The organism is Rhizobium sp. CC-YZS058 (genome assembly GCF_034720595.1).
Classification (GTDB): domain Bacteria; phylum Pseudomonadota; class Alphaproteobacteria; order Rhizobiales; family Rhizobiaceae; genus Ferranicluibacter.
This window is the reverse complement of sequence record NZ_JAYESJ010000001.1, coordinates 2009445-2066597: the sequence shown is the minus strand read 5'-3', so window position 1 is coordinate 2066597 and position 57153 is coordinate 2009445. Positions and strand designations below refer to the sequence as shown.

Here is a 57153-nt window from a genome sequence, read left to right as displayed (position 1 = left end):
CGTGAAGAAGAAGAACGGCTGATCCAGTTCCTCGGCCTGGCGCATGATTTCCTTGGTCAGCGACTCGTCGGAGGCGAAGATGCCGCGCTTTTCCATCGGCGGCAGGTTTTCCTCCGAGCGGAACTGCTCAAAGCCGAAGGATTTGTAGACGGCGCTGCGGTTCCAGAACCACTTCTGGAAGGGGTGGACCGCCCGCGAGGTGTAGCCCTCGCCCCGGAAGAAGGTGGCAAGCGAGGGGATCGGGTTGCGGATATATTGCTGATAGGGGATCGAGCCATAGGGCAGGAAGGCGTTGGAAAAGCCGGTCAGTGCCTCGAACTCGACATTGGCGGTCATGCCGCCGAATTCCGGCGAGAAGACATGGCCCGATTGCATGGCCCGGATCGTCGGCATCGGATCGGGCGACAGGGTGACGTTCGGCAGACGCGTCGGATCGAACAGCGACTCGCTCATCAGCACGATCACATCGGGCTTGTCATGCCAAGCGGTGGCGGCTGCACCCGGCTTGACCGGAATGGCGTCGATGGCGTTCTGCATATAGCCGGCCGGCGCTGCGACATTGGCCATCGGCAGATTGAGCGCAAAGGCCATGGCGAAGCCGTTGTGCCGGTAATTCTCCGTCTGATCCCACATGATCGGAATGACCTGCAGCCGGTCACGAATCCAGGAGAAATGGTTGTAATCCATGATGTGGTAGAAGCTGCCGAGCAGGGGCAGGGCGACGGCAAGGCGCGCCAGACGCTGGCGGCGGCCGAGAAGCGGAAACCGGCGCCAGGCATGGCGGATCAGCCAGGCGAGACCCAGAATCGACAGCACAAGGCCAACGGCAATGCCGGCCGCCGTCATCGGCCGGTCGCGCACCAGCACCGGCATCAGCTCCATCACCTGACGGCCGAACAGGAAATCGGTCGGGTAAAGCGGATCGGAGAGAAAGATCTGCTTCTGCCGGCTGATGAAGGCCGGAACGAGCGCCAGCGGCGTCAAAAGCACGAAGCCATATTCCTCGCGGCCAAGCAGCGCATCGATGGCGAGGAAGAGGAGCAGAAAGACCGAGACCGTCGTCCAGGCAGGACGCGCGGGATCGAGAAAGAAGGCGACGGCTTCCGACAACGAATTGCGGGTGATCCATTCGACGACGAAGATCAGCGCGAGGGAAAGCAGCGCGGAGAAGCCGATGCTTTTGAGCTCCGACGAGAGCCCCGAGCGGCCGCCATCCAGCGCAAGCGCTGGTGATGCAGACGGCACGGTGACGGCGGTCTCGAAACTGGCCACAGCCGTCTCCTTTTACAAAACAATCGCAGAACTGTCATAGTGCTGTCATGTTGAACAGGGGATGAATGGCTCGGTTCCCGTATTTCCCCCATTCTTCCAACCTATTAGCAGCCCGTTTGCAAGGAGGCCGCCATGCGCAGCGCCGTCGAGATCTTCACCCTTTCCACCGGCCGGTCGCACATTGTGCATGAGACCGACCGGCTGATCGAGGCACCGAATTTCACGCGGGATGGACAAGCGCTGCTGTTGAACGGCGAGGGGCTGCTGTTTTCCCTGCCGGTTGAAGGCGGTGCGCTGACGCAGATCGACACGGGCTTTGCCCGCGCGCTCAACAACGACCACGGGCTCTCGCCGGATGGCACCCTGCTGGCGATCAGCGACAAGACCGAGTTCGGCAAGTCGGCCATCTACACGCTTCCGGTCACCGGCGGGACGCCGACGCTCGTGACCGAAACCCTGCCGTCCTACTGGCACGGCTGGTCGCCGGACGGCGCCCGGCTCGCCTATTGCGGCATTCGCGACGATGTCTTCGATATCTATACGATCGATGTCTCGGGCGGCGCGGAGACGCGATTGACCTTTGGGGAAGGGCGCAATGACGGACCGGATTATTCGCCGGACGGCCGCTGGATCTACTTCAACTCCAGCCGCAGCGGCCGCATGCAGATCTGGCGGGTTCCGGCGCAGGGTGGCGCGGCGGAGCGGATTACCGACAGTCCCTATGGCGACTGGTTTCCTCATCCCTCTCCGGATGGGCGGCATCTGCTCGTGCTGTCCTATGATGGCGATGTTTTCGACCATCCGCGCGACCACACCGTGCGGCTGCGTCTCATGGATCCGGACGGCGGGCAGGCGCGCGAACTCTTCACGCTTTTTGGCGGGCAGGGCACGATGAACGTGCCCAACTGGTCGCCCGATGGCAGCGCCTTCGCCTATGTGCGCTATGAACCGGCGTGACGGCCGATCGAGGTTGTTGCCCTGGCAGGCGGCCCGTCTCTGCCTCAGTTCGCCTGCTGCGGCTGGAAGGCTGGGCCCTTAGGGTGCCTGAGGTCGATGGCGGTTTCCTCCGCCGGCAGGAACGTCGGACCGACCTGACGCACACGGTTCGCCTTCGGATCATAGGGCCGCTCGATGGGCGGCGCGACGGCGGGTGCTGCAGCTGCGGAGGGAGAGGCGGGCGACGAGGGCGCGGCGCTCGCGGCCGGGTCCGCGGCCGCACTCTGAGTCGAGGCCGCCCGACCGGGGTCTGAGGTCACGGTGCTGATGCTGCCGCCGGGGGTGATCGGCGTGCTGAGCGGCGCCGCTGCGCGCGGCGTGAGAGCGCATCCGCACTGCTTGCGGTCGGCAGGATCGCCGGTCTTGTAGGCGAAGGCGGTCGGCAGGTCGGAATAGAGCTTGCCCGTTTCGGCCGAAACCATGCTCTCGGTGTCGCCGCTTGTCAGAGGATGATAATAGAGTTCCGTTTCGGCGCCCGGGCAGCGGCGGCTGCAGGCTTCGGCGTCGCGCGGAAAATCTGCCGGGCTCGCATGGGCCGAGATCGGAAAGAAGGCGCCATCGCAGGTGCGCACGCACATGGTGCGCAGATCGCCGGCCTGATCGCCGAATTCGAGCTCCGGGAACTCCGTCCGCCCGCGCAGAACCGGCGACTGCTCGCTGCCGATCGGCGGCAGATCGGCGATGATGTTGCGCGGCTGTTCGTCGCCGCCGACGGAAGCGCTGACGATCGCATCCTGCGTCTCGTCGCAGCGGTTGGCCGAGAGCGCGACCATGACGCGCCGGCGCGCCGCATCATGCTCCGTGCCGTTCAGGTCCGCCAGGCGCTGCGCCTTGAGTGCGTCGATCTCATCCCGCAGCGCGGCGATCCGCTCGTCGATCTGGCGGCACAGCGCGTCGTTTTCGCCATTGATGATGGTGATGCTGCCGCCGCTGCAGCCCATGCGACGGGCTTGCCCGCGGGCAGCGCGCAGATCGAGATTGTGGCGCGAGAGCGCGCCGATGAGGTCGCGCGACGTGCCTGTCGGGCGATTGCTGGTGACGCTCGGCAGTTCGGCGAGGCGCTCGTAGAGACGCTCGCAGAGCGGCGAGGCCTGCGCGACCGATGCTCCGATCAGGGGCAGGAAAAGGGCGACGACGAAGAGCTTGCGACTGCGCACGGTCCAGACTCGCTTTCGCGTTGGAGGCGTCGATGAACGATGGGCCGGCCAGCCCCGCGGGCATGGCCTTCAGCCTTATCTTAGCGCGCGACCCCGCCGGCGCAACGTGTCCAACCGATCAAGTGTCGCTTACCATCCGCTTTTCCCGAGCGATGGTTACCGTGACGCCTCACACCGGATGCGAGGCTTCGACGACGGCAAGCGCCGCCATGTTGACCACGCCGCGCGAGGTGACGGACGGCGACAGGATGTGGGCGGCCTCCGCACAGCCGAGCAGGATCGGCCCGACATGCAGCCCGTCGGTCATGCCCTTGACAAGTCCCATCGAGATATTGGCCGCGTCGAGATTGGGGAACACTAGGAGATTGGCTTCGCCCGACAGGGTGGAGGCGGGCAGGACGCGCTTGCGCAACACCTCTGAGATCGCCGATTCGCCATGCATCTCGCCATCGGCTTCAAGGTCCGGCGCCAGTTCGCGGACGAACTCCATGGCCCGGCGCATCTTGGTGGCGCTTTCCGATTCGCGGGAGCCGAAATTGGAATGCGAGACGAGGGCGGCGCGCGGCGTGATGCCGAAGCGGCGGATAGTCTCGGCGGCCAGCACCGTCTTCTGCGCCACTTCCTCGGCAGTTGGATTGAAGGTCACGAAAGTGTCGGTGAAGAAGGTTGCGCCGCGCGAGGAGATCAACAGGCTCATGGCCGAGAAATCCAGCGCGCCCTTGCGCTTGCCGATGATCTGCGAAATGTCGCGCAGATGCCGGCTGTATCGGCCTTCCAGACCGCAGATCAGGGCATCCGCCTCGCCGCGCTTCAGCGCCAGCGCGCCGATCACGGTGGTGTTGGTGCGCACGATGGTGCGGGCCGCTTCCGGAATGATGCCGAGCCGGCCCGTAATGGACAGATATTGGTCGACATAGTCCTTGAAGCGGCGGTCGCTTTCCGGGTTGATCACCTCGAAGTCCGTGTCTGGGCGGATGCGCAGGCCATAGCGCTTCAACCGGCTTTCGATGATCTGCGGTCGGCCGATGAGGATCGGCCGGGCGGTGCCTTCCTCAAGCAGGACCTGGGCGGCGCGCAGCACGCGCTCGTCCTCGCCTTCGGAAAAGATCACGCGGTTCTTCGGCGCCGATTTCGCGAGCGTGAAGATCGGCTTCATGATGAAGCCCGAGCGGAAGACGAAGCGGTTCAGCTGGTCGAGATAGGCATCGAAATCGGTGATCGGGCGGGTCGCGACCCCTGTTTCTGCTGCTGCCTTGGCGACGGCGGGCGCGATGCGCAGGATCAGGCGCTGGTCGAAGGGCGAGGGGATGAGATAGTCCGGCCCGAAGACCGGGGTCTCCTCGCTATAGGCGCGGGCGGCGACATCGGAGGGCTCTTCGCGGGCAAGCCCGGCGATCGACCGCACCGCCGCCATCTTCATCTCTTCATTGATCGTGCGCGCGCCGCAATCGAGCGCGCCGCGGAAGATATAGGGGAAGCAGAGGACGTTGTTCACCTGGTTCGGGAAGTCCGAACGGCCGGTGCAGATCATCGCGTCCGGGCGGGCGGCGCGGGCGAGCGACGGCATGATCTCCGGCGTCGGATTGGCAAGCGCCATGATCAGCGGCTTCTCCGCCATCTGCGCCAGCAGGTCCGGCTTCAACACGCCGGCTGCCGACAGGCCGAGGAAGACATCGGCGCCACCGATGGATTCGGACAGCACGCGCTTGTTGCTCGGCTGCGCATAGACGGATTTCCACTCATCCATCAGCACCTCGCGACCTTCGTAGACCAGGCCTTCGAGATCGTGCACCCAGATGTTTTCGCGCTTTGCGCCAAGCTCGACCAGGAGATTGAGGCAGGCGAGCGCTGCAGCACCGGCGCCGGAGGTGACGATCTTGGCCGTGGCGATGTCCTTGCCTGCCAGCTCGAGCCCGTTGAGAACGGCGGCGGCGACGATGATCGCCGTACCATGCTGGTCGTCATGGAAGACCGGGATGTTCATCATGCTGCGCAGGCGACGCTCGACCTCGAAACATTCGGGCGCCTTGATGTCTTCGAGATTGATGCCGCCGAAGGTCGGCTCGAGCGCCGAGACGACATCGACCATGCGCTCGATGCCCGGCGCGTCGATCTCGATATCGAAGACGTCGATGCCGGCGAACTTCTTGAAGAGCACCGCCTTGCCTTCCATGACCGGCTTGGAGGCGAGCGGCCCGATATTGCCGAGACCAAGCACGGCCGAACCGTTGGAGACCACGGCGACGAGATTGGCGCGCGCCGTGTAATCGGCCGCGAGTTCGGCATTGTCGCGGATCGCAAGGCACGGCGCCGCGACGCCGGGCGAATAGGCGAGCGCCAGATCGCGCTGGTTGCCGAGCGGCTTGGTCGCCTGGATCTCGAGCTTGCCGGGGCGGGGATAGCGGTGGAAGAACAAGGCCTGGCTGTCGATATCGCCGGTGGCCGGGCCCTGGCGTTCGGTCTCGACCCGCGTTTCCGAGTTCGCGTTCGGTGTGCCGCTGTTCTGGTCGCCGCTGGTCATCGCTTTCCTCATTCGCCGTCTTCGGGGTGGGCCCTTCTGGCATGATTTAGCCGTGACGTACAGTTGGCGAGCCCTGCAAGCTCCGCATGGCTCGCCGCTGTCATGCTCTTGAAACAAGAGTCTGTTTTAGCCTTGAAGAACCGCACGAGTTCCTGCGAGGCCCCATGACAGAGACCAAGCCCGACCCGGCGCCGCGCCGCTATCGCACGCTGTTCATTTCCGATGTCCATCTTGGCTCCAAGGCGGCCAAGACCGACTATCTGCTCGATTTTCTGCGCCACCACGATGCCGAAACGATCATCCTCGTCGGCGATATCGTCGATGGCTGGCGGCTCAAGCGCTCCTGGTACTGGCCGCAGGCCTGCAACGACGTGGTGCAGAAGCTCCTGCGCAAGGCGCGCAAGGGCACGCGCATCATCTATATTCCGGGCAATCACGACGAGTTCCTGCGCGACTTCCCCGGCGTCCATTTCGGCGGCATCGAGGTGGCCCCGCGCCATATGCACGAGGCGGCGGACGGACGGCGCTACCTCGTTCTGCATGGCGATGAATTCGACGTCGTCGTCCGCAACGCCAGGCTGATCGCCCATCTGGGCGACTGGGCCTATGACATGGCGATCGCGATCAACATCGTCCTGTCCGCCGTTCGCCGGCGACTCGGCATGCCCTACTGGTCTTTCTCCGCCTGGGCGAAGCTGCAGGTGAAACACGCCGTCAATTTCATCGGCGCCTTTCAGAGCGTCGTCGCCGAGGAGGCCCGGCGGGCCGATGCCGATGGCGTCGTCTGCGGCCATATCCACCATGCGGTGATGACGGAGATCGACGGCATCCGTTATCTCAACACCGGCGACTGGGTGGAGAGCTGCACCGCCATTCTCGAGCATCAGGACGGGCGGATGGAGCTCGTTCACTGGCGCGAGATCCTGGGCAATGTCGTCGAGAACGAACCTTCGCACGAAGCGGAGGCGCTCCTCGCCGGCATGATCGGTCGCCACGCGGCCTGACGCGTGCGTGCGGCCGGTGCGGGCTTCGATCTGCCGGCCAACGGTTCCTCTAACGGCATTGAGGTCGAGCGTTGCGGATTTGCCGCGCCTCGGCGGGAAAGCGGTGTGGCCGCCATTGGGCGTGATCAGCGGGGCGGTCGAGCATGCTAACAGGCTGCGGTCTCCCGCAGGTTTCTACCCATGATTCTCTCCGATTCCGCCCCGCCCGTCCTGCATCTGGCGCCGCGGCATTTCACGACGCGTCTGGCGCTCCTCTTCTCCGGTCCGCTGCTCGTCAACGGCTTTGCCATGCCCTTCTTCCCGATCTGGCTGGCAACGCTGCATATGAGCGATCCCGAGATCGCGCTCATCCTCGCCGTGCCGATGTTCCTGCGGGTGTTCACAGCGCCGCTCGCCGGGGTGCTTGCCGACAGAATGGGCGAGCGGACGCGGCTTCTGCATGTCTCGGCCGTTCTTTCGCTGCTGACCGCGCTGGCGCTGTTCGTGTCCGACAGCTTCTGGTTCATCCTCGTCGTCTACACCCTGCAGGGCGGCGTCTATTCCCCCTATGTGCCGATCGTCGAGGCGATCGCGCTGTCCGGCGTGCGGCGCTGGGGCTTCGACTATGCGCGGATGCGGCTCTGGGGCTCGATCGTCTTCATCGTCGCCACCATGATCGGCGGCGAGCTGATCAGCCTGGTCGGCGGCAGCATGGTTCTGCCGGCCATGGCGCTGAGCTTCGCCGTCATGATCGGCATCACCTTTTTGGCGCCCAAGGTCGGCCCGCCGCGCCGGCCCTCGACGTTGACCTCCCTGGCAGCCCCGCAGCCGAAGGCACTGCGCCGCCGCGATGTCCAGACGCTCATCCTCGGCGTGGGCCTCGTCAATGGCAGCCATGGCATGCTCTTCGCGTTTTCGGCACTCTACTGGAGCAAGATCGGCTTTACGGGCACGGAGATCGGCCTGCTCTGGAGCGCCGGGGTGCTGGCGGAAATCGCCATGTTCGTGGTTGCCAAGCCGTTGCTGCTGCGCATGAGCCTCTGGGTCATGATCCTGTCGGGCGCGGCGTTGGCCGTCGGGCGCTGGCTTCTCTTTCCGCTCGACCTCGGCTTCGGCGGCTATCTGGCGCTGCAGACCATGCACGCCTTCACCTATGCGCTGATGCATACCGGCCTGCAGAACCAGCTGGTGCGCCAGGTGCCGGAGGAGCAGGAGGCCGGGGCGCAAGGGCTCTATTTCTTCTACACCGGCCTTTCCACCGCCGTCTGCACCTTCATCTCCGGCTATGCCTATGCCTGGTACGGGGCGAGCGGCTTCTATGCCATGTCCGCAGTGGCCGCGCTCGGCGTCAGCCTGATCGTCGCGGCCTGGACGATGCAGCGCGGCCCGGCGATGACGCGCCGTGCCGCGTAAGGAGGCACTGCCTGTCTAGCCCCAGAGTGCGGGGACGGGCGGCAGCAGGGTCGAGCCCTCATAGGTCAGGCCCGGCTCACGGTCGCGGGCCAGCAGCAGCGGCCCGTCGAGATCGGTGAAGGCGGCGCCCTGGGCCACGAGGGCGGCCGGCGCCATGCCGAGCGAGGTTCCGACCATGCAGCCCACCATGACCTTCAGGCCCAGCGCATCGGCCCGCTTCCGCATGGCAAGCGCCCCCGTCAGCCCTCCTGTCTTGTCGAGCTTGATGTTGACCGCATCATAGCGGCCGAGCAGGCTTTCCAGCCCCTCGGCGGTCTTGCTGCTCTCGTCCGCGCAGATCGGCACCGGATGGGCGATCTCGGCCAAGGCCTGGTCCTCACCCTCCGGCAGCGGCTGCTCCACCAGCGCCACGCCCTCGCCGGCGGCAACGGCCAGATGCTCGGCGAGCGTGTTCGGTCGCCAGCCTTCGTTCGCATCGACCACCAGAACGCAATCGGGCGCAGCCGCACGAACCGCCCTGAGGCGGGCCGAATCACTACCCGTGCCGAGCTTGATCTTGAGCAGCGGACGATGCGCCTGAGCGGCTGCCGCTGCAGCCATCTCGCCCGGTTCGCCGAGCGAAAGCGTGTAAGCGGTCACCAGCGGACCGGGCAAAGCGAGACCTGCAGCCTGCCAGGCTGCGACGCCGCTGACCTTCGCCTCCAGGTCCCAGAGCGCGCAATCGACCGCGTTGCGCGCAGCGCCCGGCGGCAGTAGCGTCTGCAGAAGCTCGCGCGACACACCCCCTTCCAGCGCCGCCCGCACGCTCTCGATCGCCGCAAGCACGCTCTCGATCGTTTCGCCATAGCGGGCATAGGGCACGCATTCGCCGAGGCCGACTGCGGTGCCGCACTGTAAGCGGCAAACGACAACACTTGCCGCCGTTTTCGATCCGCGCGAGATGGTGAAGGCCTCCTTCAGCGGAAAATGTTCCACGGCGAGCTGCATCGCCCGTCTCGGTTCGTCCCTTGCCATCGTCCGTTTCCTTCCCATTTCCTGCGGTGACAGATGCTCTGCGACTCGCTAAGAGAGGTTAACGCCTTTTAGCATTTGCGAACCCTCCCGAAAGAACTTTGAGCCGCGTGACCACAGCCTCCCAAACCACCGATGCGACAGTGGAGCGCGACGAAGCCGAAGGACAGGACCGGGTTTTCCGTTTTGCCGGAACCTGGCGCAGCACTCAGCTTCCGACCGCCGTTTCGAAGCTCGACCAGCTTGCCAAGGATGGCGGGCAGGGCCAGGCGCGCCTCGACCTTTCGGGCGTCGACGGCATGGATACGGCCGGCGCCTGGGCGATTCGCCGCTTCATGACCAAGCTCGGCGGCGGCGAGGCCGTTACGCTTGATGGCGGCAAGCCGGGCTATCTCGAGCTCATCAGGGCGCTGCCGGCCGAACTCAAGCAGCCGGCCAAGGAGAAGGCGGAACGCAAGCCGCTCTTCTCCCGCATCTTCTCGCCCATCGGCCGCGTGACCATGGCCGCCTGGGAGGATCTGGTCGCCGCGCTCTACATCGTCGGCTCGGCGGTGCGCGGTGCGCAGCTCAAAGTGGGGCGCCATAGTGGTCTTTCCCCTGCAGCGATCGTCAACCAGATCGATCGCATGGGCGTCCAGGCCGTGCCGATCATCACGCTCATGTCGTTCCTGATCGGCGCGATCATCGCGCAGCAGGGCGCCTTCCAGCTTCGCTATTTCGGGGCCGAGCTCTTCGTCGTCGATCTCGTCGGCATCCTGCAGCTGCGCGAAATCGGCGTGCTGCTGACCGCCATCATGATCGCCGGCCGTTCCGGCAGCGCGATCACGGCCGAAATCGGCTCGATGAAGATGCGCGAGGAAATCGACGCGCTGAAGGTAATGGGCCTGAGCCCGATCGGCATCCTCGTCTTCCCCCGCCTGGTGGCGCTGACGATCGCCCTGCCGCTCCTGACCATCATCGCCAATTTTGCGGCACTGGCCGGCGCCGCCGTCGTTACCAATGCCTATTCGGGCATCACCTACCAGACCTTCCTCTCGCGCCTGCAGGAAGCGGTCGATTTTTCTTCCGTGCTCGCCGGCATGATCAAGGCGCCGTTCATGGCGCTGATCATCGGCATCGTTGCGGCCGTGGAAGGCTTGAAGGTTGGCGGCAGCGCCGAATCGCTCGGCCGGCAGGTCACCCAGTCCGTGGTCAAGGCGATCTTCGTCGTCATCCTCGTCGATGGCCTGTTCGCCATCTTCTACGCGGCGATCGATTTCTGATGGGAGCGGACGCGGTGGACCAGCATCTGGACGACAATGATCGCCTTGCCGAGGAGGATGCAACCCCGACCGGCGTTCAGCCGCAGGCCAGCGAAGGCAAGGACGAGCGCGAGATCGTGCTGTCGGTCAAGGACCTGACGGTCGGCTTCGGCTCGAATGTCGTGCTCGACAAGTTGAACCTCGACATCCGTCGCGGCGAGATCCTCGGCTTCGTCGGCGCCTCGGGCACCGGCAAGTCGGTGCTGATGCGCACGGTTCTGCGGCTGCTCCCGCGCCGGTCCGGCACGATCGAGATCCTGGGTGCCGACTACGACGCGGCCACGCCGGACGAGCGCATCGCGCTCGATACGCGGCTCGGCGTGCTGTTCCAGCACGGCGCACTCTTCTCCTCGCTGACGGTGCTGGAAAACATCCAGGTGCCGATGCGCGAATATATGGACCTGCCGCAGGAGATGATGGACGATCTCGCGCGGCTGAAGATCGAGCTCGTCGGCCTTGCGCCGGAAGCGGCGGACCGTTTTCCCTCCGAGCTTTCGGGCGGCATGATCAAGCGCGCAGCGCTGGCCCGTGCGCTGGCGCTCGATCCGGATCTTGTCTTTCTCGACGAGCCGACCTCCGGCCTCGACCCAATCGGCGCCGCCGAGTTCGATGAGTTGATCGCCAAACTGCGGGACACGCTGGGGCTCACCGTGTATATGGTGACTCACGACCTGGACAGCCTGTTTTCCGTTTGCGACCGGATCGCCGTTCTGGGCAAGAAGCGTGTTCTGGTCGAGGGGACCATCGAGGACATGCTCGCCTTCGACGATCCCTGGGTCCAGTCCTATTTCAAGGGCAAGCGAGCCCGCTCGATCGTCCGCGACGAGGAGCCGCGCGGCGATGAGCCGGGCGAAGTCGAAACACCAAGCGCGCAGAGCCGCCTGCAGGGATAACCGCACACGATGGAAACCAAAGCCAATTACGCCATTGTCGGCTTCTTCACCGTCGCTGTCATCTTCGCCGCCTTCGGCTTCGTCTACTGGATGTCGCAATATGGCCGCAGCGGCGAGATGGTCGAGCTGGTTGTCTCGATTCCAGGCTCGGCCAACGGCCTGTCGGTCGGCTCCGCCGTTCGCTTCAACGGCATCCCGGTCGGCTCGGTGCGCAGTCTGGCCATCAATGCCAACGATCCGAACTTCTCCGTCGCCGTGACCGAGGTCGCCCTCGACACGCCGGTTCTCGAATCGACCAAGGCCATGCTCGAGGTCCAGGGCCTGACGGGCGCGGCCTATATCGAGCTCAGCGGCGGCAACAAGGGCGAGCAGAACATCCTGCAGAAGGCGCAGGAAGAGGGCCGCTCGGCGCAGATCCAGGCGGATCAGTCGAGCGTGACGAGCCTGCTCGCCACCGCCGACAAGATTCTCGACCGGGCCGACAATGCGATCGGCAATATCGAAGGCTTCGTGTCCGACGTGCGCGGCCCGTTGACCGAGACGATCAACAATGCCGACCGCTTTTCCCGCTCGCTCGCCGACAATGCCGAAGGCATCGACAAGTTCCTGGAAAGCGTCAGCGCGCTCTCGACCTCCATCAACGGCGCGGCGGAGAAGCTCGATTCGACGCTCACCTCTGCCGATGCGCTCGTAAAGGCCGTCGATCCCCGCAAGGTCAGCACCATTGTCGGCAATGTCGAACAGATCAGCGGCAATCTGAAGTCGGCTTCCGACAGCGTCACCGATACGCTGGAGAGTGTCCGCCGTACGGCTGATACCTATGAGCGCTTCGGTGTCCGCGCGACCCAGACGCTGACGCAGGTCACGACGCTGGTCGCGGCAATCAGCCCGGACAAGATCAGCGCCTTCGTTGACGATGCATCGACGGCCGGGGCGGAGGCGCGTCGCGCCGTGGCGTCCTTCGCCGATCTCGCCGCCAACATCAACCAGCGCCGGCCCGACATCGACAAGACCATCTCCAACGTGACCGAAATGGCCAACAAGCTGAACGCCGCATCTAGCCGCGTCGATGGCATCCTCGTCAAGCTCGACGGCTTCCTCGGCGATGCCGACGCGCCGGGCATCTCCCAGGATGTGAAGTCGACGCTCGCCTCCTTCCGCAATGTCGCCGACAACATCAACGCTCAGGTCGGCCCGATCGCGGCCAATTTCCGCCGGTTCTCCGCCACGGGCCTGCGCGATATCGAGGCCTTGGTCGACGACACCCGCCGTGCCGTTCAGACGCTTGATTCGACGGTCGACAATTTCGACAAGAACCCGCAGCGCCTGCTGTTCGGGGGCGAGACCGTCAAGCAATATGACGGGCGCACGCGCCGCTGAGGCGCGCCACCGCCTCGTTTGCCTGGCTTTCCCGCGTCCTCCGCCGCTTGCGCGGCGGGGATCGCGGAGCAGGCGTGGCAAGTCTGCACTGCCTCACGGATTTCTTCGACAGAGCTTACATTCGGGAGCGCTTAGGCCTTGCCAGCGGCGTCCGCCTCTTTAAGTTGCTGCGGAACGATAAGGGTTTTGAAACGCATGGTTTTCCCGGACATCAGTATCAAGCGGCAGGCAGGGTTTTTCCGGGCGTCGTCCGTTGTTCTTCTCCTCGCCGCCCTCTCCGCCTGTGCCGGCAAGGCCAACAACGACACCTACAGCCTGTCCTCGGTCCCGACCGTGGCCGGACCGGCGTCCACCGGGCGTCAGATCCTCGTGCCCGAGCCGACGGCCCTGAAGGCGCTGAACAGCGAGCAGATCGTCGTGCGGCTGAAGGGCGCCGAGCTGCAATATCTCGCCGATTCGCAGTGGAGCGACCGTCTGCCGCGCATGGTGCAGGCCAAGATCGTGCAGGCGTTCGAAAACTCTGGCAAGGTCGGCGGCGTCGGCAAGCCGGGCGAGGGCCTGGCGATCGACTATCAGGTCGTCAGCGAGATCCGCGCTTTCGAGGTGGAGACGGGCGCCAATGATGCCGTGGTCGAAATCTTCGTGAAGATTGTCAACGACCGCAACGGCACTGTTCGCGCCCAGCGCGCCTTCCGCGCCGTCGCCCCCGTCAGTGGCTCCGGCAAGCCCGCCTTCGTCAAGGGCCTCGACACCGCCGCCGCTCAGGTCGTCGCCGAGATCGTGGCCTGGACGCTGAAGCAGATCTGAGGGTAAGAGTCGTCTCTGCTGCAGGCCGACCCTGTCAGAACGACCTGTGCGCGTGACAAGTCCCCCTCTGGCCTGCCGCCCATCTCCCCTACAAGGGGGGAGAGACCCAGCCGCTTTTTGGGCGGAAGTCCTCATCCTTTTCATTCTGCAGCGCGCGCCAACGTATTCCCCTTGTTCGCCAACCCAGCTTCCAACGCTCAAAGGGGGCGAGCGACCGCCACACGGTCTCTCCCCCCTTGTGGGGGAGATGGCCGGCAGGCCAGAAGGGGTTTTCTGGCCTCGCAATCAAAAGCTGTCTCTGCGGACAATACGGCCGGGCAGACCAAATGTGCGTCACACCTTCCGGTCCCGCTCCGCCGTTGCGCTGTCGCGATCGGGCGTGGTGAGGCGGTTATCGACCGCGGTGACGCCTTCGACCGCCCTGGCGGCTTCGGCTGCCCGCTCGATTTCTTCCAACGAGGCGACGAAGCCGGACAGGGTGATCGTCGTTCCGCTGGCGACGACGTCGATCTCTGAGGCTTCCAGCCCCTGAACGCCCGCCAGCATACCGGCGACCCGGCTTTCGAGGTCGGCGCTGCCCTGCGGGTCCTCTTCCAGGGCCGGGTCGCCAAAGAAGGCGCGTTGCTTGAACACCATGATCTGTCCTCCGTGCGGATGTGGTGCCCATCCAACTTCGGCGGATGCGTTTTGTTCACCCATGCTCAGGGATAGCGCACCACAGGGGGCAGGGAGGAGAGGATCGACTCGACATTGCCTCCGGTCTTCAGGCCGAAGATCGTGCCGCGATCATAGAGGAGATTGAACTCCACATAGCGGCCACGCCGGATGAGCTGCTCATCGCGGTCCTCCTCCGTCCAGGGCGTGTTGAAGTTGCCGCGCACGATCTTCGGATAGACCATGGCAAAGGCGCGGCCCACATCCTGGGTAAAGGCGAAGTCCGCCTCCCAGCCGCCCTTCTCCGCGCCGGAATGCAGCCAGTCATAGAAGATGCCGCCCGTTCCGCGCGGCTCGTTGCGATGCTTGAGGAAGAAATACTCGTCGCACCAGGCCTTGAACCGGGGATGGTCGGCGACCGCATGGCGCTGGCAGGCGATTTCGAGGCCGCGGTGGAAAAGCACCGTGTCGGGATCGGTCATCGCCCGGCGACGGTTGAGCACCGGCGTCAGATCGGCACCGCCGCCAAACCAGTGGCTGGTGGTGACGACCATCCGCGTGTTCATGTGCACCGTGGGCACATGCGGATTGACCGGGTGGGCGATGAGCGAAATGCCCGAGGCCCAAAAGCGCGGATCTTCCGCCGCACCCGGGATCTGGGCCCGGAATTCCGGCGAGAACTCGCCATGGACGGTCGAGGTGTGAACGCCGACCTTTTCGAAGACGCGGCCGCTCATCATCGACATCACGCCGCCGCCGCCCTCTCCGCCGTCGCGGCTCCAAGGCTTGCGCTCGAACCGACCGGGCGGCGTCTCGGACAGCGGGCCGGTCAGCTCGTCTTCCAGTCCCTCGAAGGCACTGCAGATCGTGTCGCGCAGCGTTTCGAACCAGGCGCGCGCCTTGGCCTTCTTCTCCTCGATATCGTCGGGCAGGCCGATCGGCAGGCTGGGTCGTTCCATGGCGGGTCCTCGGGCAATACATGCGTGATCGTGGGTGCGGAGGGTGTCCGCGGGCGACGAATCACGGCGTCCAGCCGCATTAACGCAATTTGCCTTAGGCCGCGAATCGACTCGCAAAATGCGTGCCTTGACCCTATCTTTTCCCTGTTGGTTCACGGCGAGGGAGCGGCATGGCAAGACTTCCGAAGCGGCCGCCCCTGGACGGCCTCAAGCGACAGATCCACCGCCACCGGCAGAGCCGGCCGCAGGCGCGCGACAGCCTCTTCGTGCGCGAAACCTTCCGCCTCGACCGGCCCGCCGCGCGTGAAAAGGCGCAGGAATGGTTCGAAACCTGGCCCAAGGCCGCTTACTGGACGGAGGTGGAGAGCTGGCGGCAGCTGGAGGACGGGGCAATCGAATTCACCATGCGCCGGCTGCCGACCGCAGACTGAGCGCCTTATCCTCCAGCGTGTCCAACCCACTGCGTCTGGCGAAGCGCCTCGCCGGCGATCATCGCGACCGACATGGCAAGGTTCAGCGACCTCTGGCCTTCGACCATGGGTATGAGAATTCGCGCGTCCGCCACCGCGTGCACCGAATCCGGAACGCCGGCGCTCTCGCGCCCGAAGATCAGGATGTCGCTGTCCGCAAACGCATGTTGCGTATAGGGCAGGGCGGCCTTGGTCGAGGCAAGGATCAGGCGCCGGCCCGTTTCGGCCCGCCAGGCCTCGAAGGCCTGCCAGCTGGCGTGGCGGGTCAGCACGACGCTCGCCAGATAGTCGAGCCCCGCGCGCTTCAGGTTCCGGTCGGACAGCGCAAAGCCGGCCGGTTCGATGAGATCGACGCTGAGCCCAAGGCAGGCCGCCAGGCGCAGGATCGTGCCGGTGTTCCCGGCAATATCAGGCTGGTAAAGGGCAATGCGGAGGGAGGAAGACGGCATGGGTGCTGACCGGCGGAGGGCGGGCCTGCTGCCTAGCAAAGCCGAAGGGGGCTGTCGATGCCGCCGCCGCTTGGTTCCGCGCAAGACGGCGCGTGATCGAATGGCAACAGGAAGTTCCGATCCGGCGCTCGCACGTCGAAGCGTGCAGCCGGGGGTGGCACGGCGCGGAAAAAGCGGCTATGACACCCGCCTGCGCCAACACGAACCTTTGGAGGAGGCATTCCATGGATCACCCGCTCAGCGCTGGCCTGCGCCTTCTCTCTCCAGCCTGGCTCGGCTGACGGTTCGCGCCGCTTCTTCTCGGAAACCTTCTTGCGCCGTCGCGCGCCCGGCACGTCCTTCGTGCCGCCCCGGTTTTTGAGGCCCGATCCCCCACGATGAACCGGATGCGGCTGGCCGCCTCCTTTTTCCATCCGATGCGCGGACTGCCACCGACTTCAGGCCCGTCCCTCCCATCGGCCATTCCCTCAAGGGAGCTTGACAATGTTCGGCTGGTTTGAATCCCGCCTCGACCCCTATCCGTCGGAAGAGCCGACGCATCCTCCGGAAGGATTGCTTGCCTTCTGCTGGCACTATTCCAAGCCTGCGGCCGGCTTCCTGGCGCTGATGGCCTTCTGCGCCATGGTCATTGCCGTCGGAGAGGTCGCGCTGTTCCAGTTCATGGGCAGTCTCGTCGACTGGCTCGCCAATGCCGACCGCGCGACCTTCCTGGAGCGCGAGGGCTGGCGGCTGGCCTTCATGGGCGCGATCATCCTCGTTCTGCTGCCAGGTTTCGTGGCGCTGAATTCGATGATCATGCACCAGGTGCTGCTCGGCAATTACCCGATGATCGCCCGCTGGCAGATGCACCGCTTCCTGCTGCGCCAGAGCATGACCTTCTTCGCCAACGAATTTGCGGGCCGCGTGGCGACCAAGGTCATGCAGACCTCTCTGGCCGTGCGCGAATCGGTCATGAAGGTGCTCGACGTTCTCGTCTATGTGGTGAGCTACTTCGTCTCGATGCTGGTCGTGGTCGGGGCGGCGGACTGGCGGCTTCTCGCGCCGCTGATCGTCTGGCTGGCGCTCTACATCGCCATCGTCGCCTATTACGTGCCGCGCCTGCGCAAGATCTCCAAGGATCAGGCGGATGCGCGATCGATGATGACGGGGCGGATCGTCGACAGCTACACCAATATCGGCACCGTCAAGCTCTTCTCCCATGCCGGCCGCGAGGAAGCCTATGCCAGGGAGGGCATGGATACGTTTCTTGCGACCGTGCATCGGCAGATGCGCAAGGTCACGATGTTCCACGTGCTCGTCTACACGAACAACTGCGTCGCGCTGTTCTCGATCGCTGCGCTCGGCATCCATCTCTGGCTGACGAGCGCCATCTCGGTCGGTTCGATCGCGATTGCCGTGGCGCTCGCCATGCGCATCAACGGCATGTCGCAATGGGTGATGTGGGAGGTCTCGGCGCTCTTTGAGAATATCGGCACCGTCTATGACGGCATGCAGATGATGAGCAAGCCGCACGACATCGTCGATCGTCCGGCCGCCAAGCCGCTCGTGGCGTCGAAGGGCGAAATTCGTTTCGAGGCAATCGGCTTCCATTACGGCAAGACCCGCAGCGTCATCGAGGAGCTTTCGCTCACCATTGCGCCTGGCGAGAAGGTCGGCCTGGTCGGGCGCTCGGGCGCCGGCAAGACGACGCTGATGAACCTCATGCTGCGCTTCTACGAGCTGGAGCGGGGCCGGATCCTTATCGACGGGCAGGACATCAGCGCGGTGACGCAGGACAGCCTGCGCGCGGCGATCGGCGTGGTCACGCAGGACACATCCCTCCTGCACCGCTCGATCCGCGACAACATCGCCTATGGCAAGCCGGAGGCGCGCGATCAAGACATCATCGCCGCCGCGAAGAAGGCGAATGCCTGGGACTTCATCGAGCAACTGGAAGACAACCAGGGCCGCAAGGGCCTCGATGCACAGGTCGGCGAGCGGGGGGTCAAGCTGTCCGGCGGCCAGCGCCAGCGCATCGCCATCGCCCGCGTCTTCCTCAAGGACGCACCGATCCTGATCCTCGACGAAGCAACCTCGGCGCTCGATTCGGAGGTGGAGCAGGCGATCCAGGAAAACCTCTTCGCGCTGATGTCGGGCAAGACGGTGATCGCCATCGCCCACCGGCTCTCGACGCTCACCGAGATGGATCGTCTGATCATTCTCGAGAAGGGACGGATCGTCGAGGCCGGCACCCATCCGGAACTGGTCGCTCAGGGCGGGCTCTATGCCGACCTCTGGTCCCGCCAGTCCGGCGGCTTCCTGACCGACGAGTCGGAGGAGAAGGCCGAGGAGTCCCGCGAGGCTGCCGCGGAATGACGACATCCGCCGGAGGGCGCGATTTCTTGCCCCCTCCGGCGTCCACATGAGCTGCCCCGTCAGACGCCAGCCGCGAGCCCCTTGCGGACCAGACGTGCGTCCAGCGACAGGCGGCCCGGGCCGGAGCGGATGATGAGCAAAAGGGCCGCTGCCCAGAGCCCGTGCGTCGGCCAGGCATCCGGATAGACGAAGACCTCGATCACCAGCGTCATGCCGAGCAAGGCCATTGCCGAGAGCCGGCTGGCGAGCCCGATGACGAGGAGGGCCGGGAAGAGATGCTCGGCCAGGGCGGCGAGATGGGCCGCCAGCCACGGATCGATCAGCGGCAGCCGGTACTCGTTCTCGAACAGATAGAGTGCCGAATCGCTGACCGCGAAACCGTCGAGCTTCGTCTGGCCCGAGCGCCAGAAGGTGGCAGCGATCGACAAGCGGGACAGAACGAGCAGGAGATCGAGCGGGATACGGCCGGGCAGGGCGCGCAGCCTCTGCAGCCGTTGGCCATAGGCGCTGTCCTGTCCCGAGTGAGGCACATCGACGGTCATGGGAGCGAGCTTTCTTCGAGATCGGCCAGGACGCCGCAGCTGAGGACGAAGGCCAGGGTTTCGTGGAGGTCGAAGCCATCGGCTTCGGCGGCGGTTCGGCTGGCGGCCGGGCCGAGTGGCAGGCCGTCGGCGAGAGCGGTGAGAAAGGCGCCCGTGCCCTGTGGCAGGGCGTGGACATGAAGGGTGAGATGCGGACGCACGACCAGCACGTCTTCTCCGCCCCAGTCGGCGATCGGCGCCAGCGGCTGCAACCCGCTGTTCATCCGCCAGACCGTCAGCACGGGATAGGGGGACGAGAGCCATCCGGCCGAGGGGTGAAGGCGAAGCCTCAGGCTCTCGATCGCCTCGGCGGGACATGAGGCCAGCCGGGCAGGGTCGAGCACACCGCAATCGGCCGCGTGATAGGCGCGGCCGCGCAGCACTTCGAGCCGCATGAGATCGGCGAGATAAGGCAGAGCCTGCGCCGGCGGAAATGCGCTCACGAACGCCGGCATTCCGTCTCCATAGCCGAGAAGGAGAGGCGAGCGGGGCGGATGAGCGCGCGCATAGGCAAGCGCCATCGCCCGAAAGAAGGGCGCGCCCACCACCTGCTCCGTTGCCGGAAACCGGGCAGAAAGCGCTGAAGCAAGGGCGGACTGGACATTGTTGCGATAGACCTCGAACCGGCTCCTTGGATCGGCGCCGTCGGTCCGCGCGATTTCGGCCGGCACCGTTGGCGGGACGTCGAGCAGCGCCGAGGCGAAGGATGTTTGCAAGCGCCGGTCCATGTCCGTCACTCCGCCGCGATCTGCATGCAGCCGGTCAGGATCGCCCGCGCCTGCGCGGCCTCGCCCATGAGCACGCTCCAGTCGGGAACGTCGTTGTCCCATTCGATCAGTGTCGCGCGCGGTCCCATGCGGGAAAGGGTCGAGGCATAGAGCGCCCAGACAGGATCGATGACCGGCCTGTCATGGCTGTCGATCAGGATGGTTCCACCCGCTCCGTCCGACCGTTCGGCGTGGCCGGCCAGATGAATTTCGCCGACGGCGCCGAGCGGAAAGCGAGACAGATAGGCTTCCGGCTCCACGCCATGATTGCCGCACGCCACGAAGACGTTGTTGATGTCGAGCAGCAGCCCGCAGCCGGTGCGGCGTACGATTTCGGCGAGAAACGCCGTTTCCTCCCAGGTGCTGTCGCTGAAGACCAGATAGGTGGCGGGGTTCTCCAGCAGCATCTGCCGCTTGAGCCGCGCCTGCACCGCGTCGATATGGTCGCAGACGATCTGCAGCGTCCGGTCGGTATAGGGCAGGGCCAGGAGATCGTTCAGGAACTGCTGGTCGTGGGACGACCAGGCCAGATGCTCGGAGAAGCTCTCCGGCTCGTAGCGGTCGCAGAGAACCCGCAACCGGTCGAGATGGTTTTGGTCGAGCGGCTGCTCTCCGCCGATCGAAAGGCCGACACCGTGGATGGAGAGCGCATGATCCCGGCGCAGCGCCGCGAGCATGGCATGCGGCATGCCGCCGGCGCCCATATAGTTTTCCGCGTGGATCTCGAAGAAAGCCGGGCGGTCGTCTGCGGTGAGAATGGCAGGGAAATGCTCGGGCTTGAAGCCGAGGCCAACTCCGGTCGGAAGGTTGCTCCTGAACATGATCGTGGCTCCTGGCTGAACGGGAGGGACGGCCTCAAGGCCGTCCCTGTTGCGGGAAACGGTGTTCAGGCCGGAGCGGGACCCTGGGTCAGCATGCCGTGGCCGCTCGGGGTCTTCATGGCTTCGCAGGTGCCGGCGGGCACGAGCTTGAAGGCATTGGCCTGATAATCGACCTTGGATGTTCCGGCGCAGGTCGTGCCGGGGCCGGCCGCGCAGTCGTTCTGGCCCTTCATGGCAACCCCGTAGCACTTCTCCTTGGCATCCGCGGCGGCGGCGGTAGTGGCGGAGGCGGCGGCAATGGCGGATGCGAGCGTGCTGGCGAGCGCCAGCGTGGCAAAGGCGGATTTCATCTTTCGATCTCCTGGTTCGAACGGCTTCCTTGGCCGTCGGAAAGGAGTACGAAGACGCAAAACCCTCTGTTACAGTCCTCACTGAGAATACTTCCACGATGGATGGGCAGCATGCGAGAGCAACTGCTGCCCTGCCTTTGGGTCGGCGTGAAGAAAGTCGGGAGGCGTCTGTAACAATGGCAACCGCCGACGCGTAAGAGCAGCCATGACGGTCGATCATGCGGAGCGCGATGCCCAATGGGCAGGCTGGATGCGTCTTGCCCTTGAGGGCGATGCGCGGGCCTATCATGCGTTCCTGCAAGCGGTAACGCCGCATGTGCGGCGCCTGGCGCACCGCTGTTCCAGCCGCTATGGCGGGTCCACCGGCGATCTGGAGGACGTCGTGCAGGAGATCCTGCTGACGCTTCATCTCAAGCGCGGCACCTGGGACCCAAACCGGCCGATCGGCCCTTGGCTGGCGGCGATTGCGCGCAACAAGATGATCGACAGCCTGCGGCGTCGAGGCCGGCGGATCGACATTCCGATCGAGGATGTGATGGACGGGCTGGCCGCCCCGATGGAAGACGATCCATTGGACTGGAAAGAGGCGATCGACCTTGTGGCGCGCCTGAAGGACCCGCAGCGCGACATCGTCCATTCCATCTCGATCGAGGGACAATCGATCCGCGAGACGGCGTCCCGGTTGATGATGAGCGAAGGTGCCGTCCGCGTGGCACTTCACAGGGCGTTGAAGACGCTTGCAGCACTCTATAAGGGCCGCGTGCTATGAAGACCGACGACCTCATCCGCCTCCTTTCCGAGGACCGGCGTCCGCCCGTCATCATCAGCCGGCGGCTGCCGCTTGCGCTGGCAGCGGGCGGGGCAGTCTCCTTTGGCCTGCTTCTCCTCACGGTCGGCCTGCGGCCCGATCTCGGAACGGCGATCAGCGGCTGGCGCGTGCTGCTGAAGCTCGGGGCCACCGTGCTGCTCGCGCTCCTTGGCGCCTTAGCCGCCCTCGATGCAGCCCGTCCCGGGCGGGGCGTTCGATCGCAGCTTCTCTTTCTGCTCGCGCCGCTGTGCCTGGTCGCGGCGGGTGGTCTTTATGAGCTTGCCTCCGCGCCCTCCGGCAGCCTGCCGGCCCGCTGGCTCGGACAGAACGCCGCCTTCTGCCTGTTCTTCATCCCGGTTCTTTCGCTGGCGCCGCTCTCTGCGCTCCTCGCCACGCTCCGGCACGGCGCGCCGGACAGTCCACACGTCGCCGGCGCCGTGGCGGGGCTTGCGGCCGGCTGCCTTGCCGCCGCGCTCTATGCGCTGCACTGCCCGGATGACAGCCCGCTCTTCGTGCTCACCTGGTACAGCCTCGCCATCGCCGTGCCGACGCTGGTCGGATCGCTCGCCGGGCGCCGCGTTCTCGCCTGGTAGGTGCGAGGGCTGCTTGTGCGCCTCCCAGGTGAGGCTCTCGTTCCAACCGCGGGCGCACATGTCCAAAGCTTCATTTGCCAGCGGCCGTTGGCCATCTATATGCAGGATCCATGTTCCTGCGCCCGCTCTTTTCCTTCTTCGAAACCTGGATCGAACCCTTCGCGCCGCGCGCCGCCATCGAGCCGCCTGGCGGGCTGGTCGGTTTCGTCTGGTTCTATGTGCGCCAGGCCAAGGCACCGTTCATCGCCATGCTGCTTCTGGGCGGCGCGAGTGCGGCGATCGAGGCGGCGCTCTTCTGGTTCGTCGGCCGGCTGGTGGATATTCTGGCGACGGTGAAGGCGTCGGAGGGGTGGTCGGGCCTGCTCGCCAGCCATGGCGGCGAGCTCCTGGGCATGCTGGTGCTGATCGGCGTCGTGCGCTTCGTCGTGGTGCTGTTGATGGCGCTGGTCGATCAGCAGATCATCACGCCCGGCTTCTACAATCTGGTGCGATGGCAGTCCTATCTGCATGTGGCCCGCCAGTCGGTGTCCTTCTTCCAGAACGATTTTTCCGGCCGGATCGTCACCAAGGTCTGGTCGGGCGGCCAGGCGGCTGGCGATGTCGTCACCTCCTTCATGGACAGCATCTGGTTCGTCGGCATCTATGCCGTCTCGACGCTGGTCCTCGTCGGACAGCTCGACGGGGTTCTGGCGGTCGTCGTCTTCGTCTGGCTGGTCATCTTCGGCGTGCTCGCGCGCTACTTCGTTCCGCGAATCCGCGCCCATTCCAAGGAGACGGCCGAGGCATCCTCCATGCTCTCGGGCCGCATGGTCGATGCCTACAGCAACATCCAGACGCTGAAGCTCTTCGGGCGCGACGAGGAAAACGACCGCTACATGCGCCAGGGCTTCGAGATCTTCCAGGCGACCACGCTGAACTTTACCCGCTTCATCACTGGTGTGCGCGCTTCCATGGCGCTGCTCTCCGGCATCATGATCGTTACCATGGCGGGTCTCTGCGTCGATCTCTGGCTGCGAGGCCTGATCAGTTCGGGCGCCGTCGCCTTCACCCTGGCGCTGGTGCTGCGGCTCAATTTCCTCTTGGGTCGCATGATGGTGCAGTTCAACGGCATCATGCGCAACATCGGCACGATCCAGAATGCGGCGGAGACGATCTCGCGCCCCATTGGCCTCGTCGACCAGCGGGACGCCCAGCCGCTGACGATCGCGTCGCCCTCGATCCGGTTCGAGAACGTCCGTTTCCATTATGGTCGTGAGAAAGGGGTTATCGAGAACCTGTCGCTCTCGATCCGCGCCGGAGAGCGCGTCGGAATCGTCGGGCGTTCGGGCGCCGGCAAATCGACGCTCGTCAACCTGCTGCTGCGCTTCTACGACCTCGAAGGCGGCTGCATCCTGATCGACGGGCAAGACATCGCTGCGGTGACGCAGGAATCGTTGCGCGCGCAGATCGGCATGGTCAGCCAGGATACGGCGCTGCTGCATCGCTCGATCCGCGACAACATCCTCTTCGGCCGGCCGGATGCCGACGATGCGGCACTGCGCCGCGCAGCGGCGCAAGCCGAGGCGCTCGGCTTCATCGACCGGCTCGAGGACCAGCGCGGGCGGACCGGCTTCGACGCCCATGTCGGCGAGCGCGGCATCAAGCTCTCGGGCGGCCAGCGCCAACGTATCGCCATCGCCCGCGTCATGCTGAAGGACGCCCCCATCCTCATATTGGATGAGGCGACCTCGGCGCTCGATTCGGAAGTGGAAGCGGCCATCCAGGACAATCTCGACCGGCTGATGCAGGGCAAGACCGTGCTTGCCATCGCCCACCGCCTGTCCACCATCGCCGCGCTCGATCGCCTGATCGTCATGGAAGAGGGCCGCATCGTGCAGGACGGAACCCATGCGGAGCTGATTGCCCATAAGGGCCTCTATGCCGACCTCTGGTCGCGGCAATCCGGCGGGTTTCTGGCGCGCGAGGAGGTGGCGCAGACTGGAGGCTAGAGAACGGCTGTTACCCCCTGCGAATGATGTAGGTGCCGAACAGCCCGTAGTGATTCGACCCGAACGGGTCTTCCAGCCGTTCGACCGACAGGGGAACGAGCGGAAGCCGGCTGTAGATGTGGTCGATCGCAATGCCCAGCCCATGCTTGGCCAGCGCGACCGGCCATGTTGGCGGTTCCGGTGAAGCGGTGTTGAGATCAAGGCCGCGCAGCATGTCCAGCATGTCCGGGGCGATAGTTGCCGAATTGAAATCCCCGGCGAGAATCATCGGGCCACGATCATTGCCGATGACGGAGCGAAGCGTCGTCAATTCCGCAGTGTGATAAGTGTCGAAATAAGGTTTCGACAGATGAGCGGCCACCACACGGATCGGCATGCCGGCGCGGGTGATCGTCGCACTCATGAAGCGATCCAGCCTGATGTCGCTGAGATTGCTCACCTGCGGGTCTCGGAGGGGCGTGCGTGAGAAGACGATGAGATCGCAGGTGGGCGTCATTGCGCCGCAGCCGATCCGGTAGGGATAGAGCGACGACAGCCGGGTCAGTTGCATGAACATCGGCCCGCCTTCGAGCACGACGGCGATGTCGGCCTTGGAGGAGAGGATCCGATCGGCAATGCGGGTGGCATTTTCCACATTTGTATAGAGCATGTTGAAGGAGAGGATGCGCAAGTCCGGTTCAATCGCATGTTCGATCGGCATGGGAACGGTCGCATGCGCCTCAAGCAGAACGACGGAGTGCACGGCAAGCCCGATGCCGGCTGCGGCGATCCCCAGAAAGACCGGGCGGCGGGCTAGGGCATAGGCCAGAAGAGCCACTACCGCTGCAGTGGCGGTCGCATAGGTCATGAGGCTGTCGATGATCGCAGTCGCCCAGTGTGGGTGAATGTAACGAACCGATGCAGCGAGGAGCACTAGGCATGCGAAAGTGGCGAGGATGGTCGCGAGCGTGGCGCGCAAGGCAGGCCTCCGTCTAGAAGAGAAAGGTCCTCCCAGAACCGAAGCTTGGCTAGCACAGGACTGAACATGCTGCAATGCAGCATTGGTAGGCAGCCGGATGGTCCGGCGAGAATCACCGGCGGCCGGTTCGCCGCCGACCAGGGCGAGTTCGGGGAAAAAAGAGCTTCGTAAGACACGTCCGAGGGCGCCCCACATCAGGCTCGCAATCCCCCGCGACAAGGTGTCACGCTTTCCCCCGGAACTGAGGGCAAGACGGCCTTGCCAAAGCTGGACATAATCTGCGATCAAGCATAGAGAGCGCGTGAGCGGGGGGAGCTGCGGCCGTGCACGGCCGCCTTGGGCGCATGGGTGGAGCCATGGCAAAAGTTTCGGGCAATCGGTTTCAGCTTATTGCTTTGGAAGCCTTCTTTCGTTCAATTGCGCAAGATGGATGGAGCGGCGCCAGGGGCGGGTGCGGCGCGTTGCCGACCGGGCGGCTGCTGTGGTGAGAGGACTTTACACCGTGAGCGAACACCAGATTTCCAAAGAGCCTGCCGGCGAGCCGACACGGCGCGATTTTCTTTATCTCGCGACAGGCATGGCCGGCGCGGTGGGTGCCGTGGCGGTGGCCTGGCCCTTCATCGACCAGATGCGGCCGGATGCCTCCACGCTGGCGCTCGCCTCGATCGAGGTCGACGTATCGAGCCTGCAGCCGGGCATGTCTCTGACGGCCAAGTGGCGCGGCAAGCCGGTCTTCATCCGCAACCGGACGGAGAAGGAAGTGGAGGAGGCCAAGGCCGTCCAGCTCGGCGACCTGAAGGACCCGGTGGCGCGCAACGCCAACCTGGCTGCCGATGCCCAGGCGACCGATCTCGACCGCTCCGCCGGCGAGGGCAAGGAAAACTGGATCGTGATGATCGGCTCCTGCACCCATCTCGGCTGCGTGCCGCTTGGCCAGGCCGGCGATTTCGGCGGCTGGTTCTGTCCCTGCCACGGCTCGCACTATGATACCGCCGGTCGTATCCGCAAGGGTCCGGCACCGCAGAATCTGGCCGTGCCGACCTTCGCGTTCACGTCCGACACAGTCATCAAGATCGGTTGAGGGGGATTGCCGACATGAGTGGGGAACATTCAACCTACAGGCCGACCACAGGCATCGAGAAATGGGTAGACCAGCGCCTGCCGCTGCCGCGGATGGTGCATGACAGCTTCGTCTCCTATCCCGTCCCGCGCAACCTGAACTATGCCTATACGTTCGGCGCCATGCTGTCCGTCATGCTGCTCGTGCAGATCGTGACCGGCATCGTGCTTGCCATGCACTATTCGACAACGACGGCCGATGCCTTCAACTCGGTCGAGAAGATCATGCGCGACGTCAATCACGGCTGGCTGCTGCGCTACATGCATGCCAACGGGGCGTCCTTCTTCTTCATCGCCGTCTATCTCCATATCGGCCGTGGCCTTTACTACGGCTCCTACAAGGCGCCGCGCGAAATCCTCTGGATCCTCGGCGTGGTGATCTACCTTCTGATGATGGCGGCCGGCTTCATGGGCTATGTGCTGCCCTGGGGCCAGATGTCCTTCTGGGGCGCGACCGTCATCACCGGCTTCTTCTCGGCTTTCCCCGGCATCGGCGAGTGGCTGCAGCAGTTCCTGCTCGGCGGCTTCGCGGTCGACCAGCCGACGCTCAACCGCTTCTTCGCGCTGCATTATCTGCTGCCGTTCATGATCGCCGGCGTCGTCGTGCTGCATATCTGGGCGCTGCATGTGACCGGCCAGACCAACCCGACCGGCATCGAGATCAAGACCAAGACCGACACCGTTGCCTTCACGCCCTATGCGACTCTCAAGGATGCGCTCGGCGTTTCGGTCTTCCTGCTCGTCTTCGCCTGGTTCGTCTTCTACATGCCGAACTATCTCGGCCATCCCGACAACTACATCCAGGCCAACGCGCTGAAGACGCCGGCGCATATCGTGCCCGAATGGTACTACCTGCCGTTCTACGCCATGCTGCGCGCCATAACCTTCAATGTCGGCCCGATCGATTCCAAGCTCGGCGGCGTGCTCGTCATGTTCGGCGCGATCATCGTCCTGTTCTTCGTGCCGTGGCTCGACACGTCGAAGGTGCGCTCGGCCGTCTATCGTCCCTGGTACAAGATGTTCTTCTGGCTGTTCGTGGTGAATGCCATCGTTCTCGGCTGGCTGGGCTCGCGGCCGGCGGAAGGCGCCTATGTGGTGATGTCGCAGCTCGGCACGCTCTATTACTTCGGCTTCTTCCTCGTCATCATGCCGATCCTCGGCCTCGTCGAAACGCCCAAGCGCATTCCCAACTCCATCACCGAGGCGGTTCTCGCCAAGAAGGCCGCCAAGGCCCCGGTGGCGGCGTAACGGCGACAGCGAAGATCAAGGAACCCAGGACGATGAACAAACTGATCACAGGCATGGTCTCGCTGGCCGCACTCGCCGCCATCGGCACCAGCGGGGCGCTGGCGCAGGAGAACGCGCCGCATGAGGGACAGACCGCCACCGAGGAGCATGGCGGGGGCACGCCGCACTTCCCGATCAAGAAGCCGCCGGCGGAGGAATGGAGCTTCGCCGGCCCCTTCGGCCACTACGACAAGGCGCAGCTCCAGCGCGGGCTCAAGGTCTATACCGAAGTCTGTTCGGCCTGCCATTCGATGAACCTCGTCTCCTTCCGCACGCTGGAAGGGCTTGGCTACAACGAGGCGCAGATCAAGACCTTCGCGGCCAATTACGAGGTCCAGGACGGGCCGAATGCGGATGGCGAGATGTTCACCCGCAAGGCGGTCGCCTCCGACCACTTCCCGTCGCCCTATCCGAATGCCGAGGCCGCGGCTGCGGCCAACAACGGCGCGGCCCCGCCGGACATGTCGCTGCTCGCCAAGGCACGCGGCATCGAGCGTGGCTTCCCGACCTTCATCTTCGACATCTTCACGCAATATCAGGAAGGCGGGCCGGACTATATCCACGCACTCCTGAACGGCTATGAAGAGCCGCCGAAGGGCGTCGAGATCGCCGAGGGCACGCATTACAACCCCTATTTCGCCAATGCCGCAGCGCTCGCCATGGCCAAGCCGCTCAACGACGGCCAGGTGACCTACGATGACGGCTCGCCGCAGACAGTGGAGCAATATTCCCGCGACGTCGCCTCCTTCCTGATGTGGGCGGCCGAGCCGCACCTGGAAGAGCGCAAGCGCACCGGCTTCATGGTGATGATCTTCCTCCTGATCTTCACCGGCCTGATCTTCCTGACCAAGCGCTCGATCTACGCGGCGAAGGATCATTGAGCGGGTAGGATTGCTCGAGGGTTCCAACACAAGAACATCCCGCCGGAAACGGCGGGATTTTTTTATGGGCGTCATCTAAGCAGGAGGCTTCAGCCTGTAGGCCGATCAGGCGAACATCCGCGCAAGCTCCCGCTCGCAGGCCAGGCTGTCCTCGACGCCGAGAACACCGATCCGGTTCAAAATGAGGTCGTTGGGAATCGTGGCGAGGCGCCATCGGACCACGCAGTTCTTCGGAAGTCCCGCCGCAGTCAGGTCGATGATCGGGATGTCGCTCGGCCAAGCGCTGTCCTTTGCTGTTGTAAGCATGGCGACGGCGCTTGCCTTGTTGCGGGCGTTGAAGCCGGGCCCCGACAAGACAACGACAGGTCTCCTTTTGACTGCCGGGATTTCGGCGAAGGGAAAGGGTACGATGATTGTCTCGTAACGATCACAGATCACGGAAAGCCGCCTCGTCCTCCGCACTTGCCCACTCCGGAAACAGCAAGGCGATCGCCGGCAGATAATCATCCGCCAGTCTTACCGCCTTGATCTCGACTCGCGCGCCGCGCCTGGTCTTGAACCACTCATGCCAGATCGGCCGCATGGATCCTTCAGGCCTGAGCCCGTCCGGTTCACGACCATCGCTACCGGTCTTCATCTTGATTCATCGCCCGACGACCCCATCCGTCTCAAGATCGATCGTCTCATCTTCACGCAAGGATCTTAGCCGAATCTGGAGATCTCTTTGATCGATGTGCTTGATCCAGATGGCGACGTCGCTGATTTCTACGGATGCCATGATCGTTTCCCTTCACCGACAGCGATCAGCCAGAACAGGCTCATTGGTTTCGACACAGGACCACCAGAACGATGACGCAAGATCTGATATCCGACAAGGGGAGATCATTGGAACGCGCCTCCCGAAATCGGGTCATCAGCTCATGACTTTTTTTAACCTCCGGGGGCTCGTCTGTTGACCAACCGGATCGTCGGCGGGGTTATGGAGTCTGAACAATGCCTCGATTAGATCACCGTCGAGATCGACACTGTATGCGACCAAACAATACGATCTAGAATCGTGTCGCGGACAGGGGCGGGTACGATCGTCCCAATTTCCCGGATCGACCGATAGGCCTGCCTCTATCGTCTGGGCGCGCTCCATCGAGAATTCTTCCGACTTGTCGCTCAATATCAAGAGCCAAGCGAGAATTCATGAACGCTCACAAAAAAGCCGCCGGAGATGATCCGGCGGCCTTGAGGATGGACGACATGGGAGCGTGGGTCAGCCAAACCGCCCGGCCGCATGCGCCAGCATCGTGTAGACCTTGCCCGTGTCCGAGGTGAGGTAGGTTTGGGTCATGACGCGGTCGCGGTCGTTGCGGGCGACGTCGGCGAGCAGCTTTTCGAAGTCGCCGATATAGCGGTCCACCGCGGTGCGGAATTCCGGCTCCTGGTCGTATTTGCGCTTGATCTCGTCGAAGGTCTGCTGGCCCTTCAGCGTGTACAGGCGGCGGGTGAAGACGTCCCGCTCGCCGCGCTGGTAGCGCCGCCACAGTTCGACGGAGGCATCATGGTCGATGGCGCGGGCGATGTCGACCGAGAGCGAGTTCAGCGATTCCATGACATGGCGCGGGTTGCGGCTGTCTGTCGCGCGTGCCGGGGCCGGCTCGGTGCGCGGCCGGAGCGGCGCGGCCGAAGGCTCGTCCTCGCGCGAGGCGGCCCGCAGCAGGTCGCGCATCCAGCCGGATCCGGCTTCGCCCGAACGCTCGGTCGCCCGGTCCTCGGTCAGCCGCGGCGCGGCGGGCACGCCGGTGCGCGGATCGAGCCCGAGGCTGCCACGCAGGCCGCTCTCCTCAACCGGCGCGGCGAAGCTGGCCGGACGGGCCGGCTGCTGGGGAGCAGGCTTAGAAAGCGGCGCCAGCGGCTGGCTGGCAGCGGATGCAGGCCGAGAGGGCGTGAGCGGCAGGGCCGGCGCCGGCGGACGCGGCGCAGCGGTGGCTGCCGGCGCGGTGCGGGCGGGCGCTGCAACCGGGGCGGGCTGCGCCGGAGAGGCGGGCTCGGCAGGGCGGGCGCGGGTGGCAACGCCGGCCTGGGCGACGCGACGCGGCTCGGCGATTTCCAGATGCGTGGCCGAGCGGCCGACGATGTCCGAGAGCTCCTGCAGCGCCTTGATCTGCTCGGCGACGGCGCGGCGCATGACGGTGGCGTTCTCGCGCGCCTCCTCCGGCAGGTCGAAGGCGCTCTGCTTCAGATCGGCGCGGGTCAGTTCCAGCTCGCGGCGGATCTCGTCGGAGGAGCGACGGATCTCCTCCGTCGCGCCTGAGAACCGGGCAACGGCATCTTCGACCGAGCGGCGGATGGTCTCGCGCATATCGTCGGCGATCGCTTCCGAGCGCTTGCCGGTCTGGTCGAGCATGCCGTCGATTTCCGAGATCGAGCTGCCGACGCTGCCGCGCAGCCGCTGGGCGATCTCCCTCGAGCGGGCTTCGGCACGGGCGAAGGCGTCGTCCACCGTGGCGCTGGCGTCGTCGGCGGCGCGGGTCAGGCCTTCGCGCAGCGTGCTCGCCACTTGCTCGGTGCGGGTTTCGGCCCGGGCGAGCATGTCTTCCATCGAGCCGACCACGGCGTCGCCGGTGCGGGCAACCCGCTGCTCGAGCGTCCGCGCCGTTTCCTCCGTGCGCGCCTCGGCGTCGGAGAGGATGCGGCCCACATCGGCGAAGGAGGTCTGGATGCTGCTGCGCAGCGTGCCGGCGATCTGGGTAGAGCGCTCTTCCGCGCGGCTGAAAGCGCCGTCGACGAAGCCTTCGACTGCCCGCATCGTCTTCTCGATCTCTTCCGAGCGCGAGACGAGGCCGACGGAGAGCGTGCGCAGCGCATCCTGGCGTTCCTGCAGCGTGGCGCTGAGGTTCGACTGGGCGGCCGAGAGCAGCTCCGAAGCCTGGCTGAGAATGCGAGAGTGCTCGTCGAAGCGGCCGACGATGCCGGCCACCTGCGAAAGAGTCGTCCCCGACAGGTCGACCAGACGATCGGCCTTGCCTTCGACCAGACGGGTCGAGGCGGACATCAGCTCGGAGGCGCGCTGGGTGCTCTCGTTGAAGCGCGCTGCCGTGCTCTGCAGGCTCTCGTCCATGACGCCGAACTGGCCGGTGGCGTCGTCGATCGCCGAGACGATCGCCGCATGGCTGGAGGACAGCCGATCGATGAGGCCGCTGGCCGCAGCCTGAAGCCGCGATTCGACGCCAGCCATGCTGCGCACGGCCTCGTCGGTGCGTTCGGTGAGCGCGCCGACCCATTCGTCCGTCTCGCCGCGCAGGCGCTCGGCGGAGCGGAGGGCGGCGGCATCCACCTGTTCGGCGGAGTTAAGAGCGGCATCCGTCACCTGTTCGGCGGCCTTGCCGGCCACGGCGGCCAGCTGCTCGGCCGACCGCATGGTGACGGAGGCAAGACGCTCGGCCGACTGGCCGGCGACGGACGAGAACCGTTCCGCAGACCGGTCGACCACGGCGGTCACGCGCTGGCCGGCGGCGTCTGCGGCCTGCTCCAGCTGCGTGGCCGACTGGGCGACGGTGGATGCGAGGGCGTCGGTCGCGCTCCGCCCGGCCTCGACATAGCGGTCGAGCAGCGGGCGGGCCTCTTCGTCGAGCACGCGCTTCAGCTCGCCGGCCCGGCCGGACAGCATGGAGTTCAGCTCGCGGGTGCGCTCGTCCAGGGTGGTGCGGATCGCTTCGCCACGGGCTTCCAGCGCCTTTTCGACGTCGGAAAGGCTGCGGGCCAGGGTCTCACCCTGGGTGCCGAGCCGGATCTGGCTTTCGGCAGCGCGGGCGAGCGTCGCTTCGGCGGCCTCGTTCACCGAACGTGCCAGTTCGGCGCTGCGCATGGCGGCCGTGGCGGCCGTGCGCTCGATGGCGCTCTGGAAATCGGCCTGGCGGGCTGCCATCGCCTGGGCGAAGTCCTGCCCGGCGCGAGAGAGAAGATCGCTCGAGCGTTCGGCGTCGGCACCAAGGCTTTCCGAGGTTTCGGAGACGGCGCTGCGCAGGCTGGTCACGAAGCCGGCGGCCTTGGATTCGATCGTGCGGCTGACGGTGTCGAGACCGACGGTCAGGGCACGATCCATGGTTCCGAGGCGCTCTTCGAGGCGGCCCGTGCCACGCTCGAAGCTTTCCTCGATCCGCTCGGCAGCGGCGCCGGAAATCCGGCCGAGATCGGCGGTCCGGCTTTCGAGCGCCTCGGTGATCCGGTTGGCGGCATCGGCGCTGACACGGCCGATCTCCTCGGCGCGGCCGGCGAGACTGCCGGAAATCCGCTCGGCGGCAAGCCGCCCGGCTTCGTCCAGTTCCAGAACCCGTTCGGAAAGCGTCTGCGTCATGCGGCGGCCGGCTTCGTCCACCACGCTGTTCACACCCTCGACACTGTCGCCGAGGCGGGTTTCCAGAAGGCCGATGCTGGTGGCGATCTTCATGCTCGAGTCGTCGAGCCGCTCGTGAATGCCGCTGACGGAGCGTTCCATCCGCTCGGCGAGCGTCTCGGCCGTGCGGCCGAGTTCACTCGTTGCCTGTTCCAGATGGCCGGCAATGTCGCTGGTGCTGGAGCGCAGGCGCTCTTCCAGCGCGGCGGCCCCGCGATCGATCGTCGTGCCCAGTTCGTCCTGGCGGTCCTGCAGGCTCATCTCCAGCATACCGGCGCTGGTGGCGACCGTGGTGGCGATGGAGGCGGCATGTTCATCGATCGTCTCGGAGAGCGAGGCGGCGGCGCGGGCGGCCGCATCGTCGAGCGCGGACACACGGCTTTCGAGCGTCGAGGCCAGCTCCGCCTGACGTTCCTGCAGGGTCAGGTCGAGCATGCTGGCCGAGGTGGCGACGGTTGTGGCGATGCTCATCGCCTGGTCGTCGAGCACGGTCGAGATCGACGAGGCGCCCTGCGAGACGGTTTGGCCGATCTGGTCGATCCGGCTGTCGAGCGTCGTGCGGATACGCTCATGCGAGGCGGAAAGCGCGCTGTCGAGCGCGGCGCTGCGGGCATCCAGCGTGTCGGTCAGCTGCGCGGTCTGGCGGTCGACGAGGAACGCCAGTTCTTCGGCCTTGCCGCTCATCGCGCCCGTTGCATCCTCGACACGGCGGGTCAGATCGCCGGCAATGGTTTCGGCGCGGCCCGTCAGGCTGCGCTCGATGTCGGCCACGCGGTCAGCCATGGTTTCGGCAACGACGCTCGCACGCAGCGACAGCCCATCGGCAATCTCTTCCACGCGGTTGACAAGCGCATCGCTCATCTCGCTGGCGCGGCTGGTCATCAGCGTCGAAATCTCGCCCGAGCGATCGGCAAGAACGGCGTCGAGCGCGGCGCTGCGGCCGGCCAGTGTCTCATCGAGCTGGCGCGTCCGGCCGTCGAGCGTGTCGGCCACCGCGCCGGCATGGCGGCCGAGCGTTTCGTCGATCCGGCGCGCACCGCTGTCCAGCGTTTCGCCGATCAGGCGGCTGTTGTCGGCAATTGCAGCGCCGATGCGGCCGGCATGGCCGCCGAGCGTCTCGTCGATCCGCTGTGCGTGCCCGCCGAGCAGGCTGTCCAGTGCTTCCGTGGTGCCGCCCAGCGTCTGGTCGATCCGGCTGGCGGAATTGATCAGCGTGTCGGTCAGCGTCGCGGTGCGGGCCTCGATGAGGCGGGTGGTGTTGTTCAACCGCCCGCTCAGCGTCGATGCGCCATCGGACAGGATGCGATCAAGCCGGTTGCCGGTCTCGTCCAGCGTTCCTTCGATGGCCGCCGCGGAGGTGGCAAGCACGCCGGACAGCGTGAGGGTCTTGTCCGAGATCAGCGTGTCCAGTGTCTCGACGCTGCCCGAAAGTGCCGATTCCATGCGCTCGGACGAGCGGGACAGGGTGGCTTCCAGCGAGGCCGTCCGTTCGGCGAGCGTTGCTTCGATCCGCGCCGTCGGCGTGGCGAAGGCGGCATCGACCGAGCGGACCGTCGTATCGAGCGCCGACGTCAGCGCGCCGCCGGTGTCGCGCAGCACGCTTTCCATCCGGGCCGTGCCACCTTCCAGCGTGCCGCCGAGATCGGCGATCGAAGTCGACAGCGTGTCGGACAGGGCTGCGGTGCGGGCGGAAAGAATGCCTTCGACACGCTCGGCCGTGCCTTCGAAGGCGCTGTCGATCATTTCGGTGCTGGCCGCCAGAACGGCCGAGAGTTCGAAAGTCCGGTCGGAGAGCGCGGAGTCGAGGCTGTCCCGGCTTTCGGCGATCGCGCCGGTCAAGGCTGCGGAGCGGGCGGCCATGGTCTCGTCCAGGCGACCATGCGCGCTGTCGAGCGCCTCGCCGAGGCGCGCTGTGCGCGCGTCCAGCGTTTCGGCAATCCGGCGTTCGCTGCCTTCGAGGAGCGTGCCGAGTTCGTCGTTGCGGACCGAAAGCGTGGTCTCCAGCCGTGTCTGCGCGGCGTCGAGATGGTCGGCAAGGCCGCTGGCCCGCCGGTCGAGCGCGTCGCCCAGCCGGGCTTCGCCGCTGGCAATCACCGTCTCCAGCGCAGCGGTTCGTGCGCCGAGCGCCGAGTCGATCCGCTCCTGCGTGGCGGACAGACCCTCCACCAGGCCGGACGTGCGGCGGTCGAGAACCTCGTCGAACGCGTTCTGACGGCTGTCGAGGATATGAACGAGGCTCTGCTCACGCGCGGAGAGCCCTTCCGTCAGAGACCGGGCGCGATCGGCGAAGGCCGCATCGAGCCGCGATTCGGTGTCGCTGATCGAAGAGAGCAGGGCGCTGCTGCGCGTCTGCAGCGTGTCCGCAAGCCGCTCTTCGCTCGCTGCCAGGCCGTCGGTGATCTGGCCGGCGCCGAGCGCCAGGGTGGTGGCGAGGCTGAGTTCGCTGTTCTGCAGGCCGTCCATCAGGCTTGCTGACCCGCTCTGCAGCGCGTCGCCGATTCGGCGCTCACCCTCCTCGATCGCCTTGGTCAGGGCGTCGCTGCGGATCGCAAGCGTCTCGTCGACCCGGTCGCCGGCGGCAGTGAGACCGTCGATCAGGCGGGCGCTGCGGCTCTCGAAGGCCTCCGTCAGGCGCTGCTCGGTGGCGCTCATCGCAGAGCCCACACGCTCGGCATGGCTGCCCAGCGTTTCGCCGAGGCGGGTTTCGCTCGCATCCAGACGCTCGACCAGAGCGCTGGTCCGGGACTCGATGACATCGGTGAGGCGCTGGCTGCTGTCGGTCAGCGTCGATTCCAGCCGCTCGGCCTTGGCGCCGAAGCCGTTCTCGAAACGCTCCTGGGCGGCGCTGAGCGCGCCGAGCAGGGAGCTCGAGCGCTGCTCGAGCACACTGTCGATCCGGTGGTGGGCGTCGGAAACCGTGGCCTGCAGCTCCGCCGCGCGGCTGGCGAGTGTGTCCTCGATCGCGCCCTGTGCCGTGCCGAGCGTGGTGGCGATCGACATGGACTGATCTTCGAGCGCCGAGCGGAACCGCTCGACCCCACCCTCCAGCAGGGTGCCAAGGCGCTCCGACCCACCGTCGACCGACTGGTTGATGCGGGTCAGGGTCTCGCTCATGCGGGTATCGACCAGCGTCGCCCGCTTGTCGAAGGCGGCAGCGAAATCGTGGAACCGCGAATCGAAGCTTCCGGCGAGCTGGCTGACCGTCGTGTGCAGCTTCTCCTCGAAGAAACCGGCCCGCAGGTCGAGATCCATCACGGCGTCGTCGGCGGCCGATTTCAGCGAATGGCGGAAGCTGGCACCTTTTTCGTCGAGCGTGCCGTTCAGATTGGTGAGGATGTCGTCGAGCCCGGCGGTGATCGCCTGCTGGCCGATGTTGAGGCTCTCGTTGAGATCGCGGGTGCGGGCGATCAAGGTCTCATTCAACTGGCGGGCGCGCTCGTTCAGCGCGCCGTTCAGCTTTTCGGTATTGGCATCGATGACGGCGGCGCGGGTTTCGAACTGGCCGAGCAACTGCTGGCCGCGCTTGACGATGACCTGGTTCAGCATGTCGAGCCGCGTGTCGAACTCGCGGGTCAGAGACTGGCCGGCCGTGTTGATGCCGGCGACCAGCGATTCGGCGCGGTTGACGATCGAGGCATTGACGGCCTGCGTGGCGGCCTCCGAGCTTTCGAGCAGGGTCGCGGCGCGGGTTTCGATCAGCGTCGCGAGCGCCTCGCCCGATGTTGCGAGCCGGCGGGTCACATCCTCGCCGGCGGCCAGCAGATCGTCCTTGATCTGGCCGTGGGCGCCGGAGATGGAGGAGCGAATCCGCTCGGCATGGCCGATGATCGCCTCGCGCTCCAGGCCGAGCTCCTGCACGAGGGTGCGCACGCGCAGTTCGTTGTCGCTGTAGCTGCGCTCCAGTGCGTTGACTTCGGAATGAACGAGCGTCTCGAGCTCGGTCGCCCGGGCGATCGTTCGTTCGATCCCCTCGTTCATGGCGGAAACTTCGCGGCGCACGGCCTGGCCAACAGTCATGATCCGGTCGGTGGCGGCCGTTTCCGGCTCGGCCAGACGCATGGCGACTTCGGTCATCGAGCGCGCGGCATTGCGCATTTCCTGGGCGCGCGACAGCATCATCCCGAAGGCGATGAACAGCAGGATCGGCACGAGGATGAAGACCGCAACGCCGACGGCGCCCGGCATGGCCGACAGAGCCTCGACCGAGCGGATCTGCCAGATTTCCGGACCATAAAGCAGGTTGGCGATGCCGAGGCCGCCGATGACCCAGAGGAGAGACAGGGCAACCGAGGCACGGATCGGCGCACGCACGGAGCGGCTGTCGAGCGAGCGGATGCGGGCAAGGCCGCTGCCGCGGCCCTCATCATTGGCGGGCTTGAAGCTCGGGGCCTTGGGGGCCGGTTCCGGGGCGAGGCTGCGCGTCGGCGCGCTCTCTTCCCGGGCGGCAGGGGAGGCGGGGCGCGCGGCATTGGCGGCCCGCTTGGGTGCCGCGGCTGCGGGCTTGGCTGCCGGGCGGTCCGCCGGCTCGTCACCCAAGGCGGACTTCAGCTCGTCGAAGTCGATGCGCAGAGCATCTTCCAGCGCCTGAAAAGCCTTATCGTCGATCGATTCGTTGCTTTTGTTCGTCGCCATGCGGATACGCCTCGTTACCGAACTGACCCTTTTCGCCAGCCGGGACGGATGACGTCATCCCCGGACCGAGCAAAAAGGGTGGTGGGAGCGACCTTGCGTGCCGGATGAACGCAAAACCAGTCCGACCAATGACTCATTACGCTTCGGGAACAAGACTGCTGGCACCGCGGACAGAACTTCCTCCGCCGCCGGCATGTTCCCACGAGTTTCCCGCCAGAAGTGCCGGAATTTCCCGTTAGCGTATCGTAGTGACACATTCATGGGGCTTCGACAATTAAAGCCGCCGGGCATTCGTTAAAATCCTAAGAAAATCTTAATGGATTTTCCCCGGCTTCTCGGCCGAACCCGTTGGAATCGCGGGGCTGGCCGCCTGTTAACCATATGCCGCGAAAAGCCGGGAGAAGCGCCGGCGCATTCACGGGAAAGCCAGCGTCGAACGGGCAGGATGGCACACCAGCGCCGAGACCCGGATATGTCTGTTGCTTTGGCTTTACTTAATAAGCCCTGCAGCGTCCGGCCGGCAGAGTTAAGCGAAAGGAAATGCCATGGCCGCCACGCTTGAGACCCGCCATACGGCGCCGGAGGCTCAGCCCCCGCAGGAGGAGCGACGATCCTGCCCATCCACCCGCAGGCCGGTCGACCTCGTTCATCTCGCCCGGCAGACCATGGGCGACAAGTCGCTCGAAATCGAGGTTCTGCAGATCTTTGCCCGCCAGGCGCGCCAGTTGATCGACCAGATGGCGGCTGGCGAACCGCCGGTCCGCAAGGCGGCCGCCCACCGGCTGAAGGGCGCGGCCTTGGCGATCGGCGCCTTCGGCGTCGCCAGCCAGGCGGAAGGCGTGGAAGCGCAGCCGCAGGCACCGGGCAGTTTCGCCGCACTGTCGGCCGGCGTGCTGGAATGCGAGAGCTTCATCGCGCGGCTATGCGCCTGAGCCAAGCTCTGGCGCATCGCCGGAGACGCGGGCCTTGCTTGACGCCGGTCTTGATTCGATGAGAGAAAACCGGCACTGCCATCGCCGCGCCGCCCTTCCGGCGGCCGCGCCTCTCAAGACCCGGACCTGACATGACCAAGCTTGCCATCATTGCCTTCGACGGAACGCGCCACGATCTCGACGTCCAGCCGGGCTCGACGGTCATGGAGAATGCGGTGCGCAACGCCGTTCCCGGCATCGAGGCCGAATGCGGCGGCGCCTGCGCCTGCGCCACCTGTCATGTCTATATCGACGAGGCCTGGACCGAGCGGGTGGGTCCGCCCGAGGCGATGGAAGAAGACATGCTCGACTTCGCGCACGACGTGCGCCCCACCTCGCGCCTGTCCTGCCAGATCCGCATGAGCGAAGCGCTGGACGGGCTGACCGTTCATGTGCCGGAACGCCAGGCCTGATCTTGTGAACAAAAAAGCCCCGCTGATCCCGGGAGGGACGAGCGGGGCAGGAGGGCGCAAGGCCTGCGGACGGGGGAGGGTCCGTCGGCGGCCGGTCGTTACGCCAGGAGAACTGAAAGGGCCGACAGCGTGCGGCAGCACCGCACCGCGCGGCAGGCTCGTGTGAAGAAGGATCGACAGTCGCCTTCGCTCTCTTCCATCCGGAGAGCCGCCAGCAAAAGCACCGCCGAGATCCGCTTCGTCTGTCTGCTGTTCGATGATGAAACGATAGATCAGCCGAGGCCGTTCCGCCATCGCGAGAATTCGCCAGTCATTTCTTGGGCTTTAGTAACGGTCGCACAAGCTTCTGCGGCATCCAAAAACCTGGCAAGAACGCCGCTTCGTTACTTGGCGATTACTTGCCGGCCGTCTTCTGAAGCTGCTCCAGCCGGTATTGGAGCAGGCGGATCATGCGGCGGTCGAAGTTGACCGCTTCGCGCCTGTCAAAGGCGACCTGGTCGGCATCGTGTTTTGCGATCGCGTCTTCGCTGACCCGGGCGACCCTGGCCTGCATGCGCTCGCAATCGGCCTCCGGGCGGAGCGCGAGCAAGGTCTTCTCCATGTCGCGCGCCGCATTGCGGGCGATTTCGGCATGGCGCTCCTCGTGCCGCTTAATGTCGCTCGACAGCGTGTCCCACACCAGCGCCAGATCGCGCCCGGCACTGCGCCGGTTCGTCCAGCGCGGCAGGATCAGCTTGGTGTTGAGCGTGACCTTGGCCGCGCCGACCGCGCAGACCGCGCCGCGCTTCACATAGGTGACCGTCCCGCCGAAGCGGATGCGGGTTGCGCCCGGGTGCCGCGCCCCGGTGCTGCGCATCTGCGGGCCCTTGCTGGAGAGCGCCGCATCGAGATCGGCCGCGGTCCGCCCGCCGATCGGGAAATAGGTGATGCTCTTCGTCAGCACGGTTTCAGCACCCGCCGGTGCGGCAAGCGGAAGCGACAGGCTTGCGGCCAGACAGGCGGCGAAAAGGGAACGGGCCGTCATCATGGGGCAAGCGTCTCTTTGGTTGAAGTGCGCCCAAGCTTGGGGCATAGGCAGCCCGAGCGCAACCCACTTTGCCGGCGCGTTGCCAACAAGGTTAGCGCCGAGACCGCGCCGGTCGCCGCGCGGTGCAGGACCCGAGGACAGTGCCATGGCCAATCCGTTTTCCCCTGTCGAGTGGCTGTGCGCCGGGGACCGCCGGCTGACCCTCGGGCGCTGCGGCGTGTTGATGGCGATCATCAACGTCACGCCTGATTCCTTCTCCGACGGCGGGCTGCATGCTGGGCCGGACGCCGCCTTTCGCCACGCGCTCGCCTGCGCGCAAGAAGGCGCGCAGATCCTCGACATCGGCGGCGAATCGACCCGTCCGGGCGCAGAGCCGGTTTCGGCCGAGGAGGAGCAGGACCGCGTCCTGCCGCTGATCGAGCGCCTGGCGCGCGAGACGCCGGCGCTGCTGTCCATCGACACCTACCGGGCGGAGACGGCGCGGCTGGCGCTGGCCGCCGGCGCCCATATCGTCAACGACGTGCACGGCCTGCAGCGTGAGCCGGCCCTGGCGCGCGTGGTGGCCGACGCCGAGGCCGGGCTCTGCATCATGCATACCGGCCGCGGGAGAACGAAACGGCCCGATGTCATCGAGGACCAGAAGGTATTTCTCGACCAGTCGCTCGCAATCGCGGACGCGGCCGGCATCGATCGGCGATCGATCGTCCTCGATCCGGGATTCGGCTTTGCCAAGGACGAGGGCGAGAACCTCTCGCTGATGGCGCGGTTCGGAGAGCTGCGCGCCTTCGGCCTGCCGCTGCTCGTCGGCACCTCCCGCAAACGGTTTCTCGGTGCGGTGACGGGGCAGGAGGCGGCGCAGGCGCGCGATGTGGCGACAGCGGCGACGACAGCTCTCCTGCGCGCCGCGGGCGGGGCGGTCTTTCGCGTCCACGACGTCGCAATCAACAGGGACGCGCTCGCGGTCGCGGATGCTATGATCGCCGCGCGCAGACAGGCTTGAACGGACCGGTCTTGCGGCCCGCAGCCCGGACGGGCAGGAGGAATGAATGACGACGCCGACCTATCTCATCACCATGAAGAACTGCGCCTTCTTCGCCCGCCACGGCGTGCATGACGAGGAGGAGTTCCTCGGCCAGCGCTTCTTCGTCGACGCCGAACTCGAGGTGGAACGCGGCCGGGCGCTGGCGGAAGACCGGATCGAAGACACGGTCCACTACGGCATTGCCTTCAGCGAAATCGAGGCGATCGTCACCGGCCGCCGTCACTATCTCATCGAGGCGCTGGCGCTCGAAATTGCCGAGACCCTGTCGGCACGCTGGAGCCAGATCCGCCGCGCGAGGATTTCGATTCGCAAGCCGAACGCGCCAGTCCCGGGCGTGCTCGATTATGTGGAAGTGACGGTCGAGCATGTTGCCTGAGGACGAAAGCCGCAGCGCCACGATCGGCCTCGGCGGCAATATCGGCGATGTCCCGAAAGCGCTCGGCGAGGCCCTTGCGCGGCTTGGCGCGATCGACGGTATCCGCGTCGCCGCCGTCTCGGCCCTCTACCGCACGCCACCCTGGGGCAAGACGGACCAGGCCTTTTTCTTCAATGCCGCCGCCCGTCTCGACACGCGGCTCCCGGCAGAGGATCTTCTGGACCAGTGTCTGTCGATCGAGCGGTCCATGAAGCGCGAGCGCATCGAACGCTGGGGGCCACGCACGATCGACCTCGATCTCCTGACCTATGAGGGGGAGGAGCGGACCGGGGAGCGGCTCACGCTTCCGCATCCGCGCATGACGGAGCGAGGCTTCGTGCTTCTGCCGCTGGCCGATATCGCGCCCGGCCTGCTCGTCAGGGGGAGAACCGTCGCGGACTGGGCCGCAAACGCGGAAACGGCCGGCATCGAGCGGATCGATGCGCGGCCGGACTGGTGGAAACCAGACGACGCGTAGCAGGCCGCGGCCTGAACTGGTCGATCTTATCGGATCGAGCCGACGGCCATCGGATCGGCCTGCCTGGTCAGGGCCACGCCGATGACCGGCACCATGGTGTCCTCGACCTTGACCGAGATGGTGATGTTGAGGAGCGAGGGATCCTGCATGCGGGCGATCATCGCGCCGTTCAGCTTCTTGCGGTTGATGCCGACGACGATCTTGTCCTTCGAGACATTGCCGGAGACGATGTCGAGCCCCTTGCCATCGGCGCCGTCGAGGAACGTGCCCGTATAGCCCTTGCCCTTCTCGCTGATGGTGGCCGTCATCGGCTGCTTGAACACGCCGACGCGGCAGAAGCCGTCGAGCGTGATGCCGGCATCCTTGCCGGTCAGCGTCGCGCCTTCCAGCTCGCAGGTGAACTTGGTTCCCTTGTATTTGCCGGCAACGATTTCGCCCGGACCTTTCCACTGGCCGGCGACGGTTTCGAAGAAGGCCTTGTCGCGGCCGCTGGCGGCAGCCGGCGAGGCGGAGGCGGCAAGGGCCGCGAGCGTGAGGGCGGCGAGGCCGCGCGCGATCAGAGAAGGGCGCGTAAGCATGAACGATCCTTGAGGGTCGGTGAAGCGAAAATCCACGTGTAAAGTGGCACTTGAATGGTTAATGGACGGTTTCGAAGCCGTAGCTGTGTCCCGCGGGCGGCTCACGAAATGTTTCAGCGTCACCCTAGCAGCTGCTCACATTTTAGTGAAGCCGGATGAAATTGAAACAGTTTCCTCGTGCCCCTCGTATAGCGATAAGACCGATCAGAATGAGGTGATGGCATGGCGGTGACAAAGATCGAGGATGGACGCGACGGGGAAGGGCGGCTCGTCTACCGGCATGGCGTCATGACACGGCTCACCCACTGGCTGTGGGCGATCTCGCTCTTCTTCCTGCTCTTGAGCGGGCTGCAGATCTTCAACGCGCATCCGAAGCTCTATCTCGGCACCCAGTCGGGCTTCGAGTTCGACAATGCCGTTCTTTCCATGGATGCGCTGTACGGACCGGATGGGCAGCCGCAGGGGCGCACGACCATCCTCGGCCACAGTTTCGAGACGACCGGCCTGTTCGGCATGAGCGGCCCGGCCGAGCGGCCTGCCTATCGCGGCTTCCCCGCTTGGGCGACCCTGCCGTCCTATCAGGATCTCGCGACCGGCCGCGTGATCCATTTCTTCTTCGCCTGGGTTCTCTCGGCAACGCTCCTTCTCTGGCTCGTCTCCTCCCTTGTCTCCGGCCATCTGCGGCGCGATCTCGTGCCGAGCGGGCGTGACTGGAAGGCGCTGCCGCGCAGCGTCCTGGACCACCTGCGCCTGCGGCTCCACCATGACGGGCGCTACAACGTGCTGCAGAAGCTGAGCTATGCCGGCGTGCTGTTCGTGCTGCTGCCGCTCACTGTCCTCACCGGGCTCGCCATGTCGCCGACCATGAATGCGGCCCTGCCGGTGCTGCTCGACCTCTTCGGCGGCCGGCAGACGGCGCGCACGCTGCACTTTCTGTGCATGTCGGCGCTGGTGCTGTTTTTCGTCGTGCATATTGTGATGGTGGTGGTGGCCGGGCCGCTCAACGAGCTTCGCTCGATCGTCACCGGCTGGTACCGGACGCGGCCGTTGCCGGAGGCGGCGGCGAAAGGGGAGGACGGCCGATGAGCCCGCGCTTCGAAATCAACCGCCGCCGTTTCCTGCGTGTCGCGGGTGTCGCGGCCTCGACCCTGCCGCTCGCCGGCTGCGACATGCTGGACGGTATCCTGTCGAGCAACAGCCCGGTGCGCGATGCGCTCGCATCGGCCAATGGCCTGACCTACCGCGTCCAGCGGCTCATTGCCGGCGATGCGCTGGCGCCGGAATTTTCCGAAAGCGAGATCCGCCAGGGACAGCGACCGAACGGCTCGACCGATCCGGACGGCGCGGACTATCTGGCGATGAAGGCGCAGAGCTTCTCCACCTATCGCCTCTCGGTCGGCGGTCTGGTCACCACCCCGCTGACGCTCAGCCTGGACGAGCTGCGCGCCATGCCGGCCCGCACGCAGATCACCCGGCATGATTGCGTGGAGGGGTGGAGCTGCATTGCGAAGTGGACCGGCGTGCCGCTGGCGCGCGTGCTCGATGCTGCGGGCGTGAAGCCCGAGGCGCGCTATGTCGTCTTCCAGTGCTACGACCGGATGGATCTCGGTCTCCAGGGACCGGTTCCCTATTACGAATCGATCGACCTCCTCGATGCGCGCCATCCGCAGACCATTCTCGCCTATGGCTGCAACAATGACGCGCTGAGTGTCGCCAACGGGGCGCCGCTGCGGCTGCGGGTCGAGCGGCAGCTCGGCTACAAGATGCCGAAATATATCCGCTCCATCGAGCTCGCCTCGACGCTGGCCCCCTATGGCGGCGGCAAGGGTGGCTTCTGGGAGGATGTCGGCTATGACTGGTATGGCGGGATGTGAGTGTCCCGCCCCGGTCAGTCGCGCGGCTCGCCGTCGCGCGTGCGGGTCGGGGCCAGATCGCCGATGAAGTCGCCGATCCCCGGACGTCGGAGGGCGGCAAAGGGCATGGGACGGCAGAGATCCATGGCCGCGATGCCGATCCGCGCCGTCATCAGCCCGTTGACCACGCCTTCGCCGAGGCGGGCCGAGAGTTTCGAGGCAAGCCCGTGGCCGAGTAGCTGCTGCACGAGACTGTCCCCGACCGCGATCGAACCGGTTACCGCCAGGTGCGCCAGCACGTCGCGAAACAGCCGCAGCATGCCGAGCGTGCCCGGCCTGCCGCCGTAGAGCTCGGCCATGGCGCGGATGAGCCGCGCCGATTCGAAGATGACATAGCCGAGATCGACGAGCGCGCGCGGGCTGACGGCCGTGACGATCGACACGCGCTTGGAGGCGTTGAGAATCAGCGCGCGGGCTTCCCGGTCGAGCGGCTGCAACAGTTCGCGCTCCGCAAGCTGCAGAAGCGGGCCGGCGTCGATGATTTCGCCCTTCGTCTGCTTCAGCCTTTCGCGGCCGCGCGCCGTTTCGGCCCGCGCCGCCAGATGGTCGGTCAGTGCCAGCACGGTGGCGCGCGCCGTCTTGGTGTCCGCCGAGAGCGCGGCCTCCGCCGCCCGCTGCTTGAGCGCCTGGACGGCGTTCAACCGCATGATCCCCACCATCTCCCGCACCACAATGGCAAGGAGTGCCAGCACGACGGTTGCCGCCGCGCCGATCGCCAGCCAGCCGAGCAGGTCGTTGCGCGAGAAGAGGTCGGTGACGAGGCGATCGATCCATAGGCCGATGGCGAGCGACAGAAGCAGCCCGAGCGCGCCGATCGCCAGCTTGGCGAAGGAGAAACGTCGCCTGCGCGGTCTCGCTTCCTCGAGCGCGGTCGGCAGGGGGCCCGCGAGGGTCGTCTCGATGAAGGGGTCGTCCGCATCCGGCGTCAGCACGATCCGGTCGTCGAAGCTGGCCGGTGCGCGGGCACGCTCCGGCCTGCGCGCCGGCTCGTCCGGTTCGAGCGAGAAGGCGGTGGGACGGCGGGGTGTCTGGTCGCTCATGCGAGACGATCTCCGAACAGGAACTGCATGGCACGGTCGAGGCGGATATGCGGCACGGAGAGCTTCAGCCCGCCGCCGGTCTCCTCGATATGAGGGGGGCGGAAGCGCACGAAGCTCACCTCCGGCCGCGCGGCCTGCTCCGGCCCGTGGGGCGAGAACAGCGCATCCGGATCGGCCGGCAGGTCGCCGGGGAAGATCGCCGTCTTGCGCTGGCCGTCGAAGGTCTCGCCATTGATCCGCTCGCCCTTGATCGGCGTGCCGACGATGACGGGCAGGGGGTGTCCATCATGGGTGACGGTCGCTTCCCGCGTCGCTCGTACGGAAGCAAGCGCCATCACCTCGACCCCGGCACCCGAAGCGCCGATGCGCTCCATGGCGCGCGCCACTAGCCGGGAAGTGATCCGCTCCAGCCGGTCGTGGCTCTCATGGTGCAGATGATCGGCCTTCGTGGCGGCGATCAGCACCTTGTCGATCCGCCGCGTCAGGAAGGAGGACAGGAAGGAGTTCGTGCCCGGCTGGAAACAGGCCATGACCTCGGCCAGCGCCCCTTCGAGATCGGCGAGCGCCTCCGGGCCGCGATTGATGGCCTGGAGCGCGTCCACCAGCACGATCTGGCGGTCGATGCGGGCGAAGTGCTCGCGGAAGAAGGGCTTGACCACATGGGTCTTGTAGGCCTCGTAGCGCCGCTCCATCATGGCGGCCAGCGACCCCTGGGGCGCGCGGCCCGGCGGCAGGTCCGGCAGGGGCGCGAAGGTCAGCGCCGGCGATCCTTCGAGATCGCCCGGCATCAGGAACCGGCCGGGCGGCAGGGTGGAGAGCGAGCGCTCGTCCGAGCGGCAGGCGCGAAGATAGGCCGTGAAGGCCTCGGCGAGCCGCCGCACATGCGCCTCGTCGGCGGGGCCATGGGGGTCGCCGGCGGCGGCGAGCGCCAGCCATTCGCCGGAAAGCTCGGCCCGCAGCCCCGACCGGGCGCGCTCGACCGTTCCCGTCGAGAAGCTGCGGTAGTCCTGGCTGAGCAGCGGCAGGTCCAGCAGCCATTCGCCGGGATAGTCGACGATGTCGATCGACAGGCGACCCGGCGAGAAGAGCCTGTTCCAGCCGCTGGCGCTTTCATAATCGATGGTCAGGCGCAGCTGCGAGATGGCACGCGTCGAATCGGGCCAGATCCGGTCGCGCACCAGCGCGGCGATATGGTCCTCATACTGAAAGCGCGGCACGGCATCGTCCGGCTGGGGCTCCAGCCTGATCTTCGACACCCGGCCGGACCGCACCGGCTCGAACACCGGTAGGCGTCCGCCATTCAGCAGGTTGTGGACGAGCGAGGAGATGAACACGGTCTTGCCGGCGCGCGACAGGCCGGTGACGCCCAGGCGGACGGAGGGATTGACGAGGCCGGCGGCCCGGTCCCCCAGCGTGTCGAGGGCGATGCGGGCATCATCGGTCAGGCGGGTCAGGAAGGACGACACGGGGCCTCTGAATCTCGGTTGGTCGCGGCACGGGCGAGGAGAAGCGCCGATGGGCGCCCTGCATCCGGCGCGATATAGGAAGCGGATGCGGCAGATGAAAGCTTTCGAACGCGCGTTCGAACGAACGGCGCCTCGCGGAGCCGGAGGTCTAGGGCTGCAGGAAGGCCAGGAAGAGGACCGAACCGTCCGCCTGGCGGTCGAGGCAGAGCACGGCGCCGGGTGGGAAGCCGAAGGGGAGGTGTCGGGCAGCTTCCGCCTCACCGAGCAGCAGGCGGGCGAGCTGATCGACGCTCGGATTATGGCCGATCAGCGTCATGGAGGCATCCGGCGCCGCCGCCTCGATCACCGCCTGGTAAGCCTCCACGCCGCCACTGTAGAAACGCGGCTCTTCACGCTCGGACAGCGGCGCCTGGGGCGCAGACAAGGCGGCTGCCGTCTCCCGGCAGCGCAGCGCCGGCGAGAGCACCAGATGGCCGAGCGCCCAGCCTTCTGCCACCAGCCGCGCGCCCATCTCCGCCGCGTCGAAACGGCCGGTCGCGTCCAGGGGTCGGTCGAAGTCGCGGCCGCTCGGCGCGGAGGCAGCGGCGCGGGCATGGCGGGCGATCAGGAGCGGCGCTTTGGCGGTCGGGGTCATGGCGGAGGCTCCGTCTGCGAGAGAAGCTCTTCTTGTCGGCTGGCGAGGCAGGAAGATCAAGCAGTGCGGGATGAAGAAAACATGCGCCTGCTTTTTGAGCGCCCGGGCGGTTCTGGACAGAGCCTGTCAAGAGAAATTCTCGTCTCTTGGCGATCTCGCGCAGGCTTTGCTGCACTGCGTCCATCACAAAACTGTAATTTTGATGAAATATTAGCCTGTTAGCTTTAGAGAGAGGCAGTCGCCAAAACTCTGGCGGCGCTCGTCGGAGACTTGAAAGCCTGTCGGCAGGGGTCTATAGAGCGCCGCACATGAGATGTTCTTCAGGAGAATCGCGTTGAGTGAGAAGATCGATCTTAGTACCTTCGTTCTTTCCGAAGACGATGAATTCATGAATGCCAACCAGCGGGCCTATTTCCGCGCCAAGCTCAATGCCTGGAAAAACGACATTCTTCGCGAGGCGCGCGAAACGCTCGGCCATCTCGCCGAAGAGAGCGCCAACCATCCGGATCTCGCCGACCGGGCTTCCTCCGAAACCGACCGTGCCATCGAACTTCGCGCCCGCGACCGGCAGCGCAAGCTGATCTCCAAGATCGACGCTGCCCTGCAGCGGATCGACGAGGGCACCTATGGCTATTGCGAGGAGACCGGCGAGCCGATCGGCCTGCGCCGCCTGGACGCCCGTCCGATCGCCACGCTGTCGATCGAGGCGCAGGAGCGCCACGAACGCCGCGAGAAGGTCTATCGCGACGAGTGAGCCGGTCGCGGCCGGCGACAGGTCTGCCGGACATGGCGCGATGGGATGAGCAGGATGACAGGGCTGCGCCGGAATTCGGCGCGGCCCTTTTTCTTGTTCGCCGCCGCCATAGGGTGGGGGCGGCCAGCGCGCTGGACAGCATTCCGCCGCGAAGCCTCGCCAACGAGGCTCCGCCATTGACGCACGACCATTGCTCCTTAGAAATGCTGGTCAGCAGGCGGACGAAACTCTCCGCCCGCCGGTCAGGGCCGTCGCTGGCCCATTTCGCCCAGCATCCGGTTCATTTCCTCTTCCAGCGTCGGCTCCGCGCGGGGCGGGGCTCCTGTGGTGGGGCGCGAGGTGGGCGTCGCGGTCAGGCGGCTGAGATCGCCGGAGATTTCGGCATCGAGCAGACGTTCGAAATCGCCAGCGTCGGTCCGCCGCGCCGCCTCGGGGGGAGACGCGAGCGCCGTCGCAGGCTGGGGTGCGGATGGCGGCGTGTTGAGCACGCGGTTGCGCGCGGCGTCGAGAATATCCTCCGGCGATCGGCCAGGAGCGGCGGCCATCGGGCGTGCCGGCTCGGCTCTCGGCGCTGCCGGCCGGTCGGCCGGGCGAGCGGCCGGAGTGGGCTGCGGCCTGGCCTGCGCGCCGCGCACCGGTGCGGCCGGCTCCTGGTCGCCATAGAGCGCCTGGCCCATCGAGGAGATCGGCGGGGTAGCCGGCGTGCTCGCCACGGGAGGCTGCACGGGCGAGAGCGGGGCCGCAGCAGGGGGCGGAACCGGGCTCGGCGTCGGCCGCATCTCCGCCCGGCGCTCCACCGGTACGGCGCGCGCCACCGGCTCGGCTGCCGGTTGCGAAGCCGGAACGGCCATGGGTGCGGCCGGGCTTTCGACCGGACGGCGCCGGTCCTGGGCAGGCGATGGCATCGGTTGGGGCGCAGAAGAAGCGGACGGCGCCGCCGCTGCCATAGGCTGCGCGCCGACGATGCGGCTCTCGATGACGATATCCGTCGGGCCGCCGATCATGATGAGATGCTCGACCTCGTCGCGCCGGACGAGGACCAGACGCCGCCGCGTATCCACGGCCGCTGCATCCAAGACCGCCAGCCGCGGCTGACGGTTCTTGCCGCCGCGCACGAAGGGCGAGGACGGCCGGTTCTTCAGGAAGCGCAATACCACCGCAAGGATGACCAACCCGGCAGCCACGGCCGCGCCGGCCAGAAGAAAGCGCATGCCGCTGGTGGCGGCGAGGTCTTCGAACATCCTGAACTCCTTGATCGTCCGACGCGAGGTGCGTGCGATGCGCCACGCCCGAGGGGCGGGCCGGACTATTTGACGGCGTTTTGCGACTTGAAACAAGCCGTGTTCCGATTTGTCCCCGATGCCGCATCTGGCAAGGGCGAGGCAAGCCTCGCCGCGCATTTTTTGCAACCCGTACCGGCGATAAGTCCGGCATGCCGGGGCGGGGCGCTTGCGTGGCCGATTCCTTGTGAATTGGCCGGGGCAGGGCGCCATGGCGCTTTGTGGCCCACCACGGCGGTGCTACAGAGAATCAGGTAATGAATGCGAGAGGATGGCCGGACCGCACGCTGCGGCGAGGGTTTCGCACAGAGCCTGCTGGATGGAATGACTTCAGCCCGCTGCCGAAGCCTGGCCGGCGCCTCAAGGGCCGAGGCAGGCGGCAGGCGGGCTGGCTGAGAGGCTTGATGACCAAACTGCGACAGGCAGAGGACTACCGTGGGCCGATCGTCGATCGGGGCGCACGGCCGGCGCTTGTGATGCGCATCGTCCTCCTGGCGCTGGTGCTCACCGCCTCGGCCGGGGCCTTCATCCTGTTCAAGGACCAGCTCGGCAGCGAGATCGTGCTTGGCATGCTGGGCATCCTGGCCATGGTCGGCATCTTCTTCCTCGTTTCCGCCGTGATCGGCTTCATCGAGATCATGCCCGATGCGCGGCCGGACGAGCTCGCGCGCGCTTTCCTGGACGGGCATCCCGACGGGACGCTGATCACCGATCGCAAGGGCCGGATCGTCTATGCCAACGCCGCCTATGGCCTGCTGACCGGCGCGCGCGACGCGACGGATGTGCAGTCGCTCGAAACCATCCTGGCACGGGACCGGGATGCGACCGAGGCGGTCTACCGGCTGACCAACGGCTTGCGTGAAGGCAAGGCCGGGCACGAGGAGTTCCGGCTGATGAAGCCGCTCGCGCCGCAGGGCGGCTCGGCCGGCGCCGGTGCGCACTGGTTCCGCCTGAAGGCGCGGGCGCTGCCTCTCTCCGGCCAGGACCGCAATCCGCTGTTTCTTTGGCAGATTTCCGATATCACCGCCGACCGGGACGACCAGGAGCGCTTCTTCAAGGAGCTGCAGAACGCGATCGATTATCTCGATCACGCGCCCGTCGGCTTCTTCTCCGCCGGGCGGCGCGGCGATGTCGTCTATATCAACGCAACGCTTGCCGACTGGCTGGGGATCGATCTGGCCAAGTTCCAGCCGGGGTCGCTGACAATAGCCGATCTCGTGGCCGGCGAGGGCCTTGCGCTCGTCCAGGCCGTTCAGGCCGAGCCGGGGCTGAAGAAGACGAAGACGCTCGATCTCGACCTGCGCCGCTCCAACGGGCAGAGTTTCGGAGTGCGTCTCATCCACCGCGTGTCTTCGGCGCGGGACGGGGCCCCGGGCGAAAGCCGCACCATCGTGCTCGCCCGGTCGGGGATGGACGAGGAGACCGACGCCTCGGCCTCCGCCGCCGCCATGCGCTTCAACCGCTTCTTCAACAACACGCCGATGGCGATCGCCTCGCTGGATGGTGAAGGGCGCATCCTGCGCACCAACGCGCCCTTCCTGAAACTCTTCTCGGGCGTCGTCTCCCAAAGCGACATGGAGAGCGGGGCGAAGCTGGAAATCCTCGTGCGCGAGGCCGACTGGCCGCGGGTTGCCGAGGCGCTCTCGGCGGCCAAGGACCGGCAGAGCGACATTCCGCCGATCGACCTGCCGCACCGAACCAGCGACGAGCGCCACTTCCGCTTCTACGTCAACGCCGTCTCAGATCAGAGCGACGAGGCGCCGGAGGAATCGGCCATCCTCTATGCCGTCGAGATCACCGAGCAGAAGGCGCTCGAGACGCAGATGGCGCAGACGCAGAAGATGAATGCGGTCGGCACGCTCGCCGGCGGCATCGCGCATGATTTCAACAACGTGCTGACGGCCGTGCTGCTGTCGGCCGATCACCTTCTGCTGTCGGCGCGTCCATCCGACCCAAGTTTCGCCGATCTGATGGAGATCAAGCGCAATGCCAACCGCGCCGCGGTTCTCGTGCGCCAGTTGCTGGCCTTCTCCCGCAAGCAGACGATGCGGCCGACCGTGCTCAACATGACCGACGTGATCGGCGACCTGCGCATGCTGCTCAACCGCATGACGGGCACCAACATCAAGCTCGAGGTCAATTACGGACGCGATCTCTGGCCGGTGAAGACCGATCTTGGCCAGTTCGAGCAGGTGATGATCAACCTCGTCGTCAATGCCCGCGATGCCATGCCGCATGGCGGCACAATCACGCTCGCGACCCGCAACCTGACCGGCGCGGAAGCCGCGGCGATGAACCGGCGGGAACTGCCGGCCGAAGACTTCGTGATGGTCGAAGTGTCGGACGAGGGAACGGGCATCGCGCCGGAGATCGTCGACAAGATCTTCGAGCCCTTCTTTACCACCAAGGAAGTCGGCAAGGGCACCGGGCTCGGCCTCTCCATGGTCTATGGCATCGTCAAGCAATCCGGTGGCTATATTTATCTCGACAGCGAGCTCGGTCGCGGCACGACCTTCCAGATCCTGCTGCCGCGCCATATCGAGGAGGTCCTGCCGGCCTCCGGCGAGCCGGGGGCTATCGACGAACCCCTGAAGCTCGGCACCAGTGCCGCCGCCAAGGCGGAAGAGCCGACGGACCTGACCGGCGGATCCGCGGTCGTTCTGCTGGTGGAAGACGAAGAGGCCGTGCGCCGGGGCGGCAAGCGCATGCTGGAAACGCGCGGCTACACGGTCTACGAGGCCGGCTCCGGCGTGGAGGCGCTGGAGGTGATGGAGGAGCTGGACGGCGCGGTCGATATCGTCGTGTCCGACGTCGTCATGCCGGAAATGGATGGACCGACGCTGCTGACCGAGCTGCGCAAGTCCTATCCAGATCTGAAGTTCATCTTCGTCTCCGGCTATGCCGAAGACGCCTTTGCCCGCAACCTGCCGGCGGACGCGAAATTCGGCTTCCTGCCGAAGCCGTTCTCGCTCAAGCAGCTCGCCATCGCCGTTCGGGAGATGCTCGACGCCTGAGGCGCCGAGCCGGCGGACAAGGCAGGCGCGCCGCACCCTTGCCGGGACGCGGCGCGCACCGATCAGGCCATGGCGACGGCGATTTCCGCGGCCAGCCGCGCATTGTTTTCGACCAGCGCAATGTTCGTTTCCAGGCTGCGGCCGTCGGTGATCTCGAAAATGCTCTGCAGCAGATAGGGCGTGACCGACTTTCCGAAGATCTTGTCGCGCTCGGCATTGTCGAGCGCGCGGGCGATGTAGATCTCCATCTCCTCGCGCGGGATCTCGTTTTCTTCCGGAACGGGGTTGGCGATCAGCATGCCGCCATCGATGCCGAGGGCCTCGCGCGCGGCCTGGAACGTGGCGATGGCTGCCGGGCTGTTCAGCATAAGCGGGCTGGCAAGGCCGGAATCGCGCGACCAGAAGGCCGGGAAGGCATGGCTGTCATAGGTGACGACCGGAACGCCACGGGTTTCCAAGACTTCGAGCGTCTTCGGAATGTCGAGAATGGCCTTGGCACCGGCACAGACAACGATGACCGGGGTGCGCGCCAGTTCTTCCAGATCGGCGGAAATGTCGAAGCTTTCCTCCGCCTTGCGGTGGACGCCGCCGATGCCGCCGGTGGCGAAGACGCGGATGCCGCCAAGCGCGGCGGCGATCATGGTCGCGGCGACGGTGGTGGCGCCCGTCCTCCGCTCGGCCACGGCAAAGGCGAGATCGGCGCGCGAGACCTTCATGGCACCCTTGGTGGTCGACAGCGCCTCCAGTTCGCCGGCTTCCAGGCCGATATGCAGCGTGCCGTCGATGACGGCGATCGTGGCCGGAACGGCGCCGGCCCGCCGGATGATCTCCTCGACGCTGCGCGCCATGTTGAGATTGCCGGGATAGGGCATGCCATGGGTGATGATGGTCGATTCGAGCGCGACGATCGGCGCGCCGCGCGCGCGCGCTGCCGCGACTTCGGCGGAAAAGGCGAGGGGGGCTGTGAAGGCACGTGGCATGAGAGCGATCCTTTGGGAGGGGACGGAGCGGACGCGCCGGTCGCGCGTCGATTGCGGTCTTGAGGCAGCACCTAGCCGGAACCGGGGCTCAGGAGAAGGGCAAAAGCCAAGGTGCGACGCGCTGGCCCGCGCATCAGAGCGTCCGATCGGGCGAAATCGGCAAGAGCGGAACCGCCATCGGCACAAAGGCGAGCTGCGCGGCCAGGCGTGCCGGGCTCAACTCCGGGGCGACGGCGAAGGGTGAGCGGACGGTGATGCCCGCCGCGGCGACGCCGAGGCGCAAGGCCTCGCCCGGCTGGTGGCCGGAAAGCAGCCCGGCAAGGACCCCTGCTGCCAGCGCATCGCCTGCGCCGGTCACGTCGCTCAACTCCGGCAGGTTGGGCGGCGTGACCGCGAACCAGCCGGCGGCGGAGAGAATGACGGCTTCCCGGCTGCCGCGGGTGACCACGGCGCCGCCGAGCCCTGCGGCAGCGAGGCGGGACGCCCAGTCTGCAGCGGTATCCGCCCGGGCCCCGCAGACGGCAGCGGCCTCCGACTCGTTGAGGAACAGCCAGTCGAGATGCTGCAGATGCGGCACCAGGCGCTCGACCTTGGCCGGCGAAATGGCGATCGCGGCTGTGATGGCGCCTGCGGCTTTTGCCGCCTGCAGCGCGGCGCGAAGGGTTTCCGAAGGCAGGTTGGCATCGAGCAGGACGAGATCGGCAGCGGCGATCCGCTCCCGCAAGGCGCGCTGTTGCAGCCGGCGCGGCGAAAACAGCGTGTAGAGCGCCATATCGGCAAGTGCCACGACCAGATTGCCGTCGCGCTCCAGGATGGCAGTGTAGCTCGGTGTCCGGCGATCGAGAAAGGTGAAGGGGCAATCTTCCACGCCGGCCGCCTGCGCCGCCGCGGCGACGGCCTCCCCCTCGGCATCGCCGCCCCGCGGCGCGACCATGGCGACCTCCAGCGGCGCGAGTGTCAGACGTTCAATGGACCGATCGCTCTCCGCCGCGCCGTCGGCACTGTCCGGCTCCGGCCTGCCCAATCGTGCCAGGTTGCGGGCCGCATTGAACCCGCCGCCGCCGGCCTCCTCGAACCAGGACCCGGGATTGCTGGACCCGATCGCCGTATCACCGGATATGCGGCCGCGCCGATCGATATGTGCGCCGCCGATCACCAGAACACGGCGCGCAGCGCGCTCCGTCTTGCTGGCAGGAGCCTGCGAGTCACCCTCCCCAGTCACCCGGCAAGTCCGCCACAGTCACGGGTCGAAGCCGGTTGCGGGCGCCCGTATCCGGTCCCATGCGCATCAGTGCATGGAATAGGGAACGAGTCGAGAACGAAATCTGAATTCTGAAAGTCGGTCAAATGCTTGGGGACCCCTTGCGAAAACGGAACAAAAAGAGTACATGTTGCTTCGCGGCGGCTTCGTTGCCTCGATCGCTCCGATAACCTAAAGGTGGATGGAATGGCACAGAATTCTTTGCGGCTCGTTGAGGACAAAGCGGTGGATAAAAGCAAGGCACTCGAAGCGGCACTCTCCCAGATCGAGCGGTCGTTCGGCAAGGGCTCGATCATGAAGCTCGGTGGCAAGGACAGCGTCGTCGAGATCGAGACGGTGCCGACCGGTTCGCTCGGGCTCGACATTGCGCTCGGCGTCGGCGGCCTGCCCAAGGGGCGCATCATCGAAATTTACGGCCCGGAAAGCTCGGGCAAGACGACGCTCGCGCTGCAGACGATCGCCGAATCGCAGAAGAAGGGCGGCGTCTGCGCCTTCGTCGACGCCGAACACGCGCTCGATCCGGTCTATGCCCGCAAGCTCGGCGTTGATCTTGAAAATCTGCTCATCTCGCAGCCGGACACCGGCGAGCAGGCTTTGGAAATCACCGACACGCTGGTGCGTTCCGGCGCGATCGACGTGCTGGTCATCGATTCGGTTGCAGCGCTGACGCCGCGTGCCGAAATCGAAGGCGAGATGGGCGACAGCCTGCCGGGCCTGCAGGCCCGCCTGATGAGCCAGGCGCTGCGCAAGCTGACCGCCTCGATCTCCAAGTCGAACTGCATGGTGATCTTCATCAACCAGATTCGCATGAAGATCGGCGTCATGTTCGGCTCGCCGGAAACGACGACCGGCGGCAATGCGCTGAAGTTCTACGCCTCGGTGCGTCTCGACATCCGTCGGATCGGCTCGGTCAAGGAGCGCGACGAGGTGGTGGGCAACCAGACGCGCGTCAAGGTCGTCAAGAACAAGATGGCACCGCCCTTCAAGCAGGTCGAGTTCGACATCATGTATGGCGAAGGCGTCTCGAAGACCGGCGAGCTGATCGACCTCGGCGTCAAGGCCGGGATCGTCGAGAAGTCGGGTGCCTGGTTCTCCTACAACAGCCAGCGTCTCGGCCAGGGCCGGGAAAACTCGAAGAACTTCCTGCGCGACAATCCGGACACGGCGCGCGAGATCGAAACGGCGCTTCGCCAGAACGCCGGCCTGATCGCCGACAAGTTCCTCGAAAACGGCACGCCGGAAGCCGAGGACGACGGGGACGACGCCGCTCTGGCATAAGGGCTTTGCGTGTCGGCCGCGCCGCGTCTGGCGTCGCTGCCGCAGGTCGCCGACAGGCTTTCGACCGGCCGCCTCTTTTGGAGGCGGCCGGTTTTTGTTTGTCGGCTGGACAGGGTTCGGGACGGGCGATAAAAGCCTGCAGACATTGGGTAAGAGGCCCCTTCGAACCGGATTTCGCGCCATGCGGTCCGGCCCGGCGGCGGCGAGGAAACGGCAGCGCGGGGCGCGGGCCGAACTGAAGGGCGCAAGATGAGCGGCGTAAACGAGATCCGGTCGACTTTCCTCGACTATTTCAAGGCGAACGGCCACGAGGTCGTGCCCTCGAGCCCGCTGGTGCCGCGCAACGACCCGACGCTGATGTTCACCAATTCGGGCATGGTGCAGTTCAAGAACGTCTTCACCGGCTTCGAGCAGCGCCCCTACTCGACCGCGACCACCGCGCAGAAATGCGTGCGCGCCGGCGGCAAGCACAACGACCTGGACAATGTCGGCTATACCGCGCGCCACCACACCTTCTTCGAGATGCTCGGCAACTTCTCCTTTGGCGATTATTTCAAGGAGCGGGCAATCACGCTGGCCTGGGGCCTGATCACCAAGGAGTTCGGCATCGACCCGAACCGGCTTCTCGTCACCGTCTATCACACCGACGACGAGGCCTTCGATCTCTGGCGCAAGATCGCCGGCCTGCCGGAAAGCCGGATCATCCGCATTCCGACCAGCGACAATTTCTGGGCAATGGGCGATACCGGTCCCTGCGGTCCCTGCTCGGAAATCTTCTACGACCATGGCGACCATATCTGGGGCGGTCCGCCCGGTTCG

50 protein-coding genes (2 of these 50 running past the window's edge) are annotated in these 57153 nt (G+C 65.9%); 26 read left to right on the top strand and 24 right to left on the bottom strand.

Annotated elements, in window-relative coordinates; translation table 11 throughout:
• Positions 1-1272 carry the 5' portion of an LTA synthase family protein gene (locus tag U8330_RS09805; RefSeq protein ID WP_416236838.1) on the bottom strand. The gene continues 654 nt to the left of window position 1, outside the view, so only the first 1272 of its 1926 coding nucleotides appear in the window; it begins with the start codon at positions 1270-1272; its stop codon lies beyond the left edge, outside the window.
• A gap of 132 nt (positions 1273-1404) precedes the next feature.
• On the opposite strand from U8330_RS09805, the gene U8330_RS09800 reads away from it, so the two are divergent.
• Complete coding sequence (locus U8330_RS09800) at positions 1405-2229, top strand: hypothetical protein (RefSeq protein ID WP_323105062.1); 825 nt, start codon at positions 1405-1407, stop codon at positions 2227-2229.
• Positions 2230-2273: 44 nt separating this feature from the next.
• Here U8330_RS09800 and U8330_RS09795 read toward each other — a convergent pair whose 3' ends face one another.
• Both U8330_RS09795 and U8330_RS09790 read right to left on the bottom strand, forming a co-directional pair.
• Positions 2274-3425 (bottom strand): DUF2865 domain-containing protein, encoded by a 1152-nt coding sequence (locus U8330_RS09795; RefSeq protein WP_323105061.1) that lies wholly within the window; start codon positions 3423-3425, stop codon positions 2274-2276.
• Between the two features lie 169 nt (positions 3426-3594).
• Positions 3595-5946, bottom strand: coding sequence for an NADP-dependent malic enzyme (locus tag U8330_RS09790; protein ID WP_323105060.1), 2352 nt, complete (start codon positions 5944-5946; stop codon positions 3595-3597).
• 164 nt (positions 5947-6110) lie between these two features.
• Here U8330_RS09790 and U8330_RS09785 point away from each other — a divergent pair, with 164 nt between their 5' ends.
• Positions 6111-6950, top strand: coding sequence for a UDP-2,3-diacylglucosamine diphosphatase (locus tag U8330_RS09785; protein WP_323105058.1), 840 nt, complete (start codon positions 6111-6113; stop codon positions 6948-6950).
• A 180-nt stretch (positions 6951-7130) separates the two neighbouring features.
• Complete coding sequence (locus U8330_RS09780; RefSeq protein ID WP_323105057.1) at positions 7131-8342, top strand: MFS transporter; 1212 nt, start codon at positions 7131-7133, stop codon at positions 8340-8342.
• Between the two features lie 15 nt (positions 8343-8357).
• Here U8330_RS09780 and dgcA read toward each other — a convergent pair whose 3' ends face one another.
• Complete coding sequence (dgcA, locus tag U8330_RS09775) at positions 8358-9356, bottom strand: N-acetyl-D-Glu racemase DgcA (RefSeq protein WP_323105056.1); 999 nt, start codon at positions 9354-9356, stop codon at positions 8358-8360.
• Between the two features lie 107 nt (positions 9357-9463).
• Here dgcA and U8330_RS09770 point away from each other — a divergent pair, with 107 nt between their 5' ends.
• The 4 genes from U8330_RS09770 (at position 9464) to U8330_RS09755 (ending at position 13734) form a co-directional block, all read left to right on the top strand.
• On the top strand, positions 9464-10615 hold the full coding sequence (locus U8330_RS09770) for an ABC transporter permease (RefSeq protein ID WP_323105055.1): 1152 nt from the start codon (positions 9464-9466) through the stop codon (positions 10613-10615).
• A 113-nt stretch (positions 10616-10728) separates the two neighbouring features.
• Positions 10729-11547, top strand: coding sequence for an ABC transporter ATP-binding protein (locus U8330_RS09765; protein WP_323107245.1), 819 nt, complete (start codon positions 10729-10731; stop codon positions 11545-11547).
• Positions 11548-11556: 9 nt separating this feature from the next.
• Positions 11557-12927 carry an MlaD family protein gene (locus tag U8330_RS09760; protein WP_323105054.1) on the top strand — a complete coding sequence of 457 codons (1371 nt, stop codon included), beginning with the start codon at positions 11557-11559 and terminating at the stop codon, positions 12925-12927.
• A gap of 195 nt (positions 12928-13122) precedes the next feature.
• On the top strand, positions 13123-13734 hold the full coding sequence (locus U8330_RS09755; RefSeq protein ID WP_323105053.1) for an ABC-type transport auxiliary lipoprotein family protein: 612 nt from the start codon (positions 13123-13125) through the stop codon (positions 13732-13734).
• A 333-nt stretch (positions 13735-14067) separates the two neighbouring features.
• Here the strand turns inward: U8330_RS09755 and U8330_RS09750 are convergent, their stop codons facing one another.
• Positions 14068-14370, bottom strand: coding sequence for a BON domain-containing protein (locus tag U8330_RS09750; protein WP_323105052.1), 303 nt, complete (start codon positions 14368-14370; stop codon positions 14068-14070).
• A gap of 65 nt (positions 14371-14435) precedes the next feature.
• On the bottom strand, positions 14436-15347 hold the full coding sequence (hemF, locus tag U8330_RS09745; RefSeq protein ID WP_323105050.1) for an oxygen-dependent coproporphyrinogen oxidase: 912 nt from the start codon (positions 15345-15347) through the stop codon (positions 14436-14438).
• Between the two features lie 170 nt (positions 15348-15517).
• Here hemF and U8330_RS09740 point away from each other — a divergent pair, with 170 nt between their 5' ends.
• The gene (locus U8330_RS09740) at positions 15518-15778 is read left to right on the top strand and encodes a hypothetical protein (protein ID WP_323105048.1); all 261 of its coding nucleotides are present in this window, start codon (positions 15518-15520) and stop codon (positions 15776-15778) included.
• A gap of 5 nt (positions 15779-15783) precedes the next feature.
• On the opposite strand, the gene U8330_RS09735 is transcribed toward U8330_RS09740, so the two are convergent.
• A complete protein-coding gene (locus U8330_RS09735; protein WP_323105047.1) occupies positions 15784-16266 on the bottom strand; it encodes a tRNA (cytidine(34)-2'-O)-methyltransferase in 483 nt (160 codons plus the stop codon).
• A gap of 483 nt (positions 16267-16749) precedes the next feature.
• On the opposite strand from U8330_RS09735, the gene U8330_RS09730 reads away from it, so the two are divergent.
• Positions 16750-18621: an ABC transporter ATP-binding protein gene (locus U8330_RS09730; protein ID WP_323105046.1), complete on the top strand. Its 1872-nt coding sequence runs from the start codon at positions 16750-16752 to the stop codon at positions 18619-18621.
• 59 nt (positions 18622-18680) lie between these two features.
• Here U8330_RS09730 and U8330_RS09725 read toward each other — a convergent pair whose 3' ends face one another.
• The 4 genes from U8330_RS09725 to U8330_RS09710 form a co-directional block, all read right to left on the bottom strand.
• Positions 18681-19163, bottom strand: a complete 483-nt coding sequence (locus U8330_RS09725; protein ID WP_323105045.1) for a DoxX family protein — start codon at positions 19161-19163, stop codon at positions 18681-18683.
• Entirely contained in the window at positions 19160-19930 is a 771-nt protein-coding gene (locus U8330_RS09720) for a DNA-binding domain-containing protein (RefSeq protein ID WP_323105044.1), read from the bottom strand. The genes U8330_RS09725 and U8330_RS09720 overlap by 4 nt, the downstream gene beginning before the upstream one ends.
• A 5-nt stretch (positions 19931-19935) precedes the next feature.
• Complete coding sequence (locus tag U8330_RS09715; protein WP_323105042.1) at positions 19936-20790, bottom strand: DUF692 domain-containing protein; 855 nt, start codon at positions 20788-20790, stop codon at positions 19936-19938.
• A gap of 65 nt (positions 20791-20855) precedes the next feature.
• Positions 20856-21140, bottom strand: a complete 285-nt coding sequence (locus tag U8330_RS09710; RefSeq protein ID WP_323105041.1) for a DUF2282 domain-containing protein — start codon at positions 21138-21140, stop codon at positions 20856-20858.
• 205 nt (positions 21141-21345) lie between these two features.
• On the opposite strand from U8330_RS09710, the gene U8330_RS09705 reads away from it, so the two are divergent.
• From U8330_RS09705 to U8330_RS09695, 3 genes are all read left to right on the top strand, one after another.
• Positions 21346-21909 (top strand): sigma-70 family RNA polymerase sigma factor, encoded by a 564-nt coding sequence (locus U8330_RS09705; protein ID WP_323105040.1) that lies wholly within the window; start codon positions 21346-21348, stop codon positions 21907-21909.
• Complete coding sequence (locus tag U8330_RS09700; protein ID WP_323105039.1) at positions 21906-22541, top strand: DUF1109 domain-containing protein; 636 nt, start codon at positions 21906-21908, stop codon at positions 22539-22541. The genes U8330_RS09705 and U8330_RS09700 overlap by 4 nt, the downstream gene beginning before the upstream one ends.
• Positions 22542-22651: 110 nt before the next feature.
• Complete coding sequence (locus U8330_RS09695; RefSeq protein ID WP_323105038.1) at positions 22652-24529, top strand: ABC transporter ATP-binding protein; 1878 nt, start codon at positions 22652-22654, stop codon at positions 24527-24529.
• A gap of 10 nt (positions 24530-24539) precedes the next feature.
• Here U8330_RS09695 and U8330_RS09690 read toward each other — a convergent pair whose 3' ends face one another.
• Positions 24540-25682 (bottom strand): endonuclease/exonuclease/phosphatase family protein, encoded by a 1143-nt coding sequence (locus tag U8330_RS09690; RefSeq protein WP_323105037.1) that lies wholly within the window; start codon positions 25680-25682, stop codon positions 24540-24542.
• A 307-nt stretch (positions 25683-25989) separates the two neighbouring features.
• Between U8330_RS09690 and petA the strand changes: the two genes are divergently transcribed.
• Genes petA through U8330_RS09675 form a run of 3 tightly spaced genes read left to right on the top strand, consistent with a single transcriptional unit; the run spans position 25990 to position 28774 of the window.
• Complete coding sequence (gene petA, locus U8330_RS09685) at positions 25990-26568, top strand: ubiquinol-cytochrome c reductase iron-sulfur subunit (RefSeq protein ID WP_323105036.1); 579 nt, start codon at positions 25990-25992, stop codon at positions 26566-26568.
• A 14-nt stretch (positions 26569-26582) separates the two neighbouring features.
• Positions 26583-27854, top strand: coding sequence for a cytochrome b (locus tag U8330_RS09680; RefSeq protein WP_323105035.1), 1272 nt, complete (start codon positions 26583-26585; stop codon positions 27852-27854).
• A gap of 32 nt (positions 27855-27886) precedes the next feature.
• Positions 27887-28774, top strand: coding sequence for a cytochrome c1 (locus U8330_RS09675; RefSeq protein WP_323105033.1), 888 nt, complete (start codon positions 27887-27889; stop codon positions 28772-28774).
• 105 nt (positions 28775-28879) lie between these two features.
• On the opposite strand, the gene U8330_RS09670 is transcribed toward U8330_RS09675, so the two are convergent.
• The 4 genes from U8330_RS09670 to U8330_RS09655 all read right to left on the bottom strand — a co-directional run bounded on the left by U8330_RS09670 (position 28880) and on the right by U8330_RS09655 (position 37790).
• On the bottom strand, positions 28880-29212 hold the full coding sequence (locus tag U8330_RS09670) for a type II toxin-antitoxin system PemK/MazF family toxin (protein WP_323105032.1): 333 nt from the start codon (positions 29210-29212) through the stop codon (positions 28880-28882).
• Positions 29202-29357, bottom strand: a complete 156-nt coding sequence (locus tag U8330_RS09665; protein WP_323105031.1) for a hypothetical protein — start codon at positions 29355-29357, stop codon at positions 29202-29204. The genes U8330_RS09670 and U8330_RS09665 overlap by 11 nt, the downstream gene beginning before the upstream one ends.
• Positions 29358-29417: 60 nt before the next feature.
• Entirely contained in the window at positions 29418-29552 is a 135-nt protein-coding gene (locus U8330_RS09660; protein WP_323105030.1) for a hypothetical protein, read from the bottom strand.
• Positions 29553-30035: 483 nt separating this feature from the next.
• Positions 30036-37790, bottom strand: a complete 7755-nt coding sequence (locus tag U8330_RS09655; RefSeq protein WP_323105029.1) for a hypothetical protein — start codon at positions 37788-37790, stop codon at positions 30036-30038.
• A 545-nt stretch (positions 37791-38335) separates the two neighbouring features.
• On the opposite strand from U8330_RS09655, the gene U8330_RS09650 reads away from it, so the two are divergent.
• Positions 38336-38722, top strand: a complete 387-nt coding sequence (locus U8330_RS09650; protein ID WP_323105028.1) for an Hpt domain-containing protein — start codon at positions 38336-38338, stop codon at positions 38720-38722.
• Between the two features lie 131 nt (positions 38723-38853).
• On the top strand, positions 38854-39174 hold the full coding sequence (locus U8330_RS09645; protein WP_323105027.1) for a 2Fe-2S iron-sulfur cluster-binding protein: 321 nt from the start codon (positions 38854-38856) through the stop codon (positions 39172-39174).
• Positions 39175-39568: 394 nt separating this feature from the next.
• Here U8330_RS09645 and U8330_RS09640 read toward each other — a convergent pair whose 3' ends face one another.
• Positions 39569-40201, bottom strand: coding sequence for a DUF922 domain-containing Zn-dependent protease (locus U8330_RS09640; RefSeq protein WP_323105026.1), 633 nt, complete (start codon positions 40199-40201; stop codon positions 39569-39571).
• A gap of 145 nt (positions 40202-40346) precedes the next feature.
• On the opposite strand from U8330_RS09640, the gene folP reads away from it, so the two are divergent.
• From folP to folK, 3 genes are read left to right on the top strand one after another with little or no spacing between them, the layout of a single operon-like run.
• Positions 40347-41201: a dihydropteroate synthase gene (gene folP, locus U8330_RS09635; protein WP_323105025.1), complete on the top strand. Its 855-nt coding sequence runs from the start codon at positions 40347-40349 to the stop codon at positions 41199-41201.
• Positions 41202-41247: 46 nt separating this feature from the next.
• Complete coding sequence (folB, locus tag U8330_RS09630; RefSeq protein ID WP_323105024.1) at positions 41248-41619, top strand: dihydroneopterin aldolase; 372 nt, start codon at positions 41248-41250, stop codon at positions 41617-41619.
• On the top strand, positions 41612-42136 hold the full coding sequence (gene folK / locus U8330_RS09625; protein WP_323107244.1) for a 2-amino-4-hydroxy-6-hydroxymethyldihydropteridine diphosphokinase: 525 nt from the start codon (positions 41612-41614) through the stop codon (positions 42134-42136). Before folB ends, folK begins: the two co-directional genes overlap by 8 nt.
• A gap of 26 nt (positions 42137-42162) precedes the next feature.
• On the opposite strand, the gene U8330_RS09620 is transcribed toward folK, so the two are convergent.
• On the bottom strand, positions 42163-42714 hold the full coding sequence (locus tag U8330_RS09620) for a hypothetical protein (protein WP_323105023.1): 552 nt from the start codon (positions 42712-42714) through the stop codon (positions 42163-42165).
• Between the two features lie 222 nt (positions 42715-42936).
• On the opposite strand from U8330_RS09620, the gene U8330_RS09615 reads away from it, so the two are divergent.
• Positions 42937-43800: a cytochrome b/b6 domain-containing protein gene (locus U8330_RS09615; protein ID WP_323105022.1), complete on the top strand. Its 864-nt coding sequence runs from the start codon at positions 42937-42939 to the stop codon at positions 43798-43800.
• Positions 43797-44588 (top strand): molybdopterin-binding protein, encoded by a 792-nt coding sequence (locus tag U8330_RS09610; RefSeq protein WP_323105021.1) that lies wholly within the window; start codon positions 43797-43799, stop codon positions 44586-44588. Before U8330_RS09615 ends, U8330_RS09610 begins: the two co-directional genes overlap by 4 nt.
• Before the next feature lie 14 nt (positions 44589-44602).
• Here U8330_RS09610 and U8330_RS09605 read toward each other — a convergent pair whose 3' ends face one another.
• From U8330_RS09605 to U8330_RS09595, 3 genes are all read right to left on the bottom strand, one after another.
• Complete coding sequence (locus tag U8330_RS09605) at positions 44603-45667, bottom strand: TIGR01620 family protein (RefSeq protein WP_323105020.1); 1065 nt, start codon at positions 45665-45667, stop codon at positions 44603-44605.
• Entirely contained in the window at positions 45664-47133 is a 1470-nt protein-coding gene (locus U8330_RS09600) for a YcjX family protein (RefSeq protein ID WP_323105019.1), read from the bottom strand. Before U8330_RS09600 ends, U8330_RS09605 begins: the two co-directional genes overlap by 4 nt.
• Before the next feature lie 148 nt (positions 47134-47281).
• Positions 47282-47767 (bottom strand): SixA phosphatase family protein, encoded by a 486-nt coding sequence (locus tag U8330_RS09595; protein ID WP_323105017.1) that lies wholly within the window; start codon positions 47765-47767, stop codon positions 47282-47284.
• Positions 47768-48101: 334 nt separating this feature from the next.
• Here U8330_RS09595 and dksA point away from each other — a divergent pair, with 334 nt between their 5' ends.
• Positions 48102-48521 carry an RNA polymerase-binding protein DksA gene (gene dksA / locus U8330_RS09590; protein WP_323105015.1) on the top strand — a complete coding sequence of 140 codons (420 nt, stop codon included), beginning with the start codon at positions 48102-48104 and terminating at the stop codon, positions 48519-48521.
• Between the two features lie 242 nt (positions 48522-48763).
• Here dksA and U8330_RS09585 read toward each other — a convergent pair whose 3' ends face one another.
• Positions 48764-49762, bottom strand: coding sequence for a histidine kinase (locus U8330_RS09585; protein WP_323105014.1), 999 nt, complete (start codon positions 49760-49762; stop codon positions 48764-48766).
• 443 nt (positions 49763-50205) lie between these two features.
• On the opposite strand from U8330_RS09585, the gene cckA reads away from it, so the two are divergent.
• Positions 50206-52815, top strand: coding sequence for a cell cycle histidine kinase CckA (gene cckA, locus U8330_RS09580; RefSeq protein WP_323105012.1), 2610 nt, complete (start codon positions 50206-50208; stop codon positions 52813-52815).
• Positions 52816-52877: 62 nt separating this feature from the next.
• Here cckA and U8330_RS09575 read toward each other — a convergent pair whose 3' ends face one another.
• Both U8330_RS09575 and U8330_RS09570 read right to left on the bottom strand, forming a co-directional pair.
• Positions 52878-53795 carry a pseudouridine-5'-phosphate glycosidase gene (locus tag U8330_RS09575; RefSeq protein WP_323105011.1) on the bottom strand — a complete coding sequence of 306 codons (918 nt, stop codon included), beginning with the start codon at positions 53793-53795 and terminating at the stop codon, positions 52878-52880.
• 133 nt (positions 53796-53928) lie between these two features.
• Positions 53929-55017, bottom strand: a complete 1089-nt coding sequence (locus tag U8330_RS09570) for a carbohydrate kinase family protein (RefSeq protein ID WP_323105010.1) — start codon at positions 55015-55017, stop codon at positions 53929-53931.
• Positions 55018-55242: 225 nt separating this feature from the next.
• Between U8330_RS09570 and recA the strand changes: the two genes are divergently transcribed.
• Both recA and alaS read left to right on the top strand, forming a co-directional pair.
• Positions 55243-56334 (top strand): recombinase RecA, encoded by a 1092-nt coding sequence (gene recA, locus U8330_RS09565; RefSeq protein WP_323105009.1) that lies wholly within the window; start codon positions 55243-55245, stop codon positions 56332-56334.
• A gap of 249 nt (positions 56335-56583) precedes the next feature.
• Positions 56584-57153, top strand: the beginning of a protein-coding gene (alaS, locus tag U8330_RS09560; protein WP_323105008.1) for an alanine--tRNA ligase. 2097 nt of this gene lie beyond the right edge of the window; the window shows 570 of its 2667 coding nt (coding positions 1-570); the start codon lies at positions 56584-56586; its stop codon lies off the right edge, out of view.

Bases quoted from the DNA above. Each gene is read 5' to 3' on its own strand.
- U8330_RS09800 (WP_323105062.1), top strand. From the start codon at position 1,405: ATGCGCAGCGCCGTCGAGATCTTCACCCTTTCCACCGGCCGGTCGCAC.
- U8330_RS09790 (WP_323105060.1), bottom strand. From the start codon at position 5,946: ATGACCAGCGGCGACCAGAACAGCGGCACACCGAACGCGAACTCGGAA.
- U8330_RS09785 (WP_323105058.1), top strand. From the start codon at position 6,111: ATGACAGAGACCAAGCCCGACCCGGCGCCGCGCCGCTATCGCACGCTG.
- U8330_RS09780 (WP_323105057.1), top strand. From the start codon at position 7,131: ATGATTCTCTCCGATTCCGCCCCGCCCGTCCTGCATCTGGCGCCGCGG.
- dgcA (WP_323105056.1), bottom strand. From the start codon at position 9,356: ATGGCAAGGGACGAACCGAGACGGGCGATGCAGCTCGCCGTGGAACAT.
- U8330_RS09760 (WP_323105054.1), top strand. From the start codon at position 11,557: ATGGAAACCAAAGCCAATTACGCCATTGTCGGCTTCTTCACCGTCGCT.
- U8330_RS09755 (WP_323105053.1), top strand. From the start codon at position 13,123: ATGGTTTTCCCGGACATCAGTATCAAGCGGCAGGCAGGGTTTTTCCGG.
- U8330_RS09750 (WP_323105052.1), bottom strand. From the start codon at position 14,370: ATGGTGTTCAAGCAACGCGCCTTCTTTGGCGACCCGGCCCTGGAAGAG.
- hemF (WP_323105050.1), bottom strand. From the start codon at position 15,347: ATGGAACGACCCAGCCTGCCGATCGGCCTGCCCGACGATATCGAGGAG.
- U8330_RS09740 (WP_323105048.1), top strand. From the start codon at position 15,518: ATGGCAAGACTTCCGAAGCGGCCGCCCCTGGACGGCCTCAAGCGACAG.
- U8330_RS09735 (WP_323105047.1), bottom strand. From the start codon at position 16,266: ATGCCGTCTTCCTCCCTCCGCATTGCCCTTTACCAGCCTGATATTGCC.
- U8330_RS09730 (WP_323105046.1), top strand. From the start codon at position 16,750: ATGTTCGGCTGGTTTGAATCCCGCCTCGACCCCTATCCGTCGGAAGAG.
- U8330_RS09725 (WP_323105045.1), bottom strand. From the start codon at position 19,163: ATGACCGTCGATGTGCCTCACTCGGGACAGGACAGCGCCTATGGCCAA.
- U8330_RS09720 (WP_323105044.1), bottom strand. From the start codon at position 19,930: ATGGACCGGCGCTTGCAAACATCCTTCGCCTCGGCGCTGCTCGACGTC.
- U8330_RS09715 (WP_323105042.1), bottom strand. From the start codon at position 20,790: ATGTTCAGGAGCAACCTTCCGACCGGAGTTGGCCTCGGCTTCAAGCCC.
- U8330_RS09710 (WP_323105041.1), bottom strand. From the start codon at position 21,140: ATGAAATCCGCCTTTGCCACGCTGGCGCTCGCCAGCACGCTCGCATCC.
- U8330_RS09705 (WP_323105040.1), top strand. From the start codon at position 21,346: ATGACGGTCGATCATGCGGAGCGCGATGCCCAATGGGCAGGCTGGATG.
- U8330_RS09700 (WP_323105039.1), top strand. From the start codon at position 21,906: ATGAAGACCGACGACCTCATCCGCCTCCTTTCCGAGGACCGGCGTCCG.
- U8330_RS09695 (WP_323105038.1), top strand. From the start codon at position 22,652: ATGTTCCTGCGCCCGCTCTTTTCCTTCTTCGAAACCTGGATCGAACCC.
- U8330_RS09690 (WP_323105037.1), bottom strand. From the start codon at position 25,682: ATGTGGGGCGCCCTCGGACGTGTCTTACGAAGCTCTTTTTTCCCCGAA.
- U8330_RS09680 (WP_323105035.1), top strand. From the start codon at position 26,583: ATGAGTGGGGAACATTCAACCTACAGGCCGACCACAGGCATCGAGAAA.
- U8330_RS09675 (WP_323105033.1), top strand. From the start codon at position 27,887: ATGAACAAACTGATCACAGGCATGGTCTCGCTGGCCGCACTCGCCGCC.
- U8330_RS09665 (WP_323105031.1), bottom strand. From the start codon at position 29,357: ATGCGGCCGATCTGGCATGAGTGGTTCAAGACCAGGCGCGGCGCGCGA.
- U8330_RS09660 (WP_323105030.1), bottom strand. From the start codon at position 29,552: ATGGCATCCGTAGAAATCAGCGACGTCGCCATCTGGATCAAGCACATC.
- U8330_RS09655 (WP_323105029.1), bottom strand. From the start codon at position 37,790: ATGGCGACGAACAAAAGCAACGAATCGATCGACGATAAGGCTTTTCAG.
- U8330_RS09650 (WP_323105028.1), top strand. From the start codon at position 38,336: ATGGCCGCCACGCTTGAGACCCGCCATACGGCGCCGGAGGCTCAGCCC.
- U8330_RS09645 (WP_323105027.1), top strand. From the start codon at position 38,854: ATGACCAAGCTTGCCATCATTGCCTTCGACGGAACGCGCCACGATCTC.
- U8330_RS09640 (WP_323105026.1), bottom strand. From the start codon at position 40,201: ATGATGACGGCCCGTTCCCTTTTCGCCGCCTGTCTGGCCGCAAGCCTG.
- folP (WP_323105025.1), top strand. From the start codon at position 40,347: ATGGCCAATCCGTTTTCCCCTGTCGAGTGGCTGTGCGCCGGGGACCGC.
- folB (WP_323105024.1), top strand. From the start codon at position 41,248: ATGACGACGCCGACCTATCTCATCACCATGAAGAACTGCGCCTTCTTC.
- U8330_RS09620 (WP_323105023.1), bottom strand. From the start codon at position 42,714: ATGCTTACGCGCCCTTCTCTGATCGCGCGCGGCCTCGCCGCCCTCACG.
- U8330_RS09615 (WP_323105022.1), top strand. From the start codon at position 42,937: ATGGCGGTGACAAAGATCGAGGATGGACGCGACGGGGAAGGGCGGCTC.
- U8330_RS09610 (WP_323105021.1), top strand. From the start codon at position 43,797: ATGAGCCCGCGCTTCGAAATCAACCGCCGCCGTTTCCTGCGTGTCGCG.
- U8330_RS09605 (WP_323105020.1), bottom strand. From the start codon at position 45,667: ATGAGCGACCAGACACCCCGCCGTCCCACCGCCTTCTCGCTCGAACCG.
- U8330_RS09595 (WP_323105017.1), bottom strand. From the start codon at position 47,767: ATGACCCCGACCGCCAAAGCGCCGCTCCTGATCGCCCGCCATGCCCGC.
- U8330_RS09585 (WP_323105014.1), bottom strand. From the start codon at position 49,762: ATGTTCGAAGACCTCGCCGCCACCAGCGGCATGCGCTTTCTTCTGGCC.
- cckA (WP_323105012.1), top strand. From the start codon at position 50,206: ATGACCAAACTGCGACAGGCAGAGGACTACCGTGGGCCGATCGTCGAT.
- U8330_RS09575 (WP_323105011.1), bottom strand. From the start codon at position 53,795: ATGCCACGTGCCTTCACAGCCCCCCTCGCCTTTTCCGCCGAAGTCGCG.
- recA (WP_323105009.1), top strand. From the start codon at position 55,243: ATGGCACAGAATTCTTTGCGGCTCGTTGAGGACAAAGCGGTGGATAAA.